The organism is Rhodothermales bacterium (assembly GCA_039944855.1).
In the GTDB taxonomy this organism is placed as follows: Bacteria; Bacteroidota; Rhodothermia; order Rhodothermales; family JANQRZ01; genus JBBSMX01.
In genome coordinates this window covers 569,349-626,393 of record JBDUXZ010000005.1, presented here as the reverse complement: position 1 = coordinate 626,393, position 57,045 = coordinate 569,349, and the positions used below count along the sequence as shown (strand labels likewise).

Sequence of the window (57,045 nt, the reverse complement as noted above, 5' to 3'; positions counted from 1 at the left end):
GGGGACACACTGCAACAAATGTCGGAGCAGACCGAATACTGCTCGTGGGCGGGTTTTCCGCCGCGGGCCAAGCCCTCGCCCGGACCGAGCTGTTCGTCGGCACCCCCTGATTTCCCAGACCGATCGCCTCCCGATGACGATTCAACGCATCCTGCAGTTCATCCTCGTCGCCATCGTGCTGATGGTGGCGTTTTCGCTGTTGGTGCTGCTCCTCCGCATCGGCACGGTGCTGCTGGGGATGGGGCTGAAACTGCTGCTGCTGCTGCTCGTCGTCGCGGCGATCCTGCGGTTCATCGAGCTGCTCGCCAACAAGCGCAGGCGGTATTGACCGCACGCCGCCGCCCTTCCCGTATTTTCCGGCAGCCGCGCCTGTGCAGCGGCTGCCCTTTTTTTGCCTGCTGGATATAAACCACGCTGACTGTGCCGACGGATCTCCCCACGACTGACGCAGCGGGTACGCCCCCGGACGAGGCCCCGCGTCTCCTCCACGTCCACTCCGAAACGGCCCCGCTGCGGCAGGTCGTCGTCCACACGCCGGGCGAGGAGATGCAGCTCGTTTCGCCGGAGAACAAGCTCGACCTCCTCTTCGACGACCTCCTCTTCACCGAGCGAGCGCAGGAGGAGCACGACGTGATGTGCCGCCTGTTCGAGGCGTTCGTCGACCGGCCCGACGCCGTCCTGCAGGTTTCGGCCCTCCTCCGCGAGACGTTCGATGCGGAGGACGCCCGGCACGAGTTCATCGAGTTGCTGGCGAAGCGGCTGCCCGAGCGCAACTTCGACGCCTACGAGGCCGAGCTGAAGAAGCTCTCGCCGGACGAGTTGCACCGCTTCGCCCTCACCGGGCAGTCCAGCCTGCGGCTCACGACGAGCCCGCTCCCGAACCTGATGTTTACGCGGGACCTCTCGGCCGTCGTCGGCGGGCACGTCATCCTCTCGCACGCCGCCACGCTCGCCCGGGCGCGCGAGAGCATCATCATTCGGGTCATCTTCCGCTACCACCCGCGCTTCGCCGAGGTGCAGGACCGCATCATCGAGCTGCCGGCCGACGTGTCGTTCGAGGGCGGCGACCTCCTCGTCGTCAACGAGAAGCTGGTGCTGATCGGGCAGTCGGAGCGGACGTCGCTGGGCGGGGTGATGGCCGTCACGCGCGAGTTGATGGAGCGTACCTCCGTGGAGCACGTGCTGATGGTGAACCTCCCGAAGGCGCGCTACTGCATGCACCTCGACACCGTGTTCACGTTCGCCAGCGAGGACGAGTGCGTGGTGTTCCCGCCGATCATCGAAGCGGACCCCCACAACGTGATGCACCTCACCGGAACCGACGCGCCCGACGAGTTCCACATGAAGGTGTGGCCGAACCTCCACGTCCCGCTCGAAGCGCTCACCGGGCGCTCGTACACCTTCATCCACTGCGGCGGCGACGACCCGATCAGCCAGCGCCGCGAGCAGTGGACCGACGGCGCGAACCTCTTCGCCCTTGCCCCCGGCGTCGTCGTCGGCTACGAGCGGAACCAGGTGACGTACGACGCGCTCCGCGACCACGGCTACCACGTCGTCGAGGCCGAGGCCTTTCTCGCGTACCACGCGGGGAATCCACTGAACGGGAATCAGAAGATCGCGATCCGGCTCCGGGGGCACGAGCTCTCGCGCGGTCGCGGCGGCCCGCGCTGCATGACGATGCCCATCCTGCGCGGCACCTCGTGAGGAATGGCACGACGCTGTTCTTGGCCTAACTCTACCGATTCGACGTATGACCGACCGGCTGGAGCAGAACAAGCAGAACGCGCAGGATTTCTACGCGCTGATGTTCAACGAATCCCATCCTCGGGAAGCCGTTGAGCGCTTCGTCGGGGACACGTATATCCAGCACAACCCCCACGTCGGTGACGGGAAAGAGGCGTTCGTCGCCTACTTCGAGCGGATGGCGCGGGAGTACCCCGGGAAGCGGGTGCACTTTAAGCGGGCAATCGCCGAGGACGACTACGTCGTGCTCCACTGCTTGCAGGAGTGGCCCGGAGACGATGACTATGCCGGGATCGACATCTTCCGCTTCGACGCGAACGGGAAGATCGTCGAACACTGGGACGTGCTTCAGGTCATCCCCGAAACCTCGGCCAACGACAACACGCTGTTCTGAGGGTCCTTCGCTGTCCGCTGCCCCTGCGCACTACGCCGTCTGTATCTCATGCTGAACTCCCTCCTCGATCCGGACCGGCGCTGGATGAAGCAGGCGCTCCGCGAAGCCGAGCGCGCGTTCGAAGAGGGCGAAGTCCCCGTCGGTGCCGTCGTCGTGCGCGACGGCGTGCTCGTCGGGCGCGGGCGCAACGCTGTCGAGCGGCTCGGCGACCCGACGGCGCACGCGGAGATGCTCGCGCTCTCGGCCGCGTGCGAGACCGTCGGTTCCAAGTTCCTCGACGGGTGCACGCTCTATGTCACGCTCGAACCGTGCCCGATGTGCTCGGGCGCACTCGTGCTCGCTCGCTTGCAAAAGCTCGTCTTCGGCGCGTTCGACGAGAAGTTCGGCGCGTCGTCCACGCTCTACACGATCCCGCAGGACCCGCGCCTGAACCACCAGGTCGAGGTCGTCTCCGGCGTCGAGGCGGACGCGGCGGCGGACCTCCTTCGGGGGTTTTTTCAGCAGCGGCGCGCCCCGCGGCCCGGCAACGGGAAGCGCACGTGAAGTAGAAACAGGCGGCTTTCCCCGCCCGTTCAACGCGCTCCACGAATTCCACCGAGGCTTCCCCATGCGGGACGTAATCATCATCGGCGCCGGTCCCATCGGGCTCGCCTGCGCCATCGAGGCGCAGCGCGCCGGGCTCGACGCGCTCGTCATCGAGAAAGGCGCGCTCATCAACTCGTTCCTCGGGTACCCGACGGGGATGGAGTTCTTCTCGACGCCGGACCTGCTGGAGATCGGCGGCTACCCGCTCATCTCGCGCGGCTACAAACCGATCCGCGAGGAGGCACTCGATTACTATCGCCGCGTGGCCGAGGTCGAGGAGCTCGACGTCCACCTCTACGAGCGCGTCATCCGCGCCGAAGGCGAGGCGGGCAACTTCACCGTCGAAACGGAGAAGGCCTCGTACGCCTGCCGCTTCATCGTCACCGCGACGGGATTCTACGACGTGCCGAACCTGATGGGCGTGCCGGGCGAGGAGTTGCCGAAGGTCACGCACTACTACAAAGAGCCGTATCCCTACAGCGGGCAGAAGGTCGCCGTCGTCGGCGCGAAGAACTCGGCGGCGAAGGCGGCGCTCGACTGTCTCCGCCACGGCGCCGACGTGACGCTCATCGTGCGTGGCCCCGACGTGTCGCAGAGCGTGAAGTATTGGATCCGCCCCAACCTTTTGAACCGGATCAAAGACGGGCAGATCACCGCCTATTTCGACACCACCGTCGAAGAGATCCGCGCGGACTCCCTCCTGCTCGCGACGCCGGACGGCGAGCGTGAGATCGCGAACGATTGGGTCCTCGCCCTCACCGGCTACCGGCCGAATTACCCCCTGCTCGAACGGCTCGGCGTGGATTTCGAAGGCCCGGCGCGGAAGCCCGTCCACGACCCGGAGACGTACGAGACGAACCGGCCGGGGCTCTACCTCGCCGGGACCGTCTGCGGCGGGATGGACACGAGCGAGTGGTTCATTGAGAACGGCCGCATCCACGCCCGGCAGATCATGGCGCACATCACAGCGCAAGAGCCCGTCGCGGCGTAGCGGCTACGGGAGGGCGCTGAGCACCTGCCGCGCGGTGGCCTGACCGGGGTCGAGGCTGAGCGCCTGCTGGGCGTAGCGCCGCGCCTCGGCAGCGTTGCCGAGTTGGAAGTATGCCGCCGCGAGATTCGCCGCCACGTCGGCACGGCCGGGCGCGACGCGGGCGGCGCGCCCGAGCACATCGACGGCTTCGCGATACGCCCCGCGTTGGAGGTGGTACGTGCCCAGGTTCGTGAGCGCGTTCGCATGGTTCGGTTCGGCATCGACGGCTCGCTGGAAGAGCGCGCCCGCCGCATCGGGATCGCCCGCCCGTACGATCCCGAGGTTGACGAGCGCGTCCACGTAGTCGGGCTGCAAGGTGACGGCCTCCTCTAGATGCTGCACGGCCTCGGCCCCATCGCCGCCCGTCCGCAGGAGGGCAGTGCCGAGGTTGTAGTGCGCCGTCGCCAGCCACGGTTCGTGCTCTACGGCTGCACGGTATTGCCGCTCGGCCTCCGCCATCCGCCCCTGTGCTTCGAGGAACCGGCCGTAGTTCACCCGCACGTCAGCGAGCGCCGGCTGCACGTCGAGCGCTTCGCGGTAGAGCCGGTCGATATCGGACGGCGGGCCGCCCGTCGCCTCGTACGCCTGTGCGAGCGTGTTCAGCCGCTCCGGCACGCCGGGTTTCAGCCGGATCGATTCGCGGAGCGCGGGGATCGCCTGCTGCACGCGGCCGAGTTGCATCCGCGCGAAGCCGAGCAGATAGTGCCCTTCGCTGATGTGCGGCGCTTTTGGCAACGCCTCTTCCAGCCGAGCGACGCCTTTCTCGATCACGTCCGTCCGCATCTGTTGCCGACCGTAGATGACGTACGCCATCGCCGCGTACACGTCGCCCTCTGCGCCCTCCTCGTCACGCGGGAAATAGCTGGCGAGTTCGACCTCGCCCTCCGTCTCCGCCGTCTGCCCGGTCACCCGGTCTTCGGCGCGGACGACGCGGATGAAATGGTCCGTAAACGACGAGTGCGGCGCATCGTCCGCCTCCACCTTCGGCATGTGGCAGGCGAAGCAGTTGGCGTCGGGCGCGTGCTGCTCACGGAGTTCCGCCGTCGGCATCGCTTCCTGTAGCGGCGCGGAGGCGTGGCAGTCCAGACACGTCGCGTTGAAATAACTCGGCCCCGACGTGCGGAACCCCTCGTGCGGGTTGTGGCACGTCACGCAGTTCATCGACGCCGACTCGATGAAGCACGCGCTCTTCTTCATCCGGTCGGCGTGGGAGATGACGCCGATCGTACCGGGCCGCTCGTCGTCGAGGTCGAAGATGGCAACGTGGGCCGCGAGCGGCTGTGAGGTACGATACCCGAACGCCTCTTCGCCTTCGCGGAGGATGGAGACCGTCCCGTTGAGGTGGCACTGCTGGCACACGTCGAGCTGGGCATCGAGCGACAGGTGCGCCGGGTTGACGATCGTGTAATCGATGGAGTCGGCGGGCTCCGGATCGGCGAGGCGGGCTTCGACGTGGAGCGCGCCGGGCCCGTGGCAGCGCTCGCACCCGATGCCTTCGGCGATGGCCGTGTACGCGCCCTCGACGAACGGGACGGGCTCGGAGAAGCCGTTGTGGCAGGACATGCACCGCGCGGGAATCGCCCGGTCGAACCGGCCGTTCGAGACGCGATAGCCGGGGCTGAAGTCCCAGCGCTCGGCCTGCGTGTACCACGTCAGCGGCAACTCATAGTAATGGTTTGCTTCTTCCGTCAGGTAGGTCCGCGCCGCCGTCCCGCTCCCCACTACGAAGTCCATGCGGCGGACGAGGCGGTGGGTCTTCTCGCCCTGCGCATCGAGGCGGTACTCCTCTTGAAAGAACACTCCGTCTCGGGCGTAGACCGTGTAGTTGAAACCGCTGGCCTCGTGGCGGATCACGACGCCGTCGTACCGTTCCACCGCGTTCTCCGGCGTGAGCGGATATAGCGACTGCGCCATCCCGTGCTGCTGGTAACTCGCGTAAAGGTCTTCATGACAGGTCGCACACGAGGCGTCCCCCACGTAGGCCACGCCGTCCGCCACGTTTTGAAACGGCGATGCGTCCTCCACGGTGGGCTCATCGGCCGGGCCTGAAGGCGCGTGGCATGCTGCGATGAGTAGCACGCTGAAAAAGACAAGGTAGAAGCTCCAGCGCATACACGGTCGAGCAGCAAAAACAGCCCGGGCAGAGAGATTGGCGAGGGCCAGAAAGTAAACAACGGGGTGGGCCCGTCAAGGCCCACCCCGTTGCCCTAGCTCGCCGCGAAGGCGAATGTTCGTTTAGAGCGTGAAGCCCACCGAGAACATGTTGACGCCGCTGAACACGTCGGAGGGGCGGTAGGAGTAATCCACCGCGAGCCCATTGCCGACCATGTTGAGGTTGACGCCGGCCCCGATGTTCCACACTTCCCACGCCGTCACGTCCGGGTCGGCCGTGAGGTTGAGACCGCCGCGCACGAAGAAGAGGTTCTGATACCCCACCTCCACACCCGCCGCGTAGTGATCGAGGTCGTACGAATTCGACCGGAAGTTGCCGAGCACCGTCGCCGAGAGGTCTCCGGCGAACTGGCGCGTGTAGGCCACCCCGAAGTTCAGGAGCGAGGGGAGCTCCGACCCGAGGTCGTCGACGCTACCGGCGATCGAACCGGTCCCGTTCGGGCCGTTCTGCGTGATCGGCGTGTTGAGGCCGTCGCCGCTGAACTCCATCTGCGGGCCGAAGTTCTTCAGGCTGACGCCGAAGCGGAGGCCGCTCTCACCGACGACGTACGTCATCCCAGCGTCGAACGCGATGCCGCTGGAGTTGACGTTGTCGATGCGGCGGCTGAGGCCCTTCATCGTGAAGCCCGCCGCGATGCGGTCGGTGAACTGCCGCGCGAACGTGGCACCGAGCACCGTCACCGACGCGTCCCACGTGAGGGACGGGTCGATCTCCGGGTTGGCCGCCGTCTGGCGCGGGATGTCCCCGTAGTCCCACGACGTCAGCGTGAGCCCGATGTTGTTGTTACCGAAGCGCTGGGCGACGCCGAAGTAATTGATGCCGATGTCGGCCACGTACTCGGTGCGGCTGAACATCGCGTTCGTGCTGGTATTGACCATGAGCGCGGCGGGGTTGCTCTGGAGCGCTTCTACCCCGCTCATGTTGCTCATACCGCTGGTGAGTGCGGAGCCGAGGGCCACGGTACGTGGCGTGATCGGGACGAGCAGCTCTTCCATCGCCGCCGTACCGGACCGGTCGTCTCCCTGCGCATGCGCGTCGGCCACGCAGAGCCCGAAGAGGGATGCGACCAAGACGCTGGCTGTGAGGAGTTTCGTTTTCATATCAGGATTCCAGGTTTGGGATGACTTAGGCGCGTCTCGATCGATCTAGAAGATCGTGATTCGGTTGCGGCGGTTGACGACCCCAAACTTCAGGACCTTCTCACCGACGCCGGGAACATCGACGTGGATCAGGTACATGCCGCTAGCGACGGGAAGCTGGTTGTGGGTGTTGAGGTCCCAGTCCAGCGACCGGCTCGGCCCATCCTTCTGGATCGTCCGGATGAGCGTGCCCGCCACGGTGTAGATGCTGATCGTCGCCTGGTCCGGCAGGTTGATGAAGCGGACGACGCGGTCGAGGTTGTTGGTTTCGTAGGCCGAGACGCCCATGTAGGGGTTCGGCACGATCCCGATCAAGTCGAGCGCTTCTTCCGCGACCGCAGCCTGCTGCGTCTGGAACTGCAGCGTGGACGTGTCGAAGTCCGCCCGGTCCCCAATGAGGAGGTCGGTCTTCGGAGAGGTCAGGAAGCGGACCGTGGTACCGGCGGGCGGCGTGGCGCCGTCCGTATCGAGATCCGCGAAGACCAAGCCTTCGAGGCCGCCGATCGGCGCGACGATACGGGCAGCCGTACTGCTGGCGCGGAAGCAGAAGTCCGCGTAGTAGTTCTGGCTTCGGCAATCGTTGCCACTCGCCGGGTTGGGGTCGACCTGCTCGTCGCCGTCATTGTCGGGATCGTACGTCGCGCCAGCTCCGCCGAAGTCGCGGGCGGCCTGAGCGAACAGGTCATACCCACCGAGGGCGAGGGTATCCCCATCGACCACCACAGGGAGGCGATCAGGCATAACCCCGATGACCCGACTCGTGACCGGCAGATCGAGCGTGTCGGTCCGGGTGACGGTGGTGTTGTTCACCTCCCGGCGCGTCGTAACGATGACGTCTTGGGTGCCGGGATACGAGTCGGCCCAGTTCGCAACCGGTTCGGTATCGTCCAATACCCGGAGAATGGGAATCATCCGGACATCATCCTCCGCGAAGCCAGCCCGGGCATTGCCAACGTTCCATAGCTCGAACGGTACGCTGGCGATGACGTTATCACCGCCGGGGGGAGCGATCGGCGGGGTAGCGTATACCGCGAAGCAGGTATTCGGCGTCGCGCACGCTTCGGTGAACCGAATCTCGTAGTCCTCCGGAGCTGCCGAGCCGAGGTCGCGTTCGAGGTCTCCGATAGTGTTAGACGGGTTCGTGAGAACGTAGGAGTTCGTGCTGTTCGGGCTCCGCCACACGGTGTTGCCACCGAGGTAGGACGGGAACTGGCAGCCCGTGTCGAGCGCGCCCTGGGGGCACACTTCGCCACTCGGGTTAGCCACCTCTATGATCCCAGCGTTGTTGCCGGCGAAGTTGGCGATCTCATCGTCGTCCGTCGCGGCGAATGCGGCGGGGATGGCGAGCGGCTCGACCTGGAAGAACTCGAGGCCGTCGATCACGATGCGCTGATCGCCCGGCATGATGAGGACGCCCGTCGAGTCGACCGAAGTCCGCACCATGTCGAACACGTCGACCCCGCTGAAGACTGGCTCCCCGTCACGGAGGATGCGGAACGTCGTAGCGAGCGAGTCGGCTCCGCCTCGGCCCGTGTCGAATTCCACTACTTCAACGGAGTACGTGGCCCCGGTGATCTGGGTCGGATCGACCACGCGCGCTTGCAGCGTGCCCGCCCCGACGCCGCCGGAGCGAACGCCGTCCAAAATCTGGCCGATGTTCGACGGAGCAACCGAACCGCCATTCCCTGCGATCAGGTTGGACGGCCGCACGGTGATCGTCGTGGCCGCGCTCTCGATCACTTTCGGAATCGAAAGCTCGCTGTACGCCAGCGCGGTGATCCCGAAGTAGTAGTCCGTGTAGTTGGTCAGCCCGAGGGGCGTGAGGTCGAAGCTGTACTCGATCCCCGTGTTGTCGGCGTCGAGGGCGAGGAAGGCCACGAACTGACCGATCTCCGCGCTGAACGCCGTATCGATCACCGTCGTGACGTCGTTGATGACGTCGTACGTGGCGAGCAGTTCACGCTGATCGGTTGCGAAGCTGCTCGTCGGGTACCGGTAGATCTTGAACGCCTCGAAGTTGTACGTGGAGTCCGAAGCGCCAATCCCGCTCAGCAGGCGATCGAAGGTCTCGTAGCGGCCGAGGTAGTTCGGGCTGTTGGTGGGGTAGCCCCACACGAGGGCAGCCCGCCCATCCGTCTCGATGGCTTCGAGGCAATTGCCGGAGCCAGGGAGGAGTTGGGCGTTCGTGCTGCGCGGGTTACAGCGCGGCGGCGGCGGCGGCGCCGCGGCCAGCTCGAAGTCGATGTCGTACGCCGTCTGCGCGATGTCGTCCGCGAGGCGGAGCTGCGTGATCGAGTCCAAGTTGTTCGAACCCTGCGCGAACACCATCCCGAACACGATGGTCTGCGTGTCGCCCTGCTCAAGCTCGAAGGGGCCCGTGGTCACGAGGAAACGACGGTCGCCCGGCGCGGTGTCAGCGCCGGTCCCATCGATGTTGACTTCGCTCCAGAACTGCTCCGTAACGGGGTCACCGGGGAAGGCGAAGTTGGTAAGCGGGCCGGTGGTCTGGTACCCGTCGCCGCCCTCCGTCATCGGGACGCCGTCGCGCCACTGAGCCTGCATGTAGTTGTAGATCTCCTCCCCGTTGTTGGGGTCGGAGGTCGGCGTTCCACCGACGTTCGAGAAGTAGCTGAAGCGCGTCACGCCAAGCGTGTCGTCCACTTCGCCATCGCCGTCGGCATCGACGATCGGGCCCTGGAAGAAGTCATAGCCGAGGGCGGGCGGCGTCGCTCCGTAGCCGCCGTTCAGTCCACCATCATCGGCGTTGTCGGCGTTGTAGACGAACCCGAGGCTGAGCGTCGTGTCCGCTCCGACGTAGTCGTCGGCAGGATCGCCGAGGTCGGGGTCGGAGAAGATCGAGAAGTACGTCTCGCTGAGCGTACCAGGCGACTTCTTGATGACGGTGTAGCGGTAGAACGTGACGTCGTTGAGGGCGTCGGCACGAGCGAACGAGAACGCCAGCACCTGCACCTCCACACCGATCGGCGGCGTGAGCGTGTTGGTGTGCGTGTTGCCGAGATCGTTCATGATCCACCAGAGCCCCTGATCACCGACGATTTCCGGCCGGTCCCCACCTGCGAGGTTGTAGATCGGGAGGCCGGCGCCCTGACGGATTGACGCCACGACGCGCTCTTGCTCGTCGCGCTCGTCGGCGAACCCGTCGCCGTCGTTGTCCACACCATCGGTGCCTTCATCAACGAGGCCATCGCCATCGTCGTCGAAGTTGTTGCCGGGGGCGGCGATCACGGGAGCGCCGAGTTCAGCGGGCCACGCCGCGAGGTCGGCAGCGGCGGGCTGGCCGCCCTCAAACGCGAGGATGTCGGCTCGGCTGACTTTGTAGATCCGGTCGAATTCCCCGCAGTCCGACGGGTTCGGGAGCGTCCCGTCGTCGTTGAGTGGTCCCGGCCAGAATTCGAAGTCGGCGTAGGTGGCGCCGGCCACGCGGATCTCGCCGTCGACCTGGCCTCCGATCCAGATGCCGGTCGCGAAGACGGGGGAGCGCCCCGAAGACTGAGGAACGAGGTAGCCGTCGCCGGCCACCGTGGTGTTCCCGAAGAAGAGGCTGCCCGTGTTGAACATGCGGGCGAGCACGTTATTAACGTCGAGGTCTTTCTCAGCCCGCCCCGGCTGGCAGTCTCCGGGAAGCGGAGCCTGACCGTAGGCCAGGGGCGACGTCCCCGCCGCGAGGGCGAAGAGCAAGAGGAGGGTAGTGGTGTAGGATCGCATGCGAGCCATCTCCGTGTTTGATGGAGTGGGTAGTCTAACTGGGGAGGTGAAGCGCTGTATAGGCCGGGTGCGGCGGAGCATCTCTCCGCCGCACCCAGATGCAGGGCGCGCTTAGAAGTCGAGCAAGAAGCCGAGGCGGATACGCCGGGGCGGGCCGTAGAAGAAGCCGCCACCCGAGGACTGGGAGCCGCCGACGTTCACGGGGCCGCTGATGTACGTGTTGTAGTTGAACGTACGGCCGGTCTCATCCGGCGCGTTCGTCAAGAACGACGTCCCACCGGGCGTGAACAGGTAGCCGTCCTGATCGGCCAGCCCAGTCGCGCGGTACACCGCCACGATGTTCTCCGTGTCCAGGAGATTCTGGACCCAGAGGTACGCCTTCAGCCGCGAGTTCCCGAGGCCGAGGTCGAAGCTCCGGTCGATGCGCAGGTCGATCCGCGTCGTGGCAGGCAGCGTGAGGCTGTTGATCTGCCCCGCCACCGGCGACGTGAACGAGTCGTTCACGCTGAAGGCGGCGGCGGAGAGCGGCGTGTAGCGCTGGCCGCTCCCGAACGAGCCGAGGACGTTCACCCCGAAGTTCTCGAGGATCCGCGCGCCACCCAACATCGGGCCTTCGTCGGAGCCGAAACGGTAGTCCAGCGAGACGTTCCCGGTGTGCCGCTGGTCGAAGTCCGCCGGGCTGATGAAGTTCGGGAAGTACGTCCCACGCCACACGACGGTGCCGGTGGAGGAGGCGTCCGAACCCGTCCCGCTCGCGAAGGAGAGGGTGTAGTTCGCGTTGATCGAGAGGTTGCTCGTCCGGCGCAGGTCGAAGCCGAGCTCGACGCCCTTCGTCGTGGTGAAGTCGGCGTTGAGGTAGGTCCCGTACTCGGGGTTGGCCCCGAAGAGCGTCCGGTTCGAGATCTTGTTCTCCTGCGTCCGATAGAAGCCGGACAGCGTGAGGGCGGCCCGCTCCCCGACGCGCTGACGGAAGCCGAGCTCGTACTGCGTCGTCTTCTCCGGCTCGAGGTTCGGATTCGACGTCCGCGAGTTCTGGCCCGTCAGCACCTCGTAGGTGGTGAACGGCGTGAAGGACTGCTCGGTCGGGCGCTGGCTCGTGACGTTGTAGCTCGCGAAGAACAGCGCGCGGTCGGTCACGGGGAAGCTGACGCCGACACGGGGCATGAACGTCACCTGCGGCTCGTAGTCCGTGAAGATCGTCGAGAGCGGGGCTTCCACCTCTTCGACCTGGCCGGACGCGGCACCCGTGACGTTGTCCTGCGTCGTGGAGATGCCTTCCGCGTCGAAGAAGTTGCCATCGAGGTCGCGGTAGCCAACGATCTCGCCGCCGTCGTTGAAGTAGAGGGCGTAGTCCGAGCCAATCGAGCCAGGGATGCTGAAGCCATCACCCTGGAAGAAGTTCGACTCCGGGTTCGTCAGCTCGCCTACGAAGTTGCTCGGGCGGGCGATCGGGAACGGCGCGAACGCATCGAGGAGGACGGGCGTGTTGTTGTCGAACACGTCCACCCGGAGCCCGAGGTTGATCACGAGGTCCCGGAACTCGATTTTGTCCTGCACATAGCCGGCGTAGTAGATCGGCTTGTGCGGGGCGACGTCCGTGCTCGTGCCGTCGAAGTATGCCTGAATGTCCTGGTCGTCCACTTCTTCGGTCCCGAGGTAGTTGTACCCGTAGCGCGTCACGATCTGCTCCTCGACGACGTCGAAGGGGAGCTGGTCGTAGGACTGAACGCCGTTCGGGAAGGCGGCGCTCGGCGCGATGGCCCCATCGAGGTCGTTGTAGTAGCGCGCGAGGGCGCCGCCTGCGATGTCGAAGAACCGCCGCGTCTGCTGCTCGAACTCGCCACCGAACTCGATCTGGTGGACGCCGAGCTGCGTAGTCGCGCTACCCGAGAAGCGGAACTGCTGGTCGTGCTGCTGCTGGAACCGCGTCAGCTGCGCGCCGGGGAGGTTGAACGTGCCGCCCACTGAGGTCGGCCGTCCGCCGCCGTCGGTCGTGAAGAGCTGCTGGTATTCCCCGTTGCGGAAGACGAGATAGCGGCGCGCGATGTCGCTGTACGCCGCGTCGATGTCGCCGTAGAACAGCGCGTCCTCGACCTGATCCGAGAAGCCGTTGGGGTACTGGACGAACTTGTAGTCCTGGTACTCGCCCTGGATCTGGTAGAACGCGTTGTCCGAGAGGCGCTGGCGGAAGGTGCCGTAGGCACGCCAGCTATCCCGCTCGTCGTTGTAGAACCGGTCGCGGTTGTAGAGCGAGTTGCCGAACGTGAACTCGTCCGTGGACTGGCGATCGTAGCCGCCGCCGAGGCGGAGGCTGAGCGCGCTCGAGATGTTGAAGTTGACGTTCCCGTTGAACGTGAAGTTCTCCCGGGGCGCGTCCTTGCCGCGCTCGAAGTCGAAGCGGTCGGCCGTGTAGGTCTCCGGCGCGAAGACGAGGAAGTTGTTCTCCGCCACCCCAAACCCGGCCGGGATGCTCCCACCGAGGAGCGTCACGAGGCTGTCGTTGTCGATGCCGTCGCGGAAGCCGCCGTTCTCGTCGAAGAAGAGGTCGGAGCTGAGTGGGATGAACATCTCGTCCCCCGCTGCCACGCCTTCGCCGCAGTTGAACCCGGCTTGGCACACGAGCCGAACCACCTGCGGGTTCTGCTGCAAGGCGGCGAAGTCGTCGTCCGAGAGGCGGTACGTGTCGACACTGTACGTGTTGTAGTCCGACTCGAACGTGCCCTGCCCGGAGAGGAAGAAGCTAGCCCGGCCCGGAACGATAGGACCACCGATCGCGAGGGATCCGAGGTTATATCCGAAGGCGTCGAGCACTTCGCTCGTGATGAACTCGGCGGAGCCGAAGAAGTCGGAGCGACCCGTCTTCGTCGTAATCGAGATGACGCCGCTCTGCACGTCGCCGTAGCGAGCCGGAATCGTTCCAATGAGGAGCTCCTGCTCTGCGATCGCGCCCTGGTTCACGCCGATGGGCGCGCTCCCGGTCACCTTCACGCCGTCCACGTAGTAGGCGATCTCCTGCTCACGGCCGCCACGGACGAAGAGGTCGTCGTCACGCCCGTTGTTCACCACGCCGTTCTGGATCGAGGCCACGCTGGCCACGCCGCGGATCGGCAGGTTCGAGATCTCCTCGCCCGTGACCACCCGAGGCGCGCCGATGGCGTCCTTCTGGATGATGGGGCGCTCGTAGGTGACGGTCACCTCGCCCAGCGACTGCGGGCCGAGCTCGAAGCTCTGCTCGGTCGTGTAGCCCGAGGAGATCTGCACCGCCTCGACCGTCTGGGTCTGGTACCCGACGAACGACGCCGTGACGTCGTACGTGCCGACGGGGACACCGATGATGAAATAGTTACCGTCGATGTCTGTGGCGGCACCGAGCTGCGTGCCTTCCAAGATGACGTTGGCGCCCGGCAGTGGGTCACCGAGGTCATCGACGACGACGCCGGCGAGCCTGCCGGTGTTCTGCGCCACTGCTGCTAGCGGCGTAGCTAGCAGCAGCATGAGCACGAGTGTACCCAGGTTGCGAAGCATATGCTACCTCCTCCGAAATGGTAGTGCTGTGTTGAGATTGAGCAGGGCTGAGGGCCACCGCTCAAGTTTGGATTGGGGATTGCGTTGGAGCTACCGCCAGCACCCGTGGTTGCGACGAGCTAGATGCAACCAGACGGGTTGCACGTGCGGGGCCCCTTGCAAGCGACGGCTCCCACGACGACCCGGTACGGGTCCGAAGTGCCGAGAGCGCGATGCCTCTCGTATGCTGCCCGACGGTGTGGCCGAGCATGTGGGATAGTAGAAGAGCCGTAGCAACGACAATAGGTGAGTCCCCTGGGTTGGGCGGTTCGATCTGGTGGGTCGTAATCGTTCCGTAACGCGGTTGCGAATATATGCGGGGGCTTTGGAAGTTGTCAAGGCATTCACAATGCCCTGCTCCCTGAACGGATACTAAATAGGTCCCAGCCGCCGTTATCGATGGTTGGTCCTCCTTTTTTACCCGGCAGAGCCGCTGCCCCACGCATCGTTCCGTCAGAAGTCCAGCCTCACTCCGAGCCGGACCCGGCGAGGCGGGCCGTAGAAAAGCGGGGCGCTGGAACTCTGCACTCCCCCAATATTAACCGGGCCGCCGACATAGGCAAGGTAATTAAACGCCCCTCCCTCCGGATCGGGCTGATTGCTCACGTAGCTCTGCCCGCCCGGCGTGTCGAGGTACCCGTCGTTCCCCGCCTTCCCCGTCGCTCGGTAGACGGCGAAGACGTTCTGCCAGTCGAACACGTTCTCGACCCACAGAAACGCCGTCACGGTGCCCGGTCCGGCGCCGAACTGCTTGTCCACGCGGAGGTCGAGTCGATGCGTCCACGGGAGCCGGGCGCTGTTGATAGTACCGCTGGTTGGGCTTGTGAACGTGTCCCCCACCGCGAACGACGCCGCAGAGAGCGGCGTGTACGGGCGACCGCTCTGGGCAGAGAAGACGGCTCCGAACCCGAACCCGTCGAGCAACGAGGAGCCCCCCACGTCCAGGCCCGTCCCGCTGCCGAGCCGTACGTCAGCGACGACGTCGAGCGCGTGGCGCGTGTCGTAATCGGCCGGGCTCGTGAGGTCCGCGAAGAAGCTCCCCTGCCGCACGATAGTGCTCGTCGCTGCGGCATCAGAGCCCGTGCCGTCGGCAAAGGCGAGCGTGTAGTTCGCACGGAAGGCGAGGCCTTGCGTGCGGGCCATCGCCACGGCGAGGTCTAGGCCGTAACTCGACACCGTGCCGGCGTTCCGATACGTACCGTAGTTCGGAAAACCACCGCCTAGTACTCTGCGCTCGATCACGTCGCTGTAGCGGCGGTAAAACGCGGCGGCATCGGCCCGCAGGCTCCCGGTCGGCTGGACGCGGACACCGGCGCCGAACTCGTCGGTGACTTCGGGGCGGAGCGCGGCGTTGCCGACGAGGCTCTGCCCGGTGACGGTCTGGTACGCGGTAAACGGTGTGTACAGCGCGGCCGACGCGCGCCGAGCCGTCCGGTTGTAGTAGGCACGCAGGCTCGCCTGCTCCGACACGGCGAACTGAATCCCCACGCGCGGTTGCCATACGACGTGCGTCGGGGCCGTCTCGAACGCCGTCGCGCGTGGCGCATCGGTCGTCTCGACCTGCCCCGAGCGACGCCCGGTGATCTCATCGGCTGACGATTCCTGTCCTCCCGCATCGAAGAAGGTGCCGTCGAGGTCACGGTAGCCGACGACCGTTCCGCCATCGTCGAAGTACACGGCGTAGTCGGAGCCGATGCCGTTCGGCCGGGCGTCGAGCGAGCCAGCGCGCACGATCGGGAACGGGGCGAAGAGGTCGAGCGGCACCGTCGCGTCGCTCCCGAAGGCTTCGACGCGGAGCCCCATGTCGAAGGTTAGCGCGTCCCACGCGAATTGGTCCTGCACATACCCGGCGATATACGTCGGACGGTACGGGGCGACGTCGGTGTTCGAGCCCTCGAAGTACCCGCTCACGTCTTCGTCGTCGACCGTCTCGGTCCCGAGGTAGTCGTAGCCGTAGCGCGTGATGATCTGCTCCTCGACGACGTCGAAGGGGAGTTGGCCGTAAGACTGCACGCCGTTCGGGAAGGCTGGGCTTGGCGCAATAGCGCCGTCGCCGTCGCTGTAGTAGCGCGCTAGCGACGCACCGGCGAGCTCGAAGCGGCGATGCGTTTGCCGCTCGAATTCACCCCCGAACGTGACGGCGTGCGCGCCGAGCCGGACCGATGCGTCGCCGGAGAGTCGGAACGCGGAGCCTTCCTGTTTGCGATACGTCGTGGCGGAGCGGCCGGGCAGGAAGAACGTCCCCGCCGCCCGGTCCGGCCGCGCGCCGCCGTCCGCCGTGTACAACGATTCGTACGTGTCCTGGCGCCGGACGAAGTAGCGCCGCGCGACGGCGTTGAAGTCCGCGTCGATGTCGCCGTAGAACAGGGCGTCGGCGGGGTCGTCGGAGAACCCCTGCGGATACTGGACGGCGCGCCACCGCTGATAGCTCGCTTGGAGGTCGTACGAGGCGGCGTCGGTGATTCGGTGCCGGAGCGTGGCGACGTAACGGCCCGCGCTGCGCTCGGCTTCGTAGAGCCGGTCGCGGTTGTAGAGCTGGCTCGCGTAGCGCTCGGCCAACGCGGCAGTCTGGTCGTAGTGCTCGCGGCCGACCGTGCCGCCGAGGCGGAGCCGGACGGTCGGGGCGACGTGGAGCGTGGCGTTTCCGCTGAGGGCGAGGTCGCGCAACGGGTCGTCTTTGGCGCGGACACGCTCGAAGCGGTCGGCGGTGTACGTCTGCGCCGCGTTGATCGGGCCCGAAATCTCGGCGTCGTTGGGAAGACCGAGGGCGGCGCGGAGGTCGGCTTCGGTGAACGGCTGCCCGGCGGCGACGGCGGCCTGCGCCGCCTCTGTCGGGAAGGGGACGTACTGCGTCTCGCCCGCGCTGTCGCTGAGCCGGACGACCTGCGGGTTGGCGACGAGGTCGGCGTACGCCTCATCGGAAAGCTGGTACGTGTCGATGCCGTACGGCGTCGCGTCGCTCAGGCTGCGGGCTTCGCCGGTGAACGCGAACCGGCCGAGCCGGGCGTTGCCGATCGGGCCTTCGACGGAGAACGCGCCGAGGTTGTAGCCGAACGCGTCGAGCCCCTGCGAGGTGATGCCCTCGGCGCGGGCGCCGTAGCGGTCGCCGCCCTCCCGCGTCTCTACGAGCACGAGCCCGGCTCCCGCCTCGCCGAACCGCGCCGGCACGAACCCCGTCAGCACCGCCACCTCGTCTACCGCCCCGAACGGCACCACGGGCTCACCGACGACGCGGACGCCGTCGATTACGTAGACCGGCCCCTGCCCGACGCGCGCCGCGTCGAACACGCCTGACGTGAGGGGCGGCGCGACGCCGGGATGGGCCCGGAGGACGAGGTCGCCCGTCTCGGGATCGCTCATCATCCCCGGCAGCAGCGTCCCCACCTCCTGCAGCGAGCGGACGGGCAGGCCGCCGAACCCCGGCCCTCCCCTATCCGTCCGCGACCAGCGTGCGGCGTCGAGCGAGTCGAGGTCCAGCGAGCTACGGAACGGGGAGTCAAGCGCGGGTTGCGCGGCGACGGGGGCAGCCAGCAGGGCGCAGAGCAGAGCGAAGCGGATCACGATGTGGGAGCGAAAGCGGGAAGATGAAAGCGCCGAAGCTAACGCTCCGCACTCAGTTGATCATCCCGCTGTCCGATTTTCGTAGACCGGCCTTGCTCTGTTGAGAAGTTCGAATGGATGTCATCCTGAGCGGAGGTCGCAGGCCGGAGACGAAGAATCCGAAGGCTCGGCGAAGCCCATCTCTCCGGGGAAGCCTGCAACAGACTGTTGAAACCGTGCCAGCAGAGATCCCTCGGCTCCACTCCGTTTCGCTCGGGATGACAACGTGGTGAGCTTCTCAACAGAGCAACCGGCCTGCCTTCACCGTACGTCCGTCAGCAGTTCGACCCACTGCCAGATCTCGTCGGCGCCCTCTTTCTTCTCCGCCGATGTGAGAACGACGGGGAGGTCGAGGCCCATCCCTTTGAGCCGGCGCTTGAGTTCGGCGACGCGGCTGCGCTGCTGGTTCTTGCCCAGCTTGTCTGCCTTCGTCAGCAGGATGACGTACGGGATCGGCCCGCCCCTCAGAAGGTCGAGGAGTTCCTCGTCGAGCTTCGTCGGCGGGTGGCGACTATCTATAAGGTGGAAGATCACGCCGAGCGGCTCGCGCTCGGTGACGTAGCGGCCGATGAGCTGCATCCACTTCTCGCGCTGCGTCTTCGAAACCTTCGCGTAGCCGTAGCCGGGGAGGTCGACGAAGTAAAACCCGCCCTGCCCCTGCTGGTCGGCGTTGGCGAGGTAGAAGTTGAGCGTCGTCGTCTTGCCCGGCGTGTTGCTCGTCCGCGCGAGCGCCTTCCGCCCGATGAGGTAGTTGAGGAGCGAGCTTTTTCCGACGTTCGAGCGGCCGACGAAGGCGAGTTCCGTCCGCCCGTCGTCCGGGAGTGAGGCCCACGTCCCGGCGGCGGTCGCGAAGTCGACGTGTTTGATCTTCATGGGCAGCCTCTATATATGACGTAGGGGCGAGGCAAGCCTCGCCCCTACCGGAGCCAGAGAACGGTCCGTTTACGCGACCTGCTCGAAGTGCGCCTTCACCGTCTCGCCGATCTCGGCGGGGTTGAGGATGACCGTGATCCCCGCCTCGCGCATCGCGTCGAGCTTGGCGTCGGCCGTGCCTTTGCCGCCGGAGACGATCGCGCCCGCGTGGCCCATCCGACGGCCGGGAGGTGCGGTGCGGCCCGCGATGAACCCGAAGACCGGCTTCGTCATGTGCTCTTTCACGTACGCCGCGCCCTCCTCCTCTGCCGCGCCGCCGATCTCGCCGATCATCACGACCGCCTCGGTCGCGTCGTCGGCCTCGAAGAGGCGGAGCGCGTCGATGAACTGCGTGCCGACGATCGGGTCGCCGCCGATGCCGACGGCCGTCGTCTGCCCGAGCCCCTGCCGAGTGAGTTGGTCCACGGCCTCGTACGTCAGCGTGCCCGAGCGCGAGATCACGCCGATGGGGCCTTCGGAGAAGATCATCGTCGGCATGATGCCGACCTTGCACTCGCCGGGGGTGAGGACGCCGGGGCAGTTCGGCCCGATGAGCCGGACGCCCTGCTTCTGCACGTAGGCATACGCCGGGATCATGTCGGCGACGGGGATGCCTTCGGTGATGCAGATGATGACCTCGACGCCGGCCTCGGCCGCCTCGATGATGGCGCCGCCCGCGTACGGCGGCGGGACGAAGATGCACGTCGCGTTCGCCCCCTCGCGCTCGACGGCCTCGCGCACCGAGTCGTAGACCGGCCGGTCGAGGTGGGTCTGCCCGCCCTTGCCGGGGACGACGCCGGCGACGACGTTCGTGCCGTACTCGATCATCTGCTCGGCGTGGAAGGAGCCTTCTTTTCCGGTCAGGCCCTGCACGACGAGCCGGGTGTTTTTGTCAACGAGGATGCTCATTCGATCGCGGATTGGGGATGGGGAAAGCGGAGTGGCTGTTCGATAGATACTTCAAACGACGGAATCGAACATCTAAAATCGCGTGATTGCGTCGCCCGCGCGCAGCAGCGTCGCCTCGTCGAAGGCGGGCGCGAGGAGTTGGACGCCAATCGGGAGCCCGCTCGGGTGCGGCGTCGGCGCGGGCACGACGAGGCCGGGAATCCCGGCGAGGTTCGCCGTGACGGTGTACACGTCGGAGAGGTACATCTGCAGCGGGTCGTCGCTCTTCTCGCCGAGGCGGAACGCGGGCGCGGGCGCGGCCGGCGTCAACAGCACATCGACATCCTCGAACGCGCGCTCGAAGTCGCGGCGAATGAGGGTGCGGACGCGCTGCGCCTTCGCGTAGTACGCGTCGTAGTAGCCCGACGAGAGGACGTAGGTGCCGAGCATGATGCGGCGTTTGACCTCGTCGCCGAAGCCCTCGGTGCGGGTCTGCGCGTAGAGCCGGTGCAGCACGGAGTCCTGTCGGTCGAGCAGCCGCTGCGTCGCATCGCGTTGCTCGTCGCTCTGAGCTTCGGCGAGGGCGGTTTCGAGCGCGGCGCGCTCGTCGGCGAGCGTGCGACGGACGGCGTTCGCGTCGGCGCGGTGGCCGTAGCGGACGCCGTCGTAGCGACCGAGGTTGCTCGACGCCTCAGCGGTGGCGAGGATGTAGTAGACGGCGACGCCGTAGCGCGTGTGCGGAAGCGAGACCTCGCGGACCTCCGCCCCCGCCGCCCGCAGCGCCTCGGCCCGGTCCTCGACGGCAGCGCGAACGTCCGCATCGAGCCCGTCGGCGAAATACTCCGTCGGCATCCCGACCTTCAGCCCGCGCACGTCGCCGTTCAGTTCCGCACCGAAGTCCGGCACGTCGACGGGCGCCGAGGTCGCATCGCTCGGGTCCGCGCCGGCCATCACGCGGAGGATCGCGGCGGCGTCTTCGACGGTGTGCGCGAGCGGGCCGATCACGTCGAGCGACGAGGCGAAGGCGACGAGACCGTAGCGGCTTACGCGGCCGTACGTCGGCTTGAGCCCGACGACGCCGGTGAACGCGGCGGGCAGGCGGACCGAACCGCCGGTGTCGGAGCCGAGCGCGGCGTGGCAGAACCCGGCCGCAACGGCGGCGGCGCTCCCGCCCGACGAGCCGCCGGGGACGTAGTCGGGGTTGCGCGGATTCCGGGCGGGGCCGAAATAGCTCGTCTCGTTCGACGAGCCCATTGCGAACTCGTCGCAGTTGAGCTTGCCGAGGATGATGGCGCCGGCGTCGCGGAGCCGGCGGACGGCGGTCGCGTCGTAGAGCGAGGTGAAGTCCGCGAGCATCTTCGAGCCGCACGTCAGCGGCCGGCCCGCCACCGCGATCGTGTCTTTCACCCCGAGCACGAGCCCCTTCAGCGGGAGGTCGTCGCCCCCAGCGTCGAGGGCGCGCGCCCGCTGCATCGCGCCGTCGCGGTCGACGGAGAGGAAGAGGTTGAGCGCGTCGTTCTCCGCGTCGATCCGCTCCAGAAACGACGCGACGAGGGCAGCGCAGGTCGTCTCGTCGTGGGCGAGCGCCCGGCGGGCGTCGGCGAACGTGGGGTGAGGCATGGGGAGCGGACTTAAACGACCGCAGGGGCGACGCGCACGTCGCCCCTGCAGGTGAAAACGGACGGCGGAATCGTGCGCGGCGACTACAGCTCTTCGATGTCGGGCTTCACCGTGCGGGGCTCCGCGTCCGGCTTGGCGCGCTGCGCGGGGGACTCGCGGCGCGGCTCCGGCGCCCCGACGGCGGGCTGGCGCGGGGCCTGGATGTTCCGGCGCGGCGGCTCGTCGTCGATCGACAGTTCGCGCTTGATGTCCGTGGTCGCGTCTTTGAATTCGCGAATGCCCTTGCCCATGCCGCGCGCGATCTCGGGGATGCGCTTCGCGCCGAAGACGAGGAGGATCACGAGGAAGATGATCAGTAGTTCAGGGACGCCGAGGGAGCCCATGACAGAACCTATGCGGCAAATGGAAAAGGTGGGAGGCGTAAGCTACCGTCCTCCCGAGCGAGGAGCAACAGGGCGCTTGAAGCGTCGCCGAAACGAAGTGTTCCGCCCGATCTCCGCGCGGCGGCGGCGCGCAGTACGAGCCGGGCGGCGTATTTTGCGACGAAAACTTCGCCCCATGCCCGAGCTCTCCCGCGCCGACCTCCTCGCCTGGCCCAAAGCCGAACTCCACTGCCACCTCGACGGCTCGCTCCGGCTCTCGACGATGCTCGACCTGGCCGAGCAGCAGGGCAAGCTGGCCCTCCTCCCCGCCACCGACGAAGAAGCCCTTGGGCAGAAGCTGCTGCAGATCGACGACGCCGAAACGCTGGAGGAATACCTCTCGTGGTTCGGCTACACGATCCCGCTGATGCAGTCGGCCGAAGCGTTGCGCCGGATCGCGTACGAACTCGCCGAGGACAACGCGAAGGAGAACGTCCGCTACCTCGAAGTCCGCTACGGCCCCGTCCTCCACACCGACGAAGGCCTCACGCTCGACGAGGTGAACGACGCCGTGCTCGCCGGGCTGCGCGACGCCGAGCGCGACTTCGGCATCCGCACGGGCCTCATCGTTTGCGGCCTGCGCGACCGGTTCGAGAGCGCCTCGCTCGCGCAGGCCGAGCTCGCCTCGCGCTACCGCGGGCGCGGCGTCGTCGCCTTCGACCTCGCGGGCGGCGAGGCGGGCAACCCGTCCGAGATGCACGGCGCGGCGTTCTACCACGCCCGCAAGCACCTCCTCGCCATCACGCTCCACGCGGGCGAGTCGTTCGGCCCGGCGTCGATCCGGCAGGCGCTCTTCAAGTGCGGCGCCCACCGGATCGGCCACGGCGTCACGCTGCGGCAGGACCCCGACCTGATGGAGTACGTGATCGACCACCAGATCCCGCTCGAGATGTGCCCGACGAGTAATGTGCAGACCCACGTCGTGACGGGGTACGAGACGCATCCGATCCGGGAGTACGTCGAGGCGGGCGTGGCCGTGACGGTCAACACGGACAACCGGCTGTTCAGCCACACGACGGTGACGGACGAGTTGTGGCTCGTGCACGAGCGATGCGGGGTGAGCGCCGAGCACGTCCGCGAGATCGTGCTCAACGGCTTCCGCCATGCGTTCCTCCCATGGGAAGAGAAGGAGGCGCTGCTCGCGGAGGTCGCGACGGCCCTCGCCGTGCCGGTCGGGTGAGACGGGTCGCGCGTGCCACACGGGCGGCGCGCTTTAAAAAGGGCCTTTAGTTGGAGTTATGCGGGCTTAAGGGAGACGGAATCACTGCCGACACTACGCGTAGAGGCCGCGCTCTCAGGTTCGGTCTCGCCGTGAACCTCCTTCTGAATCGGGCCGTCGCAGGCCCGTCCGCCTGACCCGCGCGCTTCGCCTACGCCATGGCTCTTTCTTTGAAAGTCACGCACAAGCTCTCGCTGAGCTTCTTCCTCATTGCCCTCCTCGTCGGAGGTCTCGGCTATCTCGCCCTCACCACCGGAGCGTGGATCGAGCGCAGCACGGACGCCCTCGACGAGGGCGCGCTCGAAGCGGTAGCCGTCGCCAACGGCATGGCCCGTGCGGCGCAGGCGACCCAGACCTCCATGCAGGAGATCGCCGCCGTGCCCGCGTCGGACCCCGCCTCGGAGGCGGCGGCGACGGCGCGGGAGACGCTCTCCGGCCAGCTCGCCGTATTCGACCGGCACCTCACGGAGCAGCTCTCGGCCGACGGAGGTTCGAGCCGGCTCCAGGAAATCCAGCAGGCGTTCGGGACCTACACCGCGCTCGCCCTCCGGCTCTCGGAGATGAGTGAGACGGTGCCCGCCAATGCCGCGGCCATGCTCGACGCCGAGATCGAGCCGTTCTACTTCGAAACGTTCGCGCCCCTGCTCGAGAAGCACGTGGCCGATGCGAACACAGCCCTCGCCGAACGCGCAGCCAGCGTCAGCGCAGCGGCGCAGTGGGTCGGCCGAATCGGAGCCGGCGCGGCGGGGCTCGTGCTCCTGATCACCCTCGTGCTCGGCTTCTTCCTCATCCGGTTCATCGCCCGCTCGCTCCGCGCCCTCACCGACGCGGCCCACGCCATCGGCGAAGGCCGCCTCGACGACCGCGTCGAGATCGAATCGGCCGACGAGATCGGCCTGCTCGGCCACGCCATCAACGGGATGATCGACCAGCTCTCGAGCACGACCGTCTCGAAGAGCTACGTCGAGAACATCGTGCAGTCGATGGCCGACCCGCTCGTCGTGGTCGACCCCCACGTCAAGATTGCCATGGTGAACCAGGCGGCGCTCGACCTCCTCGGCTACGAACGCGAGGAGCTCCTCGGCAAGCCGGTGATGACGATCTTCGCGCACGCCGGGCGCAACCGCGGCGCCGCCATCAAGCAGACGATCGAGCAGGCGCTAGCCGGGAACGTCGAGACGAAGTTCCGCGTGCGGCCCGATGGCGAGATCCCCGTCTCGCTCTCGTCGGCCCTCGTCCGCGAAGGGAACGACGTGCTCGGGCTCGTGATCGTGGCGAAGGACATCACGGTGCAGAAGCAGTTCGAGACCGAGCTGATCGAGGCCAAAGACAAGGCCGAGCAGATGGTCCACCTCCGCGACGCCTTCCTCGCGAACATGAGCCACGAGATCCGCACGCCGCTCACCGGCATCCTCGGCTCGGCGCAGGTGCTCGCTGAAGTCGTCGCCGAGGGCGACCAGCGCAACCTCGCCAAGATCATCGAGGACGCCGGGACGCGCCTGCTCGACACGATCAACTCCGTGCTCGAGATGGCGCGGATCGAAGCGGGCGAGGTGCAGCCCGAAGTCGAGGTCCTCAACCTCCTCGACGAGGCCGAGGCGTCGGCCCGCGTGCTCCAACCCGTCGCCGACAAGCGCTGCCTGCTCCTCCGCGTGCAGCCGCCCACCGAGGCCGTCTACGCCCAGATCGACCGGAGCTGCCTCCACCGCATCCTCAACAACCTCCTCGGCAACGCCGTCAAGTTCACCCGCGAGGGCGCCGTCTCGGTCGAGATCGAGGCGACGGCCGACGACGCCATCATCACCGTCCGCGACACCGGCGTCGGCATCTCGAAGCAGTTCCTCCCCCACCTCTTCGACGACTTCAAGCAGGAGTCGACCGGGCTCAAGCGGAGCCACGAGGGCAGCGGGCTCGGCCTCGCGATCACGAAGAAGCTCGTCGAGATGATGGGCGGGAAGATCTCGGTCGAGAGCATCAAAGGCATCGGCAGCGCCTTCTCCGTCACGTTCCCCCGCGTCCCCGTCGAGCAGGTGCCGGAGGCGCTCCCCCAGAACGGGAGCGCGGCCAAGCCGGCCCCGAAGAAGCCCGCCGCCGCGCGCTACCCGTGGGAGACCGAGGAGTCCCTCGTCGCCGAGGAGCCGACGTTCGTGCCGCCGCCGGCCGCCGAGGACCGCACGCCCCGCGACATCCTCCTCATCGAGGACAACGCGCAGAACGCCTACATGGCGAAGTTCATGCTCCAGGACTACGAGGCCGACATCGCGACGACCCCGGAGGAGGCCATCGAGCAGGCCCGCCACAACCAGTACCGCCTCCTCCTCGTCGACATCAACCTCGGCGCCGACCGCTCCGGTATCGACCTCCTGCACGAGATCCGGGGGATTGAGGGCTACGAGCTCGTGCCCGCCGTCGCCGTGACGGCCTACGCCCTCCCCGGCGACGAAGACCGCTTCCTCAACGAGGGGTTCGACGACTACGTCGCCAAGCCCTTCCGCAAGGAGACGCTCATCGCCGCGGTGGAAGAAGCCTTCGCCGCCGCCGAGAAGCCCGACGACGGGACCAACCTCGAAGCGATTTTGGATGGTAGCTTCGACGACCACGACGCGCTGATCTTCGAAGAACCCCACGCCAGCCTTGAGCCCACCCCTGCCGCCGAGTTCGAATCCGAGTTCGACTCCGAATTCGAATCGGACTTCGACTCCGACTTCGAGCCCGTCACCCTCTCCGACGAGCCGCACGATCCGTCCGGCGACGGGGCTGGCGAGCCGCGTCCTGTTACCGGCTGACAAATCCGTCTCCCACCGCGCCGCGCTCCTCGCCGCGCTCGCCGACGGTGATTCTGAGATCGTAGGCTTCTCCGACGCCGCCGACCCCCACGCGACGCTCGCGTGCCTCCAGGCACTCGGCGTCGCGTGCACGTTTGGCCCCGACAGCCTCGTCGTCCACGGGCGCGGCGGGCGCTTCACGCCGCCCACCGCCCCGCTCGACTGCGGCAACTCGGGCACGACGATGCGCCTCCTCGCGGGCCTCCTCGCCGGCCAGCCGTTCGACTCCGTCCTCACCGGCGACGCCTCGCTCCGTGGCCGCCCGATGGCCCGCATCGCGGACCCGCTCCGCCAGATGGGCGCTCACATCGAGTTGACCGACGGCCACGCCCCGATCCACATCGCCGGCCGCCAGCTCCGAGGGATCGAGTACGAGTTGCCCGTCGCGTCGGCACAGGTGAAGAGCTGCGTCCTCCTCGCCGGCCTCCTCGCCGAGGGCACGACGACGGTCATCGAGCCCATCCCCTCGCGTGACCACACGGAGCGGATGCTCGGGCTCGACGTGCTCGAACTCGGCGGGCAGCGTACCGTCACCGTCGAGGGTGGGCGCGTGGTGAAGCCGGGCGCGTGGATCGTCCCGCGCGACTTCTCGGCGGCGGCGTTCTTCCTCGTCGCCGGGGCGACGAATGCGCACAGCCACATCGAGGTGAAGAGCGTCGGCCTGAACCCGACGCGCAGCGCGTTCCTCGATGTGCTCCGCGCCATGGGCGCGACCGTTACCGTCAGCAACGAGCGGACGCGCCACCGCGAGCCCCTCGCCGATCTCACGGTGCAGAACGATGGCGGCCGGCTCCACGGCGTGTCCGTCAGCGGCAATCTCATCCCAAACTTGATTGACGAGATCCCGATCCTCGCCGTCGCGGCGGCGTGTGCCGAAGGACGGACCGAGATCCGCGATGCGGCCGAGCTCCGCGTGAAAGAGACGGACCGCCTCGCCGCGACCGCCGCCTTCCTCACCGCGATGGGCGCCGACGTCGAAGAGCTCGAAGACGGCCTCATCATCGAGGGCGGACGCCCACTCCACGGCGCCACCGTCGAGAGCGAGGGCGACCACCGGATCGCGATGGCCGCCGCCGTCGCCGCCCTCACCGCGACGGGCGAGGCGACGATCCGCGACGCAGACTGCGTGGCCGTCTCGTTCCCCGCCTTCTGGGACGAGTTCGACCGGCTCACCGGCGCGGCCGACTGAGCCCGATGTCATGCATGGAGACGCAACATGTTGCGTCTCTACGTTCGGCTCAAGACGCCTCGCCGGGAATCCAAAGGTGGAGGCGGAGGTCGACCTCGCCCTCGTCGGTGAAAGCGACGCCCTCGCTGCGGAGGCGCTCCTCCATCACCGTCGGCGTCTCGAAGTGGAGACGGCCGGTGAGCGCGCCGCGCCGGTTGACGACGCGGTGGCACGGCAGCGGCGTCTCCGCCGCCGCCTTCATCGCCCACCCCACGACCCGCGCCGACCGCTTCGCGCCGAGGTGCTCGGCGATGTGGCCGTAGGTCGTCACCCGGCCGAGCGGGATCTCGGCGACCACGTCCCACACGCGCTGGAAAAAGTCGCTCCGGTCGGGGCTCGGCGCGGGCACGCTACTGATCGCCGAGGATGACGGGCAGCCCGCCTTCGCCGGCTCCGATGATCACGACTTTCGAGTTGTTGGACTGCGCGAGCTCGCGGGTCGCCTGGATGCCCTGGAACTGGAGGAACGCCGGCGTCAGGCTCTGCGCGATGATCTGCGCGCGGTCCGCGTCGCCGCTGGCCTCGACGCGCTTGCGCTCGGCCTCCTGCTCGGCGCGCTGGATCGAGAGCCGTGCCTGCTCGACGAGCTGCTGCTCTTCGAGCTTGTTCTCAATCGCGCGGCGGATCTGCTCGGGCAACTCGATGTCGCGGATCAGCACGGCTTCGAGCTCGACGTAGCCCTGCTCGACGGCCGCCGAGAGCCGCTCCTCGATTTGCTCCTGCAGCTCGGCCCGCCGCGTCGAGTACAGCTCCTCCGGCGTGAACTGCCCGACGACCTCGCGGGCGACGCTCCGCAGTTCAGGCCGCACGAGGCGCTCGTAGTACTCCTGCCCGTACGTCGTGTGGAGTTGGGGCAGTTGATCGTTGACGGGCCGGTACCGGACCGAGAGGTCCATCCCGATCGTGAGCCCGTTCGAGGCGAGGACTTCGATCTCCTCGTCGGCGTTGTTGACGCGGACGTCGTAGTCGATGATCTGCTCCCACGGCATGAAGACGTGGAAGCCCTCGCCGTAGTTGTCGTCGAGGTCGGTGCCGCTGAAGTAGCTGTACTTCACGCCCTGCTCGCCCGCGCCGATCGACTTCGTCATGCAGCCGGCCGCGATGAGGAGCAGCAGCAGGACGCCGCCGAAGATGACGCCGAAGCGGCCGGCGGCGCGGGTCAGGTTGGGATACGTATTCGCCATAGGAATGCTCGCTCAGACTGGGTGGATGGGCGTAGGATACGTGTAACGACCTTGTGAGATGCGAGCGTATCCCCGCCGCCTGCTGCCGTTTGAGGATTGTGCGTAATCTCCTCACGCGGCCCGGCTCGGCAGCCCGGCCGAGAACAGCCCGCCCCCCTATCGGTACCACCCGCCCCCTCACCCACCGCCCTCCCCGTGCCCCTCCCCGCTCCCGTCGTTGCCTCGCCCTACGCCGCTCACGCCGACCGCCTCCGCGCTGCCTTCGGCGACCGCCTCCGCACCGGCGAAGTCCTCGCGCCGTACACCACGTTCAAGATCGGCGGCCCGGCCGACTTCTTCTACGAAGCGCACACCGCCGACGAACTCGCCGACGCGCTCCTCCTCGCCCGTGAGCTGGAGATGCCGTTCTTCCTCCTCGGGCTCGGCGCCAACATCCTCGTCGGCGACCTCGGCTTCCGCGGCTTCGTGATCCGCAACTGCGCCGACCACGTCCGCATCGACCGCGCCACCGGGCGGGTCTGGGCCGAGAGCGGGACGATTGTCTACCCCGACCTCATCGAGCAGGCCGTCTCGGCGGGGCTGTCGGGGCTGGAGCACTACGTCGGGATTCCGTCGAGCGTCGGCGGCGCGCTGTGGCAGAACCTCCACTTCCTCTCGCCGCCGCCCGAGCGCGAGCGGACGATGTTCATCGAGGAGGTCGTCCACTCCGCCGAGATCCTCTCCGCCGAGGGCGAGCGCAAGACCGTCGACCACGACTACTTCAAGTTCGACTACGACTACTCCATCCTCCACGACCGCGCCGATCGCGTGCTCTCGGCTACGTTCCAGCTCGAACCGGGTGATGAGACACGGATGCGCGAGATCATGGCCGCGAACCTCGCATGGCGGCACGAGCGCCATCCTCCGCTCGACACCGAGCCGAGCGCGGGGTCGATTTTCAAGAAGATCGAGGGCGTCGGCGCGGGCCGGCTCATCGACTGGACTGGGCTGAAGGGGACGCGCTTCGGTGGGGCGGAGGTGACGCACCGCCACGCCAACATCCTCATCAACGCGGGCGGCGCGACGGCGGCGGACGTGCGCCACCTCATCGCGTACGTGCAGAAAACCGTCGAGCGCGAGCAGGGCTACCGGCTCTCACCCGAGATCGGCTTCATCGGCGACTTCGGCGCGCTCCCGGACGTGCCACACAAGGGCTGGGAGAACGAGGACGGCTTCACAAACGGCGTCCCGCCCGGCGGCCACCCCGAAGCCCACCGCGACGCCGAACGGCGGTAATCAGCGAACCGCCAACCCGACGGTAGAGACGCCCCGCCGGGGCGCCTCTACGCCAGCGATGGAATCCACGCATCGCTCTCTCGATCGCCACGCCTGCCCAACCGTAGAGACGCAACATGTTGCGTCTCTACCGTGACGACAACGCGCCAGCGAAAGCCCGGGCCTCGGCCTCCAACCGCTCCACGTCTTCGAGTCCTTCGCGCGCCCACGCCGGGAACGCCGCCCACCCGTGCAGCGCCCCGACGAGCGACCCGACGAGCGCACCGATGGCACTCGCCGCCCCGCCGACATTGATCGCGGGCAACAGCGTCGCTTCGAGCAGAAGCGGGTTGCGGGCGACCATCGCCACGGCGAAGGGCCACGCCTCGTCGGCCGCCGGGCCGGTGCCGGCGCAGAGGTCTTGCAGGTCGAGCGGGAAATCGTCGAGGTGGCCAGCGAGCAGGCGGAGGCGGTCGGAGACGACGTGCCCGCTGTCGAGTTGATCCTCCGCCCACCGCGTCGCGTCGGTGACGGTTCGGAAGAACGCGGGTCCGTCGAGATCGTCGGGCGTGTGCGTGAGTAGCGCGCGGACAGCAGAGGCCTGCCCGAACGCTGCCGCGAGCGCCGCCGGGTGCTCGCTCGTCCCGGCAAACAGGGTCGTGCTCGTATCGAAGGCTTCCTCCTTCGTCATGCCATTCCCTGCCCACCATACACCGAGCGGGGCTGCCGATGCGGCCGCTGTGGCCGTCGGCGCGCTCGACTCTTGCCACCGCCTCCTCGCTGGCGTAGAGACGCAGCATGCTGCGTCGCTACCGTCGGATCGGCGTAGCGCATGGGCGAGGGCGAACGTGCGTTGCGTTAGTCCGGTCCACTGCCCGGCGCCGAGGTCGCGACGGTGCTCGTCGGCGCGGTAGGCTTTGATGCCTTTGTAGTACGTGCGGACGTTCTGGTGGCTGAGCCCGTCGATGGGCATGCCGAGGGCGTCGCCGACGGCGGTGCCGAGGAGGGTGCCGAGGATGCGGTCAGGTTCGAGCATAGAGCGGGCGGATGGAGAAGAGCGGCCGAAGGATAGACAATCTGCCCGTCCTCTGCGATCTTCCAACGCCTCCCTCTTTTCCTCCCGACCGCATGGACTGGCTGCACGGTGCCTGGGCCGTTTTCCTGAAAGACCTCCGGCTGGAGGTGCGGACGCGCTACGGCGTCAACGCGCTCGCCCTCTTCGTGGCGTCATCCCTCCTGCTCGTGGCGTTCTCGGTCGGGACGGGGCAGGTGAGCGAGCGCGTGGCGTCGGCGCTGCTGTGGATCGTGATCGTGTTCGCGGCGGCGGTCGGGCTCGGGCGCGGGTTCGTGGCGGAGGAGGAGCGCGGGACGGTCTTGCTGCTACAACTCCACCTGCGCGGGAGCATGGTCTACGCGGGCAAGCTCCTCTTCAACGTGCTGCTCGTCGGGGGGATGAACGTCCTCGCGGCCGTCGGCTTCGTGATCGTGCTCGGGCTGGAGGTCGAGTCCGCCGGGCTGCTGGCCGCGACGCTCGGGCTCGGCGCGCTCGGGCTCGCGGGGGCGACGACGTTGCTCTCGGCCCTGATCGCGCGGGCGTCGAGCCAGGGCCCGCTCCTCCCCGTGCTCGCGTTTCCCCTGCTGATCCCGCTCCTGCTCACCGTCATCCGCGTCACGCAGCGGACGCTCCTCCTCGGCGCGAGCGCCGGCCCGTGGGCCGCTTCGCTCAACGACCTCATCACGCTCGGCGGCTACGCCGGCGCCGTCATCACCGCCTCGGTCCTGCTCTTCGACTTCGTCTGGAACGATTGACTGGGGTCAAACTCAACGATGGCGCTCGGCCTCGCGCATCACACGCGCTTCACCAACTCCTCCCGAACCCTCGCTGCCGGACGGTGTGCAATCGGCCTCCGTTTCCGTACGGCGTGTTGCCTTTCCGATCCGAGCCGCGTCTCTCTCCCCGAACGCTCATTCTCAACCCCCTTTCTTTCCCTCATGCGTATTCCCCGTGTTGCTCCCGCTTTCCTGCTCGTCGGCGTGCTCGCCGCCGCCCTCTCGCTCACCGGCTGCGACTCCGATTCCAACGACGAACCTACCCTGGCTGACGTCGCCGGTGCTTACGAAACGACCCTCTTCACTGTGGAGATCGAAGGGCGAGCCGTGGACGTGCTAGCTATGGGTGGCGGCCTCGACATCACGCTGCGCGAAGATGGAACGGCCTCGGGGACGCTCGCCATCCCGGAAGAGTTGAACGAAGAAGGGGAGGGTGATGTGCGGCTCTTGTTCGGCGGCACCTATGCTCTCTCCGGGGGCGAGGTGACGTTTGACCACGAGGCGGATACTTTTGTCCGAGACGCTGTCTGGACGTTCCACGACGGAACCCTCCGTGCGGAAACCGACGAGATCTCGGTTATACTGAGCAAGCAATAGTCGACGCCCCTACCTATGAGCACTGCCCGCCTCCCGTACGGCCGCACGCACCGCGTCATCACCGTCGTGATCGCGCTGTGGATGACGGCCGTCATCCTCGCCGGCTTCCTCCTCACGATCCCCCGGCTCAACATCCTCGAAGAGTCGGCGCGGAACCTCTATTTCCACGTCCCGATGTGGTTCGTGATGATGATCGGGATGATCGTCTCGGCGTACTACTCGGCGCGCTTCCTCGCGAACGACCGCGTGATCTACGACGTGCGGGCCGAGCAGGCCGCGCTCGTGGCCGTCGTCTTCGGCGTGCTCGGGCTCGTGACGGGGATGGTGTGGGCGCGGTTCACGTGGTATGTCGGCACGGGGAAGTGGTGGAACTTCGACCCGAAGCAGTCGATGGCGGCCGTCGAGCTGCTGATCCTCGGGGCGTATTTCGTCCTCCGCTCCTCGATCGACGAGCCACGCAAGCGCGGGCGGATCGCGGCGGTGTACAACCTGTTCGCCGTCGTCACGGCTCCGTTCCTGCTCTACGTCCTCCCGCGCCAGATGGAGAGCCTCCACCCCGGCGGCGAGGGCAGCCCCGCCTTCAGCCAGACCGACCTCGCGCCGATCATGAGGATGGTGTTCTACCCCGCCGTGATCGGGTTCATCGCGCTCTTCTGGTGGATCTACACGCAACGTGTCCGCGTCCGCCTCGCCGAGCGGCGGTTGGACGAGACGGTCTGAGCCGGCGAAGAAGGACGTAATTTCCCCCTTGCCCACACTGGAGCCCGTTGCTCCTGCGTAGCTTAGCCCCGAACCCGAACCGCCCCGCATGCAGACCCCAGCGAGCCCGCCGCAGGCGTTCCAGATCGACACGACCGCCTCCGACGGCGTGGCCCACGGCTCCGCCGTCTACGACAGCGTGTGGGCCGGGACCGAGATGCCCGAAGCGGCGCCGGTCGGGCTCGAAACGGTGATGCTTCAGCAGGACAAGCTCTACGTCGTCCTCGCCGTCGTGCTCATCATCTGGTTCGGGATCCTGTTCTTCCTCTTCCGTACGGACCGCCGCCTCGCCGCGCTCGAACAAGCCGTCGACACGCGCGTACCCGCACGGGACGATGAGATCATCGCGTAACCACCCGCTCAACCTCTGCAGTCATGAAGCCTAAAACGATCATCGGCGTGGTCATGCTGGCCGCGTTCACGTTCCTGGTGATGCGCTCCTTCGGCGAGAACGTCGGCGGGTACATGGACTTCGCCGAGGCGACGGAATCGCAGTCCCGCGCCCACGTCGTCGGCGAGTGGGTCAAGGCCCAGCCGACCACCTACGACCGCAACTCGAACACGTTCTCCTTCTTCATGAAGGACGAGGCCGGCGCCGTCCGCCAGGTCTACTACCCCAACCCGAAGCCGGCCAACTTCGAGGACGCCATGCAGGTCGTCGTCGAGGGCCAGATGGACGGCGACGTGTTTGCCGCCGAGCACATCCTCATCAAGTGCCCGTCGAAGTACAACGACGAACGCGAGTTTCAAGATGCCGCCCCGCCGACTGCGCCCACTACGCAGCCGACCGCGCTCTAGCCAGCGCCCCCTCCTCTCTCGCGCGCAGCTCCGACCGATCCGGGGCTGCGCGTGTCGTTTCCCCTCTCCCTGATGGCTGCTCCCGCCCTTCCCGAAAGCCCGCTGCCGCCCTGCCCCGCCACGCCGAACTGCTACCGGGAGAGCCGCACGTTCGATCGGCCCCCGGCCAAGCTCTTCACCGACGCGCTCGCCCGCCTCCGTGAACTCAGCGGGCTCACGATCGGCCACGCCGTCGAGATCGAGCGCGACGGCGACCGCCTCAGCCTCCACGCCACGTTCAAAGTGCTCTTCTTCACCGACGACTTCGACCTCCGCGTCGCGCCGCATGCGGGCGGTGCCGTGGTCCACGTTCGCAGCGCCAGCCGCGTCGGCGCGGGCGACCTCGGGACGAACCGCCGCCGCGTCCGCGCCTTCCTCGACGGCCTCGCGTAGCGCCTGCTCGTCGCGTCGGTTACAGGTAGAGCAGCGACGCGACGGTGAAGAACACGGCCAGCCCGATGATGTCGTTCGACGTCGTGATGAACGGGCCGGTGGCGAGCGCGGGGTCGATGCCGACGCGGTCGAGCAGGAGCGGGATCGTCGCGCCGAGCACGGTCGCGATCACGATCACGATGAGGAGCGAGAGGGCGGACGTGAGGGCGAGCCGCGGCGTGTCGACGTCGCCGAGCCCGCCGAGCGAGCCCATCGCCACGACGATCAGGCCGAGGGCGAGGGCGAGGGCGACGCCGTTGATGAGCGCGACGGCGAGTTCTTTGGCGAGGCGGCGCGGCACGTCGGAGTTCCACAGGTCGCCCGAGGCGAGGCCCTGCACGGCGATCGCCGAGCTCTGGATCCCCGCGTTCCCCGCCATCGCCATCACGATCGGGATGAACATGGCGAGCACGGCGGCGGCTTCGAGCGCGCCCTCGAACCCGCGGATCACGAGGCCCGAACCGTAGGCGCCGACGAGCCCGATCAGCAGCCACACGAGCCGGCCGCGCGAGATCGCGAATACCGACGCCGAGAACTCCTCGTCGCCCGCGATGCCGCTCGCGCGCTGCAAGTCCTCCTCGGCCTCGTCGCGGATCACGTCCACGATGTCGTCGATCGTGATGCGCCCGAGGAAGTGCCCGCTGCTGCTGACGACGGGCAGGATCACGAGGTCATACCGTTCCATGATCCGCGCGACCTCCTCCTGATCGAGGTCCGGCTCGACCGTCACGAGATCGGTGTCCATGATCGACGTGATCGGCGCATCACTGCGGGCGAGCACGAGCGTCTTGAGGTCCACGAGGCCGACGAGCCGGTCCTCAGCGTCGAGGACGTAGACGACGTAGACGGGGTCCACCTCCTCGGCACAGCGGCGCAGCTCCTCCGTCGCTTCGGCGACGGTCACGGTCTGGGGAACGGCGACGTAGTCCGTCTCCATGAGGCCGCCGGCCGTGTCGTCCTCGTAGCGGAGGAGCGCCTCGATCTCGTCGGCGTCTTCGAGCCGGGGCAGCACGCGCTCGGCCACATCGGGGCGGAGGTCGGCGAGCACGTCGGCCGCGTCGTCGGTGTCGATCTCGTCGAGAAGCGAGACGATCGCGTGCGTCTCCATCTCGTCGAGGAGGTCGGAGCGCTGCGCGCTCTCCATCTCGGGGAGCGCCGCGCCGGCCTGCTCCTCGGGAAGCCAGCCGAAGAGCTCGTCGGCCGCGTCAGGCGGGAGGCGGCGGAGGAGCTGCGCGACGTCGGCCGGGTGCAGCTCGGCCACGAGGAGCAGCACCATCCCCTGCTGCCCGTCCCGGAGCAACGCCGCCACGTCATCGACGAAGACCTCGTCGACGGCGACGGGCGCGGGGACGCGCTCTAGCTCGGGGGGAGTGGGTTCCACGGTGTTCGGACGGCGAGGGGATGGGGCGCCACACGCGGCGCCCGCTTCGGAGACGGAGAGCGCCCGAAGATAGAGGCAGAAGGACCGCTACGCGCCGTCGCCACCGAAAATGGCATCCGCCAGCCCGACGAACTCGTGCGGCTCGAGGGCCTCGGGCCGCCGCCCCGCGAGCGCATCGGGCACGTTGTGTCCCGTCGATGACGTGATGGGCTTGAGGCTGTTGCGGAGCGTCTTCCGGCGCTGGTTGAACGCCGTCCGCACCGTCCGCCGCAGTCGCTCCACATCCACGCCCGGCTCAGGCGCGTCGAAGTCGAGGGCGACGACGGCACTCGTGACATTTGGCACAGGGTGGAAGACGTGGCGACTCACGTCGAAGAGCAGCGTCGGCCGCGCCAGCAGTTGCGTCTGCACGCTGAGGATCCCGTACGCCTTCGTGCTCGGCACGGCGACGAGCCGCTCGGCGACCTCCTTCTGCATCATCACGACGGCCCGCCGAAGATGCTGCCGCGCGTCGAGGAGCGAGAAAAGAATCGGCGAGGTGATGTAATACGGGAGGTTGCCGACGACCCACAGCTGCTCCCCCTTCTCTTCGGCGAGCGCCGCCCAATCCGTCTCCAGCACGTCCTGCTGCCGCACGTCGAGGGCGGGCAACGCTTCGTGCAGATGCTCGACCGCCCGCTCGTCCACCTCGACGGCCGTGAGGTCGGGGTAGTGCCGCAGCAGTTCCTCCGTCAGCGCCCCCGTCCCCGGCCCGATCTCGACGACCGCTGCGCCCTCCGGCGCCCCCACCGACGCCGCGATCTTTCGGATCGTGTTGGGGTCGCGGAGGAAGTTCTGGCCGAGGCTCTTCTTCGGGCGGATGCTCATGGGCAAAAAGATAGGGTCGCACGGCCGCGCGACCCTACGAAGAACAGGCGAGGTGAGGACCGCTGCAGAACCGACCGGTCCCTGTGTCGCGTCAGGATGCGAAGACCGCGTCGTAACGAACGAGCCCTTCGACGCCGTCGAGCGCACCCTGCCTCAGCGCCTGCACCATGAACGCTTCCGGCGGCACGTCGTACTCCGACGCGAGGCCGGAGGCAGCGGCGGGTTCGAACCCGAATCGGGGGTAGTAGTCCGGGTGGCCGAGCACGACGACCCCATCTGCTCCGTCCCGCCGGCAGGCGTCGAGTCCTGCGTGCACGAGCGCCGCGCCGATGCCGGAACGTTGGTGCGGCGGGAGAACCGCCATCGGAGCAAGCCCACGCACGTCGAGGCCGGGCCTCGCGGGGTCGAGAGTAACGGGCGTGAACGCGATGTGGCCGACGACCTCCCCGTCGAGCACGGCGACGAGGGCGAGGTACGACGGCACCCGCTCGCGGAGCCGGTCTACGAGGTCAGCCTCGTCCGGTCGGGCGAACGCTGCATCGTTGACGCGCCGGACGGCGGCGGCGTCCTCGGCTCGCTCGGGACGGATGTCCGGTCTCATAGGAATCCTCCAGCGGCCTCGACTCGGAGACGTCTCACCGCGTGAATTTGCGGCGGTTGCGGACGTAGTCCTCGAAGATGAACCCGCCGAGGTCGTCGAGCCCGGCGTAGTAGGCGCGGCCCTGGTTCGTCTCGGTCATCTCGCGGACGAAGTTCTGGAGATACGGATCGCGCGCGATCATAAACGTCGTGATCGTGATCCGCTCGCGGCGGCAGATGGCGGCCTCGTCCAGCACCTTGTTCACGATCTTCCGGTCGAGCCCGTACGAGTTCTTGTAGAGCCGGCCCGCCTCGAAGTGCGCGCTCGGCTTGCCGTCGGTGATCATGAAGATCTGCTTGTTCCGGTTCTTCCGGCGGCGGAGGATCGTGCGGGCGCGCTCCAACCCGGCCCGCGTGTTCGTGTGGAATGGGCCGACCTGGAGGTACGGCAGGTCCTTCACCGCCACTTCCCACGCCTCATTCCCGAACGCGACGATGTCGAGCGTGTCCTTCGGATAGCGCGTCATGATGAGCTCGGCGAGCGCCATCGCGGTCTTGCGCGCGGGCGTGATCCGGTCCTCGCCGTAGAGCACCATCGAGTGCGAGAGGTCGATCATCAGGACGGTCGCCACGCTCGTGTGGTGGTCGGTCTCGTAGACCTGGAAGTCGTCTTCGGAGAGGGAGAAATCGCCGAGGCCGGAGCGGCGGAAGGCGTTCGAGAGCGTGCCGGTGACGTCGAGGCTCTGGATGTCGTCGCCGAACGAATAGGGTCGGGTCTCGGGGAGGCGTTCGTCGCCGGCCCCGGCGTGGGGCGTTTTGTGGCCGCCGCGCCCGCTCTTGCGGAGGTGGGAGAAGATGTCTTCGAGCGAACGCTGCCGCAGCCCGCGCTCCCCCTTCGCCGTGATCTGCGTGACGCCCGTCTGCTCGTCGCGCTCGATGATGCCGCGGTTCTGCAACTCCTCGATGAAGTCGCCGATGCCCATCTCATTGTCGCCGAGCCCGTACTTGTTGTCGAGCTGGGTGAGCCAGCGGAGGGCTTCGTCGGCGTCGCCGCCGGTGTGATAGAGGAGCTGCTGGAAGAGATCGAAAAGCTTATCGAACGTGGGCTGGTTCTGCCCGTGGCGGCTCTCGTCCCACTCGGAATAGCGGAAGAACATGGTGGCGGTCCGTTGTCTGTCGTCAGTGGTCTATGATCCCTTCCGCTCGTCGGCTCTTTCGATCCTTTGGGTCACCCGCTGTCCACGGAGCCCCGTCCGTACGGCGTCTCGATGTAACGGCGGGCGCGGTCGTGCGATCCGGAGAAATCGTTGAGCCGGAGCACTTCACGGTAGCGCTGCAACGCCTTCTGCCGCTCGCCGCGCGCGTCGTGCGACATCCCCTGCCGGAGACGGCCGAGCGTTTTGAACGCGCTCTGCTGCGGGCGCGCATCAGCGATCTGCTCCAGCCGGTAGAAATGGGCGAGCGACTGCCCGTAGTTCTGCCGCGTCTGCTCGGCACGGCCGAGGTAGTAGAGCGCCTGCTCGGCGATGGCGTCGTTGTAACCGGTGTCGCGGAGCCCGTACCGCCGCATCACCGTCTTGAACACGTCGTCGGACCGTTCGAGATCGCCGAAGCGGGCGTAGATGCGGCCCTCCATCGCGTGGAAGAACGCATTGTCCGGGTAGTTGGTGCGGAGCCAACGGATGAACTGCTGGCTCTTGGCGTAGTCGCTCTCGTAGAGGTAGTAGATCTGGAGGAGGAAGTACGCGGCTTCGGCCTGGAGGTAGCTGCCCTCGCGGAACGTCCGGTGCATCGCGGCGAGCCCACGCGGCTTGCTGCCGGACGGAAACATCGCCACGAACGGCTTGCTCCACGAATACCGCTCGGGCACGGCGGCGGCGTAGTAGTCGTAGATCCCCTTGCCGAAGACGAAGTCGGCGTTGCGCGGGTCCTCGTCGGCCACGTCGAGCACGTAGTCCATCGCGCGCTTCCCATCGAGGGCGGCTTTGAGCCAGCGGCGGCGGTTGGACTGGAGCCGGCCCCGGAAGCCGAGCGCGGCGCCCTTGAAGAACTTCGCGTCGAGGTTGTCGCCGTCGCGGCGGAGCAGGCGATCGGAGCGGTCGATCACCTCGTCCATCGCGTCGAAGAAGGCGTCGTCGTGGCTCGTGTCAGAGAGGTCCATGAGGATCTGCCACCACGGGACGAGGGCCTGGAGGAACGGGGCAACGGGGTGGTCCGGCGTCCGCGCCGCGAGCCGGTCGAAGACGCGCTCGGCCTCGTCGAACTCCATGTTGTAGAGGTGGTCGAGCCCGCGCCGGGCCTCGGCTTTGAAGACGGGGTCTTCGAGGACCGCGCGCTGCGCCGAAGCAGGCGCCATGCCGGCGGCGCACAGCACGAGCAGGAGGGCGACGCGGCGGACGAGGAGGCGGACGGGCATAGGGCTCACGGTCATTCGACAGGGCTGGTACAGGGGGTACAAATCGCTGTTCCTCTGTTAGAACGAACGCCGGGACGACGGCCGTTCGTACAGAGAGCGCCGCCCCCGAAGCGGAGGCGGCGCTCTCGTGTTCGTCCCGCAGCGCGGTCAGTCGGGCAGGTTGTACGCCTGCTTCACCGCTTCGTAGTCGGAGTAGTCGAGGCCCCGGTTCAACCCACCACCGGGGATCGCGACGAGCCGGAATCGGATGTCTTCGAGGTTCGAGAGAAACTCCTGCGTGTCCTGGAGGAAGCCGATCGTCGCCGTGTCTGAGGCCACGAGGTTCACGAACAGCTGGTTCACGTCGAAGGTGTACGTCGTTGTGAGGACGTAATCGACGAAGCCATCGGGCTCGTTCCCCGTCGGCGAGTCCACGTCGAAGCCGAGGGCGAGCGGGAGCGCCGTCCACCCGCTGCGGCGGAGGCCGTTCTCGTTGAGCACGTCGGAAACGTAGAGCAGCACGACGCCTTCGTCCACCGTCCGCTCCGTGAGAAGGGCCGCGAGTTGTGGGTAGAACTGGTTGTCCGTCTCGTACTGTACCTCCGAACTATCGGTACTGAACGTGCGGTCAAACCGAAAATCGCCCTGGCTGTCCGTGTCGTTAAGGGTAAACTGGATCACGCGGACGTCGTTCTCGACGATGACATCGGGGTCGCGGTCGTCGAGGCTGTCGCTGTCGCAGCCGGCGAGGACGAAGAGCAGCCCGAGGAGGCCGAGGGCGAAGAGCGTGAGGTGGCGGGCGGAGGTCATAGCGATTGCGGGTTCGTGTGGAGCGGGTTCAGGCAAAGAGCCGCCGTCGTGTGGGGCGGAGTAACGCGGCGCGTACGTCGCCCACGCAAGGTCGGGTCCAACGCCGTTCGTGGCCTCTGACACAGTACGGCGCGGCTCATCCGTCCACGATCGTGGGCAGCGGTCCGACGAACTGGATACGGATCGCGCCGAGCGCGGCACGCCGAAGGGCCCCGCCGCGCGTACACTATCCGTCCCCGGCCGCTCGTTCTCACGGCGCCCCATCCTCCGCCCTACCCTGCGCCCCATGCTCCGCTCCGCCTGCTGGCTCGTCCTACTCCTCACCACCGCCTTCCCCGCCGCTGCGCAGCCCGCCACCGCCGTCCTCACCGGCACCGTCACCGACACCGACGGCCAGCCGATCCCCGGCGCGAACGTGTTCCTCACGCAGTCACAGCGCGGGACGATCTCGAACGCGGAGGGGCAGTTCTGGCTGGCGAACGTGCCGCTCGGCGCGTATCGCCTCGTGGCCTCCGTCATCGGGTACGAGACGAAATCCGAAGACCTCGTCCTCCTCGAGCCCGGCGAGGTTCGCACCGTCAATTTCCGGCTGAAGGAGGCCGAGTTCGAGCTCGGCGAGGTGACGGTCGAGTCCACACAAGACGCGAAGTGGCAGGAGCGGTACAAGCGCTTCGAGCGGCGCTTCATCGGGGAGACCGAGAACGCGGCGGAGACGGAGATCCTCAACCCGTACGTGCTCGACTTCGAGGACAAGCGGGGCACGCTCACGGCGCGGGCCGCCGAGCCGCTCATCATCGAGAACCGGGCGCTCGGCTACCGCGTCCGCTACGCGCTCACCGCGTTCGAGGCGCAGTCGAACTCCAATTTCTACGACGGCGAGCCGCTCTTCGAAGAGTTGGAGCCCGCCGACGAAGTCGAGTGGGTGCGCTGGCAGGCGAACCGGCGGAAGGCGTACCTCGGCTCGCCGCGCCACCTGATCCGCTCCCTCATCGCAGGCGATACGGAGGAGCAAGGGTTCAAGCTCTACCTCCTGCCCGCGCAAGGAACCGGCGGCTTTGGCGGCCTCGGCGGCGGCAACCGCGCCAGCAGCCGTTTTCCGACGACGCCCGGCGAGATCCTCAAGCGCGGCGGCGCGGGCGACTGGAAGCTGACCTACCACGGCGTCCTACAGACGATCTACACCGGCGAGCCCGAAGAGGCGGCGTTCCTCGACCGCGAGTGGAGCCGCGAGCAGCGCGCGCCGAGCCTGGTACAAACGTCAGAGCTGCGCTTCCCCATCGCCCAGGACGCGGCCGAGCTCGACCGCTTCGGCGAAGAGCTCGACCCGCGCTCGATCGTGCTCTCGGGCTACATGGCCTACGAGCGCTTCGCCGACGACCTGCCGCGCGAGTACGGCCTCGCCGAGAGCGGCATCCCCGGTGCCGAAGAAGCCGCCGAGGCGCTGCGCCAAACCGTGGAGTGACGCCGGATCAGGCGGTCATCCGGCGGATGCCGGTGTACGCGCCGCTGACGAGCAGGAGCTTCGCGAGGTCCCACAGCACGAACAGCAGCCAGCCCTTATAGATCGACTCGGCCCAGGTCGCGTGGCCAGCGGCGACGTGCAGCCAGACGACGCCGCACGTGAAGAGCACGACGGATCCGAGCGCCACGGAGAGGAAGGAGCCCGCGAACGAGTTCCACCGAGCCGACGCCGCGCCGACGACGGCGGCAACGAGCGGGAGCGCGAGGAGGTAGCCCGCCGAGAGCGCGCCGAGGAGGTACGTCGCGCCGAAGCCTTCGCCCGCGAACACGGGGAAGAACAGGCCGAGGAGCAGATAGAGCCCCATCGCGAGGAGCCCGTTGCGCCAGCCGAGGAAGAGCCCGCTGCCGTAGACGGCGACGGTCTGCAGCGTGATCGGGATCTCCCAGAGGTAGATCCGCACCTGCGCGCCGAGCACGGCGAGGAGGGCGAAGCCGACGATGCCGGCGACTTGCACGAGGGCCGAGGCGTCCTCGCTGCGGAGGAGGTCGACGGAGGCGGTACGGGGGGAGCGGAGAGCGAGAGCGGACATGGCAATCGGGTCGACGGGTCGGGAGGGGTCACCAAAGATACACCATCCCGGCTTTGCCCCGAACGTAGCTTTCGTGACGCTCGCCCCGCTCTCGCTCACCCGTCCCCCGCTCCATGTCCGCCCCCATCCTGACGACCGCCGACGGCGGCATCCTCCGCATTACGATCAACCGGCCGGAGAAGAAGAACGCGCTCACGGTTGCGATGTACGCCGCCCTCGCCGACGCCTTCCGGCAGGCCGAGACCGACCCGTCGGTCCGCGTGATCCTCCTCCACGGCTCCGGCGACGCCTTCACCGCCGGCAACGACCTCGCCGACTTCGTCCAGCACCCGCCCACCGACGAGTCCAGCCCCGTCTTCCAGTTCCTCGACGCGATCAGCACGGCGACGAAGCCCGTCGTGGCCGCCGTCCACGGCCCCGCGATCGGAATCGGGACGACGCTGCTGCTGCACTGCGACCTCGTCTACGCCACGCGCGACGCCCGCCTCCAGATGCCGTTCGTCACGCTCGGCCTCTGCCCCGAGGCGGCGTCGAGCTACCTGTTGCCGCTCGTCGTCGGGCCACAGCGCGCCGCCGAGCTACTACTGTTCGGCGACCCGTTCACAGGCGAGCAGGCCCGCGATTGGGGCCTCGTCAATGAGGTCGTCTCTGAGGACAAGCTGCTCGACGTAGCGATGGAGCGCGCCCTCGCCCTCGCCGCCCGCCCGCCGGCGTCCGTTCGGCTGACGAAGGAGTTCCTCCGCCGCGCCCACGGCGAGGCCGTGCAGGCGACGATCCGCGACGAGGCCGCCGCCTTCCTCGACCGGCTCCAGAGCCCCGAGGCCGCCGAGGCGTTCACGGCCTTTTTCGAGAAGCGTGCGCCGGACTTCTCGGCTTTCAGCTAGCCCGCCCCATGTTCTCCCGCGACTTCATCATCCGCCAGATTCAGCAGCTCACGCAGGCGCTCGCCGTCGTGCTGTTCCATAAAAAAGCTGCGCGGCCCGACGAGGCGCAGGTCGCGCTTGACGAAGCCCTCGCCGTCGCGACCGACCTCGACCCGGAAGCGCTGCGCCGGCTCACCCGGCCCGACCTCCTCGCCGTCTGCTCCGCCGGCGGCACGTTGCTTCCCGACCACGCCGTCGCCCTCGCCGACTTGCTCTACGAAGATGCGGCGGCAGCCGGCCGCGAACGGGCGTTGTGGCTTTATGACGCCGCGCTCGACGCGGGCGGCGCAGTCCCACTCGATATCCACGATCGCCTCGCTGCGCTGCGCGCATCGCTGGCGGAGTAGTCGCTCCGTCCTACCCTGTTTCCGATGCTTCCTATGAAACCGCTCCGTCTCCTCCTCCTCCTCCTCCCCCTCCTCGTCGGCCTCGATGCGCAGGCCCAAGTCCAGATCGACTACGGCACATTCGTCGGCTTCTCTGCCGCGCGGCAGTCGCCGGGGGACGACGCGCGCACGGGCTTCAACCTCGCCGGCTTCGTCGAGGTCACGCCGATCCCGTACGCGGCGGCGGCGCTGGAAGTGGCGTACGTGCAGAAGGGGCAGACCTTCGACGGCCCGCTCACGCAGCCCGATGACAACGGCGACATCGTCGTGATCGATCAGGGCACGTTCACCCTCGCCCTCGACTACCTCTCGCTCGGCCTCGCCGTCAAGCCCTCCCTCCCCCTCGGCCCCCTCGGCTCCTCGGTCTACGCCGTAGCAGGACCCCGCCTCGACGTGCTGCTCAACGAGAAGCTCCTCTTTTCGGGCGACGAGGAGGATGTGCGCTTCAACATCGAAGAGCATGCGTCTACCGTGTGGGGATACGACGTGGGCGCGGGGCTCCGCTTCGGCACAGTGCTGCCGGTCCCGCTCCTCGTCGAAGTCCGGTTCAGCGGGGACCTCACGGAGGCGTACGACGGGCTCGCGGGACGCCCCGACGCCACGAAGAATCAGGTGATGCAGATCCGCGTCGGCGTCGAAATCTGACCGAGCGGCGGCGCTTCATCGGCGCGCGTCAGCGGGTGCGCTTCAATTCGTGCCGCGCGGCCACGGACCGGGAGGCCAGACGGCGCCCTGCGTGCGGCCGTGGCCGGTTTCGGCGTCGTAGGCGAGATTGCGCCGCTCGTACTCGTTGAGGAGGGCCACCATCTCGCGGTGAGCCTGGGCCTCGATGCGCCCACACGTCCTCGCCCGCAGAGCGCCGAGCCGACGCCGGATCGACTCGGCGGCTTCTTCAGCGAGCGCGCGGTGCCCGTCCTCGTGCCCGTCGAGCGCAGCGAGGAACTGGCTCCACGCGCCCCGCAACGAGGGCGAAGCGTGGGCGGGACGCCGCCAGCGTGGGAGATGCGTCTGCACGGCTACGTGAACGGTTAGTTCGTCGATGGAGCAGCCGCTCGGCCGCTCGCGCCACCGGTACTCCGCGTTGACCTCCCACTCCGTCATCCCGAAAAAGCGCCGCCCCCGCGCCTGCGGGCCCCGCTTGCCGAGTTGGACGGCGAGGGCGTGAGGGGTATCGCCTTCGATATCGTAGTAGACCTTCTCCGCGTAGCTGCGCACCACACCCACGTCGGCCTGTGCGTGGGATTGCGCACGCGCCAGCGAGGGGCTCAGCAACGCAAGGAGGAGAACGGTGGGAAGGACGCGCACAACGACGATGAGAGGTGGCTCCTTCAATATCGCCCGTTCGTGAGAAACCTTCAAGTATTAGTTGAGGTCACCCCATCCACGAACAGTAAGGTCAACGTCTCCGGCGGCCGACCTACTCGCTCGGCGGCCAGACAGCGCCCTGCGTGCGGCCGTGGCCCGTCTCCGCATCGTAGGCGAGATTGCGCGATTCGTACGCATTCATCACCTCCATCATCGCCCGCTGCGCCACCGGATCGAGTTGATCGCAGCCCGCGACACGCACGGAGGCGAGGCGGCGGCGGATCGTGTCGGCCGCCTCTTCGGCGAGCGCCCGGTGGCCCTCTTCGTGCTCGTCGAGCGCGGTGACGAACCGGTCCCACGCCCCGTGGAGATCCGACGACGCCCGGCCCGATGGCGTCCACCGAGGAAGATGCGTCTCGACGGCGATGTGGACCGTGAGGTCGCTGATCGCGCAGCCGGCCACAGCCTGAGCCGGACGGTACTCCGCGCTGACTTCCCACTCGGTCAACCCAAAAAAGCGTGAGCCCTGGATGCGCGGTCCGTGCTTTCGCAACGCCGCCGCGAGGTCTTCCCGACTCGCACCCCGCACGTCGTAATACGTCGTCTCCGACCGGGCCCGCACGATGCCGGCGCTCGCAACCGACCCGGCCACGCTCGTCGCCGCCGACTCCATCACTGCGTCGGTCACGGGCTCAGCTACCGGGAGCGTCGTGGCAGCCGGGCGCAGCGACGCCCCATCGGAGAGGGCTAATTCCGGCGTCGGTAGCGCGATGGGGGCTCGCGCCGGAGCCTTCCAAGCCAGGTCCGCTTCAGCAGCGCGGACTGCGGACACGCCGCCGCCCGCACGGTCGAGGGCAGAGCGTCCCAGCATGGAGCCGACGATCGGGAGCCCGGCGTAGACATCCATCACGCCCGCCATCTGCACGAAGGGGTTGCCCTGCGCCCGCGCTGTGTGAGGAGCGAGCGTCAGCAGCAGGCAGCAAAAGAGGACGACGGAGGCGCGCATGTGACCGGGGCGTAGAATCACTCCCGGTCGTTATCGCCCTTCACACGAGCTTCCGAATCACCGTCGGCATTTCGGGCCGATTGGGTGACGCGCGCCCCTGTCCAAACCCATTCGCTACCGCTCAGCCGGCTCCGGCACCGATGCCCCGTCGCCCGAGACGACCGGCGTGTCCGGCTCGTACCCGAGCACCGGCGCGAGCCACCGCTCGGCCTCCGCCTGCGGCATCCCCTTCCTCCGGGCGTAGTCCGCGACCTGATCGCGCCCGAGCAGGCCGAGGTTGAAGTACGCCGCCTCCGGGTGCGCGAAGTACAGCCCGCACACCGATGCGGCCGGCGTCATCGCGAGGTGCTCCGTGAGGCCGACGCCCGTCCGCGCCGTCGCCTCGAGCAGGTCGAAGAGCGGCGGCTTCTCGGTGTGGTCGGGCTGCGCGGGGTAGCCCGGCGCCGGGCGGATGCCGGCGTACTGCTCGCGGACGAGGTCGTCCTTCGCGAGCGCCTCGTCGGGCGCGTAGCCCCAGAGGTCGGTGCGGACGATCTCGTGGAGGCGCTCGGCGAAGGCTTCGGCGAGGCGGTCGGCGAGGGCCTTCGCCATGATCGCCGAGTAATCGTCGTGGTCGGCTTCGAACGCGGCGACGAGGTCTCCGAGCCCGTGGCCGGCGGTGACGACGAACGCGCCGGCATAGTCGCCGCGCCCGCTCGCGTGGGGCGCGACGAAGTCGGCGAGGGCGCGGTTGGGCTTGCCCGGCGTCTTCTCGGTCTGCTGCCGGAGCGTGTGCAGCGTCGCGAGCACGTCGCCCCGGTCTTCGCTTCGGTAGAGGTGGATGTCGTCGCCGTCGGCGTTCGCGGGCCAGAGGCCGGCCACGCCGTGCGCCTGCACAAGCTGCTCGTCGATGATGCGGTCGAGGAGCGCGTTCGCGTCGTCGAAGAGGCGGCGGGCGGCCTCGCCCCGCTCGGCGTCGTCGAAGATCTGCGGGTACTTGCCCTTCATCTCCCACGCGATGAAGAACGGCGTCCAGTCGATGTATGCGCGGAGTTCGTCGAGCGGGAAGTCTCGGAACGCTTGGACGCCGAGCGCGCGCGGCGTGGTGATCGGCGCGGCGTCCCAGTCGAGTTCGAGCCGGTTCGCGCGGGCGGCGTCGAGCGGGAGGAGCTTCGTCGTCCGGCTGCGGCGGGCGTACTGCTCGCGGACGTCGGCGTACTCGGCAGCGGTCTCGGCGGCGAAGTCGTCGCGCTGCTCGGGCGTGATGAGCTTCTGCACGACGGGCACGCTGCGGCTCGCGTCGAGGACGTGGACGACGGTCCCGGAATAGTGCGGCGCGACCTTCACGGCGGTGTGCACCTTCGACGTCGTCGCCCCGCCGATGAGGAGGGGGAGGTCGAAGCCTTGCCGCTCCATCTCCTTCGCGAGGTGCACCATCTCATCGAGCGACGGCGTGATGAGCCCGCTCAGCCCGATCACGTCGACGGCGTGCTCCTTCGCCGCGGCCAGGATCTTCTCCGGCGACACCATCACGCCGAGGTCGATCACCTCAAAGTTGTTGCACTGCAACACGACGCCGACGATGTTCTTGCCGATGTCGTGCACGTCGCCCTTCACCGTCGCCATCAGCACGCGGGGGAGCGCCTTCGCTTCCGTCCCGCTCTCCTCCTTCTCGGCTTCGATGAACGGCAGCAGGTACGCCACCGACTTCTTCATCACGCGCGCGCTCTTGACGACCTGCGGGAGAAACATCTGTCCGCTTCCGAACAGGTCGCCGACGACGTTCATCCCGTCCATCAGCGGCCCCTCGATCACGTCGAGCGGCTTCGGGTACTTCTGCCGCGCCTCCTCCGTGTCGGCCTCGACGAACTCGACGATGCCTTTGACGAGCGCGTGCTTCAGCCGCTCCTCGACCGGCGCCTCGCGCCACGCGAGCGCCTTTTCTTCCTTCACTTCCGTCCCCTCCGCCGCGATCTGCTCGGCGAGGTCGACGAGCCGCTCCGTCGCGTCGTCGCGCCGGTCGAAGAGCACGTCCTCGACCCGCTCCAAGAGGTCGGGCTCGATCTCGGAATAGACTTCGAGCTGCCCGGCGTTGACGATGCCCATGTCGAGCCCGGCGCGGCCCGCGTGGTAGAGGAACGCGGCGTGCATCGCCTCGCGGACGCGGTCGTTGCCGCGAAACGAGAACGAGAGGTTCGAGATGCCGCCGGACACGCGGGCGTGCGGGAGGTTCGCTTTGATCCAGCGCGTCGCCTCGATGAAGTCGAGCGCGTAGCGGCGGTGCTCCTCCAGCCCCGTTGCCACGGCGAACACGTTGGGGTCGAAGATGATGTCCTCGGGCGGAAAGCCGACCTCATCGACGAGCAGCCGATAGGCGCGCTCGCAGATCGTCTTCCGCCGCTCGACGGTATCGGCCTGCCCATCCTCGTCGAAGGCCATCACGATGACGGCTGCGCCGTACTCGCGGACGCGCCGCGCCTGCTTCAGAAACGCCTCCTCGCCCTCTTTCATCGAGATCGAGTTGACGACGCCTTTACCCTGCACGCACTGCAACCCGGCCTCGATCACGTCCCACTTCGACGAGTCGACGACGACGGGCACGCGCGCGATGTCGGGCTCGGTGGCGACGAGCTTCAGAAAGGTCTGCATCGCGGCGGCGCCGTCGAGCATTCCCTCGTCCATGTTCACGTCGATGAGCTGCGCGCCGTCCTCGACCTGTTGGAGCGCGACGGAGAGCGCCTCCTCGTAGTCGCCTTCGAGGATGAGGCGGGCGAATTTGCGGCTCCCCGTCACGTTCGTCCGCTCGCCGATGTTGACGAAGTTGGTCTCGGGCCGAACGACAAGCGGTTCGAGCCCGCTTAGCCGGAGCGTGGGGTCGAGCGTCGGGATCGGGCGCGGCGCGTGCTGCGTCGCCGCCTCGGCGATCGCGGCGATGTGGTCCGGCGTCGTCCCGCAGCACCCGCCGACGATGTTGACGAACCCGGCCTCGGCGTACTCGCCGACCTCCTTCGCCATGAACGCGGGCGACTCGTCGTAGCCGCCCATCTCGTTCGGCAGCCCGGCGTTCGGGTAGAGGCTCGTGTGGACCGTCGCGACCTTCGACAGCGCCTCGATGAACGGCCGCATCTGCGCCGAGCCGAGCGCGCAGTTGAGCCCGATGGAGAGGAGGTTCGGGCAGTGGCTGAGCGCGAGCCAGAACGCCTCGACGGTCTGCCCCGAGAGCGTCCGCCCGCTCATGTCGACGATGGTGCCGGAGAGCATCACGGGCGTCTGCGTGCCCGTCTCTTCGGCGTGGCGGATCACGGCCGAGATCGCCGCCTTCGCATTCAGCGTGTCGAAGATCGTTTCGATCAGGAGCACGTCGACGCCGCCGTCCACGAGCCCGGCGATCTGCTCGCGGTACGCGTCGCGCAGTTCTTCGTAGCTGAGCGCGCGGAAGCCCGGATCGTTCACGTCGGGCGAGAGCGAGAGCGTCTTGTTCGTCGGCCCGAGCGCGCCGGCGACGAAGCGTGGCCGGTCGGGCGTCTCGGCTGTCTTCGCGTCGGCTGCTTCGCGCGCGAGCCGGGCGGCTTCGGCGTTGAGCTCGTAGACGAGCCCTTCCATCCCGTAGTCGGCCTGCGAGATCGACGTGCTGTTGAACGTATTCGTCTCGATGAGGTCCGAGCCCGCGTCGAGGAACGCGCGGTGGATGTCGCGGATGAGCGCGGGCTGCGTCAGCGTGAGGAGGTCGTTGTTCCCCTTCAACGGCTGCGACCAATCAGCGAAACGCTCGCCGCGGAAGTCGGCTTCGTCGAGCGCGTGGCGCTGGATCATCGTGCCCATCGCGCCGTCGAGGACGAGGATGCGGTCGGCGAGAAGCTGGCGGAGGCGGTCGGCGCGGTCGGTCATAGGACGAGTGTTGGTCTGAGCAAAGGTACCACCTCGATAGAGGGGTCGATCTTCCCGAGCGAGCAGAACGAACGAAGTCTCGAAGGGTTCAGCGGGGCCGACATGGACGGCTAGCGTGGGCATAGAATCTCCTCGTATCGTACTATTTCAAAGCAGGCTGATCAAAGAATGATGTCATTGCGAGGAGCGTAGCGACGCGGCAATCTCCTTCGGACTGCTGGTGCGAGGAGATTGCTTCGCTGCGCTCGCAATGACAAGCCTGGGTTTTGTTAGGGACTTTAAACCTTCCTGCTGCGATGCGCTACCCTTTCCTGTTTCTGCTCCTCGCCGCCGCCGCCGCCGCACAACCTGAGGCGCGGTCGGACGAGGCGCGCGCCGTCGCGACGCTCGACGCGGCGGTGGCAGCCGCCCGCGCGGGCGATGCAGCGACACTCGCCCCGCTCGTCGTCTGCTTCACCGACGACCGCGAGTTCTTCCCGTGCGATGCGGCGTCTCACGCGGAGCGCATCAATCCCCTCCTTGACCACCTCCGCACCACGTTCGGCGAAGCGATTCCCTACGTCGCCGACTCGTACCGCACGGAGCGCGAGGGCGACCTGACACTGCACTTCGTCCAGGTCAAAGTCCGTCGCCGCCCGGACGCGCCCGACCTCCCGACGCTGACGTTCATCGAGGTAGACGGGCAGATGCTCCTCGCCGACGTATCGGGGATGCCGCCGCCGCTCCCGTCGCCATCGCCCGCCGACGAGGCGCGTGTGAAAGCGCGGATGGAGGCGCTCCTCCGGCACGCTCCGAATGTCGAGGCCGTCGCGCCGCTCATCGGGTGCTACGCCGAAGAGAAGGACGGCTCGTTCCGCGTCTGGCCCTGCGACCCGGCCGCGCCCGCCGACCGCGCCCGCGCCGACGACTTCGCCCAGCGGCTCTACGCCTTCGTCGAGCACGTTGGCCCGACCGGCTACGGCTTCGCCCGCTACTTCACCGACACCGAGTCCGAGGGCACGTGGCACGTCCTCCAGATCGACTTCCTCCGCCCCGACGGGTCCGGCGAGACGGGGGCGATCTACGCCTCGTTCATGGAGATCGACGGGCAGTTTCTCCTCGGCGACCTCGAAGGCGGATAACTGCAAAACACGGCCGGGTTAGGCGAACAAAGGGATTGGGGGTCAGTATGCCCACCCTCTTCTCGCTCCCCATGGAATCTCCCGACTCGTTCATCCGCTTCGAAGGCGTCTCGCGCTCGTACCAGCGCGGCCCCACCGCCGTGCACGCGCTCCGCGACGTGGACCTCGCGCTGCCGCCCAACACGTTCACGGCCGTCGTCGGCCGCAGCGGCTCGGGCAAGTCGACGCTGATGCACGTGCTCGCGGCGATGGAGCAGCCGACGGCGGGGCGCATCACGGTGGGCCCGTGGGCGGTGACAGACCTCGACCGGGCGGAGCGGGCGCGGTACCGGCGCGAGGCCGTCGGAATGATCTTCCAGCGCTTCAACCTCGTCCCGTCGATGACGGCGCTCGGGAACGTCGAGCTGCCGCTCATGATGGCGGGCGTGGGTCGGGCCGAGCGGCGGGCCAGGGCCGAGGCGGCGCTCGCCCAGGTCGGGCTCGCGCAGCGGATCGAGCACCGGCCGGATGAGCTGTCCGGCGGCGAGCAGCAGCGCGTCGCCGTCGCGCGGGCGCTCGTCCACGACCCGCCGCTCCTCCTCGCCGACGAGCCGACGGGCAACCTCGACTCGCAGACGGCTGAGGAGATCGTCGACTTGCTGCGGGCGATCCACCGCGAGGGCCGCTCGGTCCTCGTCGTGACCCACAACCTCGCCGAGTTCCGCGACGCCGCCGAGTGGGTCGTCCGGCTCGACGACGGCGCCGTCGCCGAAGCCGGCCCGCTCGCCGACTCGTCCCTCGCCTTCGCGTAATGCCCGTGCAGCTCGCCGACCTCTTCCGCCTCGCCGCGGGCAACCTCCTCCGCAACCGGACGCGCAGCGCGCTGACGCTCGTCGGCGTCGCCGTCGGCGTGGCGGCGCTCTACGCGCTGCTTTCGTACGGCACCGGCCTCCAGCGCCTCGCCGACGAGGAGTTCGCCACGCTCGAACTCTACAACACCCTCCGCGTCACCTCGACGCCGAACCCCATCGACTCGTTCAGCGATGTGTCGGTCCGCTCGCTCGACGAAGTCGGCGCCCGCGCTGAAAAGCTCGACCTCGTCCCGCTCACTGACAGCGTGCTCGCCGAGATCGCGGCGCTCCCGGACGTGCTCGCGGCGTATCCCGAGGTCGCGTTCCCCGTCCGCGTGCGCGTGGGCAGCCGCGAAGTCTTCGCCGGGGCCGAGGCCGTGCCGATGCAGTTCCAGTCGCTCCCCGCGTACCAGCCCGCCGCCGGCGCGTTCTTCGCCACGCCCGCGGACTCGGCCGTGCTGATCCCGCCGTCGATGGCGGAGCGGCTCGGCTTCGTGCCTGCCGAAACGGCCGTCGGGCAGACGGTGAAAGTGATCACGGCCACGCTCGACTACGCGAAGCTCCAGCAGGCGATGTTCTCGTTCGGGCTCGGGATGCGAACGCTTCCCTTGAAGGAGAAGAAGCACCTCCTGCGCGTGGCGGGCGTGCTGCCCGAAGAAGGGCAGGCGCTCTCCGGCTTCGTCCGCCTCCTCGTCCCGCTCGACTTCGCCGCCTCGCTCCAAAAGGTGACGTTCTTTTCGACGCTCGACCTCGTCACGCGCGGCGACGACACGGGCGGCTACACGGCGGCACGCGTCCAGCTCCGCAGCGAGGACGCCTATGCCGAGGTCAAAACGGCCATCGAACGGCAGGGCCTCTTCGCCACCGGCTTCCGCGACCAGTTCGCCCAGCTCGACCGGCTCTTCGCGATCCTCAACGGCACGCTCGCGATCGTCGGCCTCATCGCGCTCTTCGTCGCCACGATCGGGATCGCGAACACGATGATGATGAACGTCGTCGAGCGGACGCGCGAGATCGGCGTGATGAAGGCAATCGGCGGCGAGGACGGCGACGTGCAGCGGCTGTTCGTCGCCGAGAGCCTGCTGCTCGGGATCGCGGGCGGCGCGCTCGGGATCGTCTTCGGGTGGCTCCTCACCGCAGGGCTGTCGGCGGGCGTGATCGCGTACCTCGACCGGATCGGGATTCCGCCGGTGGACGTGTTCCACACGCCGCTCGGGCTCGTCGCTGCGATCGTCGCGGTGACGCTCGTCGTGAGCGTGTCGGCCGGGTTTCTGCCCGCGCGCCGCGCCGCCCGCGTCGAGCCCATCGACGCGCTCCGCCACGTCTGACGCCTGCTCAGCGGACGATGCTCACCCGCTGCGAGAACGCCCGCTCCGTGCCATCGTCCGTCCGCACCGTGGCACGCACGATGTAGAGCCCGGCCGGTAGCGTGCCGCCGTCGAGCGCGAATGCGTGACGCCCCGCCTCCACGCGCCCGTCCGCGAGCACGGCCACCTGCCGCCCGAGCACGTCGTAGACCACGACCGAGACCTCGGCTACTTCCGATAGCACAAGCGGCACCGTCACCGCCCCGCTCGACGGGTTCGGATACGCCGCGCCAAGTTCAACGCCCGGCTTTCCCGGCTCCGGCCCGTCCTCTGCACTCACCGGAACCACCGGCTCCACCGTGCGGAACACTCCACCCTCCGTGCCAGGCCCCACCCCCGTCACCCCCAGCCACAACCGCCCCTCTGGTCCCACGATGAGTTCCTCCTTCCGCACCGCGTTCCCGACCGCCTCCTCTGCCGCGATCACGCCTGTCCCCGCCCACGTCCGCCCACGGTCCCCCGAGCAGTACACCTGGATATCCTGCGTCTCGCCGGGGTTGATCGAGCAGAGCATCGAGTCACCGAGAGCAATGATCTGCGCCCCTCCGTTGTCGGGAGGAGCCGAAATCTGCCCTACCCGTGTCCACACCGCCCCGTCGAAGCTCTCCCACATCCCGCCGATGTCGTCCTCGGCGAAGTCGTTCACAGCGGCGTAGATCAGGCCCCACGGCGCGCGGACAATGGAGTTGATTCGGTAGCGAAAACCGGCGTAGAGATTCGTCGGCTCCCACGAGAAGCCGTCATCGTCGGAGTAGACGATGGCGTCGTTGCCGCCGGCGACGATCCGCCCGCTGGAGAGGTCAGCCGAGACCGGGAGCGTGGCGAAGGTAAGCGGGAGGATGCGGCCTTCGAGCGTCGGCCACATGTCGATCGGCTCCCAAGTGAGCCCGTCATCGGTGCTCCGGGCAATCGTGTCCGAGGGATGGCCGTCGAGATTACAGATGAGGGCACCAGCGGACGTATAGATGGGCGCGATGCCGCAGCCATCGAGGACGTACACCCACGTCTGCCCGCCGTCGGGGGAGCGCTGAAGGCTGCTGAACCCGACCCCGAACAGGGTGCCCTCGCGTGAGACGAAGGTATCATCGTTCGTGCGGAAGCCGCCATCGTTACGCAGGGCGACGAGCGTCCAGTCCTCCTCGCCGGAGTGGATGACGAAGAGGCCATCCGGCCCGTTGGCATAGACCGACAGCGGCAGATCGTCGGCTATTCCGGCGGCGAGAAGGCCGTGTGCTTCAAGGGGCTGTCCGACGAGTTCCCACGCGAGAGAATCTGCTTCGGGTTGCGCACACGGAGCCGGAGCGGCGAACGGCAGGATTAAAGCGAGCGACAGTACAGCAAGCGACAGCGTTCCAGAAGTGGACATGAAAGCAGAGATCAGGGGGGCAGGCAGAAGGCGAAGCCGCTGTCAGGATTAAGTTATCGCTCCTGAAACGGTACGAGGACGGCGCTGCCAAGTCAACCTCTCGTCATTCCCACGGCACTATCGAACGCCAACGGCCCCGCCTGACGCTCAGACGGGGCCGCTGAATAAACGACGTGCTCGCTAATCGGCGCGCCGACGCCGCTACGCTTCCTGCTGCTTCGGCTCCTGCACCGAGCGGTGCATCGCCCCGTCCCCGCCGACTTCGCCAGCACCGAGCGTCGGCAACGCCTCTTGGTTGCGCTCCGCGAGCGCGGCGGCAAGGCTCTCCTGCAGGTTCGGATATGCCGTCTCGAACATGGTCTGAATCCGTTCGGGATTGCGCACGCCTAGGCCGACGGCGCGGCTCTTGCACGCCTGCCACGTCGCCTTACGCAGGCCCCACCGGCCCACCGAGAACGAGGTCACGGAGCGCCCGTCGTCCCCCACCCAGTTGGCTTCGATGTACGCCGTCTCGTTCTTGAACGCGAGGCGGACGCCGGCCACACCGGACGTGCTCCGCTTCTGCGCGCGGCGCTCCACGGGACCGCTCGGCTCGGGGCGGGCTTCGAGCAACTCATCGCGGTGGTCGATGGCGAGTTGGAGCGCGGCCTCGCGCCCGCCGTACTTGCGATCGGCGAAAAACTTGGTCTTGCGCGTCCCATCGTGGCTCACGCGGACCTGCCAACCGTGCGTAGAGCTACGGCGCGGGCTGTCCTCGGACGGCTCGATGTCGATGCGGACGACGTGATGATGCTTCGACATAATCGGGGGAGTCTGCGAAACGCCGATGGAAGCGACGGTTCAGGCGGTTTGGAGGGTTCGGGAAACAGGGAGATCGGCGGGGTCGGGCACGACGGTGTCGAGCACGCGGGCCGAGGAGAGCACGCCGGGCATGCCCGCGCCGGGGTGCGTCCCCGCGCCGACGAGGTAGAGCCCGTCGACGTCTTCGCTCGCGTTGTGCGGGCGAAAGTAGGCGCTCTGCGTCAGCACGGGCTCGAAGGAGAACGCCGCGCCGCGCACCGAGAGGTAGTCGTCGAGGAAGCCCTGCGGCGTCAGCGTGAGGCTGGCCGTGAGGTGGTCTTCGAGCCCCGGCAGCACGGACTCGGAGAGCGACTGCGCGATGGCTTTGCGGTACTTCTCGGTCTCGGTGCTCCAGTCGGTCCCGCTGTCGAGGTGCGGCACGGGCGAGAGGACGTAGAAGCTGTCGTGCCCGGGCGGGGCCATCGACGGGTCCGTCGCCGTGGGGCGGTGGAGGTAGAGCGAGAAGTCGTCGGCGAGGTGCTTCTTGTGGAAGATGTCGTCGAGGAGTTCGCGGTAGCGCGGGCCTAGGAGGATCGTGTGGTGGGCGACGTCCTCGTACTGCTTGTCGGTGCCGAAATACCACACGAAGAGGCTCATCGAGAGCTTCGCCCGGTCCACGCGGTCGTCGGTCCACGTCGTCCGGTGCTCGGGAGCGATGAGGTGGCGGTAGGTCCACGCCGCATCGGCGTTCGAGACGACCAGGTCGGACGCGAGGTGCTCGCCGGTGGCGAGCCGAACGCCGGTTGCGCGCGGACGGCGACCGTCCTGCTCGACGGTGATCTCCTCGACCGTCTCGCCGAGGCGGAACGTCCCGCCGAGATCTTCGACCAGGTCGGCGATGCCGCGGACGAGCGCGCCCGTCCCGCCCATCGCGTACCACACGCCCCACTTCCGTTCGAGGAAGGCGATGAGCGTGTAGATGCTCGTCGTCGAAAACGGGTTGCCGCCGACGAGGAGGGGGTGGAACGAGAAGACCTGCCGCAGCCGCTCGTCTTTGATGTACTTCGACACGAGGCCGTAGACCGTCCGGTAGCTTTCGAGCGCCGCCATCGCCGGGGCGATCCGTGCCATATCCATCACGCGCCCGAACGGGACGTGCCCGAGCTCTTCGAAGCCGACATCGTAGATCTGCTCGCTCTTCTTGAGGAAGCGGTCGTAGCCTGCCACGTCGTCCGGGTTAAACCGGGCGATCTCGCGGCGCATCGCGGCTGCATCGCCGGTGTAGTCGAAGACCTCGCCATCGTCGAACCGGATGCGGTAGAACGGGGAGATTGGGACGAACTCGACATCGTCCTCCATCCGCCGCCCGGCCAGCTTCCACAGTTCGGCGAAGAGGAACGGCGCGGTGATGAGTGTCGGGCCCGCATCGAACGTGTAGCCGTCCTGCTCGAAGACGCGGGCGCGCCCGCCGGGCTGATCGAGCCGGTCCACGACGGTGACGCGGTAGCCGCGCACGAGGAGTCGGACGGCCGCCGCGAGCCCCCCGAACCCTGCCCCGACCACGACGACGTGGGGGGCGTCCGGCCCCAGCGATACGGGGGCGGTGCGGACATTCAGTCGGGCGTCGGCGCGACGCGATAGCCGGGACATCCAGCTCATGATGCTCTCTTCAAATGGGACCTGTTTGTTCAGATCTAACCCGCTAACGAGGCGAGCAGGGGGAAGTTTCACGAAAACGTTCAAAACGTCCACTTAGTTTGCGAGCCTTGGATGCCTGCTCCCGGGCGCGACCGACCCGCCGCGCTGCCTCTAGGATGACGCTCCGATGCGTACCTTGCGGTAACGGCCCCGAGCCCGCCGCACGGTCCCCCCTTCATGCCTCGCGCGCTATGAACTCTGCGGATCCCGACCCTTCCGTCACGCGGCTCCTCCAGGAGCTCGGCGCCGGGCGAGCCGAGGCCTTCGACGAGTTGCTGCCCGAGGTGATCGGCACGCTCCGGTCGATCGCCCACCGCCAGCTCCGACGGGAGCGCCCGGGGCACACGCTCAA

General features: G+C 67.8%; 49 protein-coding genes (2 of these 49 running past the window's edge). 24 read left to right on the top strand and 25 right to left on the bottom strand.

Annotated elements, in window-relative coordinates; translation table 11 throughout:
- The 6 genes from ABJF88_05250 to ABJF88_05225 all read left to right on the top strand — a co-directional run.
- Window positions 1-110 carry the end of a kelch repeat-containing protein gene (locus tag ABJF88_05250; GenBank protein MEP0546318.1) on the top strand. The gene continues 1,252 nt to the left of window position 1, outside the view, so the window shows 110 of its 1,362 coding nt (coding positions 1,253-1,362); its start codon lies beyond the left edge, outside the window; it ends in the stop codon at window positions 108-110.
- A 23-nt stretch (window positions 111-133) separates the two neighbouring features.
- Window positions 134-328: a hypothetical protein gene (locus ABJF88_05245; protein MEP0546317.1), complete on the top strand. Its 195-nt coding sequence runs from the start codon at window positions 134-136 to the stop codon at window positions 326-328.
- A gap of 92 nt (window positions 329-420) precedes the next feature.
- Window positions 421-1,704, top strand: a complete 1,284-nt coding sequence (locus ABJF88_05240) for an arginine deiminase family protein (GenBank protein MEP0546316.1) — start codon at window positions 421-423, stop codon at window positions 1,702-1,704.
- A gap of 46 nt (window positions 1,705-1,750) precedes the next feature.
- Window positions 1,751-2,137, top strand: coding sequence for a nuclear transport factor 2 family protein (locus tag ABJF88_05235; protein ID MEP0546315.1), 387 nt, complete (start codon window positions 1,751-1,753; stop codon window positions 2,135-2,137).
- 48 nt (window positions 2,138-2,185) lie between these two features.
- Window positions 2,186-2,680, top strand: a complete 495-nt coding sequence (gene tadA, locus ABJF88_05230; GenBank protein ID MEP0546314.1) for a tRNA adenosine(34) deaminase TadA — start codon at window positions 2,186-2,188, stop codon at window positions 2,678-2,680.
- A gap of 64 nt (window positions 2,681-2,744) precedes the next feature.
- Entirely contained in the window at window positions 2,745-3,713 is a 969-nt protein-coding gene (locus tag ABJF88_05225; protein ID MEP0546313.1) for a YpdA family putative bacillithiol disulfide reductase, read from the top strand.
- 3 nt (window positions 3,714-3,716) lie between these two features.
- Here ABJF88_05225 and ABJF88_05220 read toward each other — a convergent pair whose 3' ends face one another.
- The 9 genes from ABJF88_05220 to tatA all read right to left on the bottom strand — a co-directional run bounded on the left by ABJF88_05220 (window position 3,717) and on the right by tatA (window position 21,757).
- A complete protein-coding gene (locus tag ABJF88_05220) occupies window positions 3,717-5,864 on the bottom strand; it encodes a tetratricopeptide repeat protein (protein ID MEP0546312.1) in 2,148 nt (715 codons plus the stop codon).
- Window positions 5,865-5,987: 123 nt separating this feature from the next.
- Window positions 5,988-7,025, bottom strand: coding sequence for a PorV/PorQ family protein (locus ABJF88_05215; protein MEP0546311.1), 1,038 nt, complete (start codon window positions 7,023-7,025; stop codon window positions 5,988-5,990).
- 45 nt (window positions 7,026-7,070) lie between these two features.
- Window positions 7,071-10,790 (bottom strand): T9SS type A sorting domain-containing protein, encoded by a 3,720-nt coding sequence (locus ABJF88_05210; GenBank protein ID MEP0546310.1) that lies wholly within the window; start codon window positions 10,788-10,790, stop codon window positions 7,071-7,073.
- Window positions 10,791-10,901: 111 nt separating this feature from the next.
- A complete protein-coding gene (locus ABJF88_05205) occupies window positions 10,902-14,315 on the bottom strand; it encodes a TonB-dependent receptor (protein ID MEP0546309.1) in 3,414 nt (1,137 codons plus the stop codon).
- A gap of 492 nt (window positions 14,316-14,807) precedes the next feature.
- Window positions 14,808-17,915 carry a TonB-dependent receptor gene (locus ABJF88_05200; protein ID MEP0546308.1) on the bottom strand — a complete coding sequence of 1,036 codons (3,108 nt, stop codon included), beginning with the start codon at window positions 17,913-17,915 and terminating at the stop codon, window positions 14,808-14,810.
- A gap of 300 nt (window positions 17,916-18,215) precedes the next feature.
- The gene (gene yihA, locus ABJF88_05195; protein MEP0546307.1) at window positions 18,216-18,827 is read right to left on the bottom strand and encodes a ribosome biogenesis GTP-binding protein YihA/YsxC; all 612 of its coding nucleotides are present in this window, start codon (window positions 18,825-18,827) and stop codon (window positions 18,216-18,218) included.
- Window positions 18,828-18,896: 69 nt separating this feature from the next.
- Window positions 18,897-19,775 (bottom strand): succinate--CoA ligase subunit alpha, encoded by an 879-nt coding sequence (sucD, locus tag ABJF88_05190; GenBank protein ID MEP0546306.1) that lies wholly within the window; start codon window positions 19,773-19,775, stop codon window positions 18,897-18,899.
- Between the two features lie 72 nt (window positions 19,776-19,847).
- Window positions 19,848-21,374 carry an amidase family protein gene (locus ABJF88_05185; protein MEP0546305.1) on the bottom strand — a complete coding sequence of 509 codons (1,527 nt, stop codon included), beginning with the start codon at window positions 21,372-21,374 and terminating at the stop codon, window positions 19,848-19,850.
- 83 nt (window positions 21,375-21,457) lie between these two features.
- Window positions 21,458-21,757 (bottom strand): twin-arginine translocase TatA/TatE family subunit, encoded by a 300-nt coding sequence (gene tatA, locus ABJF88_05180; protein MEP0546304.1) that lies wholly within the window; start codon window positions 21,755-21,757, stop codon window positions 21,458-21,460.
- 175 nt (window positions 21,758-21,932) lie between these two features.
- Here tatA and add point away from each other — a divergent pair, with 175 nt between their 5' ends.
- The 3 genes from add to aroA all read left to right on the top strand — a co-directional run bounded on the left by add (window position 21,933) and on the right by aroA (window position 27,029).
- Window positions 21,933-22,976: an adenosine deaminase gene (gene add / locus ABJF88_05175; GenBank protein ID MEP0546303.1), complete on the top strand. Its 1,044-nt coding sequence runs from the start codon at window positions 21,933-21,935 to the stop codon at window positions 22,974-22,976.
- Between the two features lie 197 nt (window positions 22,977-23,173).
- Window positions 23,174-25,801, top strand: a complete 2,628-nt coding sequence (locus tag ABJF88_05170) for an ATP-binding protein (GenBank protein MEP0546302.1) — start codon at window positions 23,174-23,176, stop codon at window positions 25,799-25,801.
- Window positions 25,755-27,029 (top strand): 3-phosphoshikimate 1-carboxyvinyltransferase, encoded by a 1,275-nt coding sequence (gene aroA, locus ABJF88_05165; protein MEP0546301.1) that lies wholly within the window; start codon window positions 25,755-25,757, stop codon window positions 27,027-27,029. The genes ABJF88_05170 and aroA overlap by 47 nt, the downstream gene beginning before the upstream one ends.
- A gap of 49 nt (window positions 27,030-27,078) precedes the next feature.
- Here aroA and ABJF88_05160 read toward each other — a convergent pair whose 3' ends face one another.
- Together ABJF88_05160 and ABJF88_05155 are read right to left on the bottom strand one after the other, a co-directional pair.
- Window positions 27,079-27,417: a methylated-DNA--[protein]-cysteine S-methyltransferase gene (locus tag ABJF88_05160; GenBank protein ID MEP0546300.1), complete on the bottom strand. Its 339-nt coding sequence runs from the start codon at window positions 27,415-27,417 to the stop codon at window positions 27,079-27,081.
- Window position 27,418: 1 nt separating this feature from the next.
- Window positions 27,419-28,252, bottom strand: a complete 834-nt coding sequence (locus ABJF88_05155) for a prohibitin family protein (GenBank protein ID MEP0546299.1) — start codon at window positions 28,250-28,252, stop codon at window positions 27,419-27,421.
- Between the two features lie 195 nt (window positions 28,253-28,447).
- Here ABJF88_05155 and murB point away from each other — a divergent pair, with 195 nt between their 5' ends.
- A complete protein-coding gene (murB, locus tag ABJF88_05150; GenBank protein ID MEP0546298.1) occupies window positions 28,448-29,527 on the top strand; it encodes a UDP-N-acetylmuramate dehydrogenase in 1,080 nt (359 codons plus the stop codon).
- Between the two features lie 127 nt (window positions 29,528-29,654).
- On the opposite strand, the gene ABJF88_05145 is transcribed toward murB, so the two are convergent.
- Window positions 29,655-30,542, bottom strand: coding sequence for an ADP-ribosylglycohydrolase family protein (locus ABJF88_05145; GenBank protein MEP0546297.1), 888 nt, complete (start codon window positions 30,540-30,542; stop codon window positions 29,655-29,657).
- 92 nt (window positions 30,543-30,634) lie between these two features.
- On the opposite strand from ABJF88_05145, the gene ABJF88_05140 reads away from it, so the two are divergent.
- The 6 genes from ABJF88_05140 to ABJF88_05115 all read left to right on the top strand — a co-directional run bounded on the left by ABJF88_05140 (window position 30,635) and on the right by ABJF88_05115 (window position 33,922).
- A complete protein-coding gene (locus ABJF88_05140; GenBank protein MEP0546296.1) occupies window positions 30,635-31,315 on the top strand; it encodes a heme exporter protein CcmB in 681 nt (226 codons plus the stop codon).
- 183 nt (window positions 31,316-31,498) lie between these two features.
- Window positions 31,499-31,933, top strand: a complete 435-nt coding sequence (locus ABJF88_05135) for a hypothetical protein (protein ID MEP0546295.1) — start codon at window positions 31,499-31,501, stop codon at window positions 31,931-31,933.
- Window positions 31,934-31,948: 15 nt separating this feature from the next.
- On the top strand, window positions 31,949-32,653 hold the full coding sequence (gene ccsA, locus ABJF88_05130) for a cytochrome c biogenesis protein CcsA (protein MEP0546294.1): 705 nt from the start codon (window positions 31,949-31,951) through the stop codon (window positions 32,651-32,653).
- 88 nt (window positions 32,654-32,741) lie between these two features.
- On the top strand, window positions 32,742-33,044 hold the full coding sequence (locus ABJF88_05125) for a CcmD family protein (protein ID MEP0546293.1): 303 nt from the start codon (window positions 32,742-32,744) through the stop codon (window positions 33,042-33,044).
- Between the two features lie 23 nt (window positions 33,045-33,067).
- Window positions 33,068-33,490 (top strand): cytochrome c maturation protein CcmE, encoded by a 423-nt coding sequence (locus tag ABJF88_05120; GenBank protein ID MEP0546292.1) that lies wholly within the window; start codon window positions 33,068-33,070, stop codon window positions 33,488-33,490.
- A gap of 72 nt (window positions 33,491-33,562) precedes the next feature.
- Window positions 33,563-33,922, top strand: coding sequence for a DUF1499 domain-containing protein (locus tag ABJF88_05115; GenBank protein ID MEP0546291.1), 360 nt, complete (start codon window positions 33,563-33,565; stop codon window positions 33,920-33,922).
- A gap of 19 nt (window positions 33,923-33,941) precedes the next feature.
- Here the strand turns inward: ABJF88_05115 and mgtE are convergent, their stop codons facing one another.
- From mgtE to ABJF88_05085, 6 genes are all read right to left on the bottom strand, one after another.
- Entirely contained in the window at window positions 33,942-35,342 is a 1,401-nt protein-coding gene (gene mgtE, locus ABJF88_05110) for a magnesium transporter (protein ID MEP0546290.1), read from the bottom strand.
- An 87-nt stretch (window positions 35,343-35,429) separates the two neighbouring features.
- Complete coding sequence (rsmA, locus tag ABJF88_05105) at window positions 35,430-36,209, bottom strand: 16S rRNA (adenine(1518)-N(6)/adenine(1519)-N(6))-dimethyltransferase RsmA (protein ID MEP0546289.1); 780 nt, start codon at window positions 36,207-36,209, stop codon at window positions 35,430-35,432.
- A gap of 91 nt (window positions 36,210-36,300) precedes the next feature.
- Window positions 36,301-36,810, bottom strand: a complete 510-nt coding sequence (locus ABJF88_05100; protein MEP0546288.1) for an N-acetyltransferase — start codon at window positions 36,808-36,810, stop codon at window positions 36,301-36,303.
- 34 nt (window positions 36,811-36,844) lie between these two features.
- Window positions 36,845-37,945, bottom strand: a complete 1,101-nt coding sequence (locus ABJF88_05095) for a VWA domain-containing protein (protein MEP0546287.1) — start codon at window positions 37,943-37,945, stop codon at window positions 36,845-36,847.
- Between the two features lie 71 nt (window positions 37,946-38,016).
- Window positions 38,017-39,204, bottom strand: coding sequence for a hypothetical protein (locus ABJF88_05090; GenBank protein MEP0546286.1), 1,188 nt, complete (start codon window positions 39,202-39,204; stop codon window positions 38,017-38,019).
- Between the two features lie 147 nt (window positions 39,205-39,351).
- Window positions 39,352-39,993: a hypothetical protein gene (locus ABJF88_05085; GenBank protein MEP0546285.1), complete on the bottom strand. Its 642-nt coding sequence runs from the start codon at window positions 39,991-39,993 to the stop codon at window positions 39,352-39,354.
- Window positions 39,994-40,279: 286 nt separating this feature from the next.
- Here ABJF88_05085 and ABJF88_05080 point away from each other — a divergent pair, with 286 nt between their 5' ends.
- The gene (locus ABJF88_05080; GenBank protein ID MEP0546284.1) at window positions 40,280-41,455 is read left to right on the top strand and encodes a carboxypeptidase-like regulatory domain-containing protein; all 1,176 of its coding nucleotides are present in this window, start codon (window positions 40,280-40,282) and stop codon (window positions 41,453-41,455) included.
- Window positions 41,456-41,462: 7 nt separating this feature from the next.
- On the opposite strand, the gene ABJF88_05075 is transcribed toward ABJF88_05080, so the two are convergent.
- Window positions 41,463-42,044 carry a biotin transporter BioY gene (locus tag ABJF88_05075; protein MEP0546283.1) on the bottom strand — a complete coding sequence of 194 codons (582 nt, stop codon included), beginning with the start codon at window positions 42,042-42,044 and terminating at the stop codon, window positions 41,463-41,465.
- A gap of 113 nt (window positions 42,045-42,157) precedes the next feature.
- On the opposite strand from ABJF88_05075, the gene ABJF88_05070 reads away from it, so the two are divergent.
- From ABJF88_05070 to ABJF88_05060, 3 genes are read left to right on the top strand one after another with little or no spacing between them, the layout of a single operon-like run.
- Window positions 42,158-42,928: an enoyl-CoA hydratase gene (locus tag ABJF88_05070; protein ID MEP0546282.1), complete on the top strand. Its 771-nt coding sequence runs from the start codon at window positions 42,158-42,160 to the stop codon at window positions 42,926-42,928.
- Between the two features lie 8 nt (window positions 42,929-42,936).
- Window positions 42,937-43,314, top strand: a complete 378-nt coding sequence (locus ABJF88_05065; protein MEP0546281.1) for a hypothetical protein — start codon at window positions 42,937-42,939, stop codon at window positions 43,312-43,314.
- Between the two features lie 33 nt (window positions 43,315-43,347).
- On the top strand, window positions 43,348-43,998 hold the full coding sequence (locus tag ABJF88_05060; protein MEP0546280.1) for a porin family protein: 651 nt from the start codon (window positions 43,348-43,350) through the stop codon (window positions 43,996-43,998).
- A 42-nt stretch (window positions 43,999-44,040) separates the two neighbouring features.
- On the opposite strand, the gene ABJF88_05055 is transcribed toward ABJF88_05060, so the two are convergent.
- From ABJF88_05055 to metH, 3 genes are all read right to left on the bottom strand, one after another.
- Entirely contained in the window at window positions 44,041-44,568 is a 528-nt protein-coding gene (locus ABJF88_05055) for a DUF922 domain-containing protein (GenBank protein ID MEP0546279.1), read from the bottom strand.
- 202 nt (window positions 44,569-44,770) lie between these two features.
- Window positions 44,771-45,664 carry a DUF922 domain-containing protein gene (locus ABJF88_05050; protein ID MEP0546278.1) on the bottom strand — a complete coding sequence of 298 codons (894 nt, stop codon included), beginning with the start codon at window positions 45,662-45,664 and terminating at the stop codon, window positions 44,771-44,773.
- 114 nt (window positions 45,665-45,778) lie between these two features.
- Window positions 45,779-49,531, bottom strand: a complete 3,753-nt coding sequence (gene metH / locus ABJF88_05045; protein MEP0546277.1) for a methionine synthase — start codon at window positions 49,529-49,531, stop codon at window positions 45,779-45,781.
- 296 nt (window positions 49,532-49,827) lie between these two features.
- Between metH and ABJF88_05040 the strand changes: the two genes are divergently transcribed.
- The 3 genes from ABJF88_05040 to ABJF88_05030 all read left to right on the top strand — a co-directional run bounded on the left by ABJF88_05040 (window position 49,828) and on the right by ABJF88_05030 (window position 52,810).
- Window positions 49,828-50,652, top strand: a complete 825-nt coding sequence (locus tag ABJF88_05040) for a hypothetical protein (protein MEP0546276.1) — start codon at window positions 49,828-49,830, stop codon at window positions 50,650-50,652.
- A 71-nt stretch (window positions 50,653-50,723) separates the two neighbouring features.
- Complete coding sequence (locus ABJF88_05035; protein ID MEP0546275.1) at window positions 50,724-51,443, top strand: ABC transporter ATP-binding protein; 720 nt, start codon at window positions 50,724-50,726, stop codon at window positions 51,441-51,443.
- On the top strand, window positions 51,443-52,810 hold the full coding sequence (locus ABJF88_05030) for an FtsX-like permease family protein (GenBank protein ID MEP0546274.1): 1,368 nt from the start codon (window positions 51,443-51,445) through the stop codon (window positions 52,808-52,810). Before ABJF88_05035 ends, ABJF88_05030 begins: the two co-directional genes overlap by 1 nt.
- A gap of 7 nt (window positions 52,811-52,817) precedes the next feature.
- Here ABJF88_05030 and ABJF88_05025 read toward each other — a convergent pair whose 3' ends face one another.
- From ABJF88_05025 to ABJF88_05015, 3 genes are all read right to left on the bottom strand, one after another.
- The gene (locus ABJF88_05025; protein ID MEP0546273.1) at window positions 52,818-54,215 is read right to left on the bottom strand and encodes a T9SS type A sorting domain-containing protein; all 1,398 of its coding nucleotides are present in this window, start codon (window positions 54,213-54,215) and stop codon (window positions 52,818-52,820) included.
- 201 nt (window positions 54,216-54,416) lie between these two features.
- Window positions 54,417-55,016: an AP2 domain-containing protein gene (locus ABJF88_05020; GenBank protein ID MEP0546272.1), complete on the bottom strand. Its 600-nt coding sequence runs from the start codon at window positions 55,014-55,016 to the stop codon at window positions 54,417-54,419.
- Window positions 55,017-55,055: 39 nt separating this feature from the next.
- The gene (locus ABJF88_05015) at window positions 55,056-56,654 is read right to left on the bottom strand and encodes a phytoene desaturase (GenBank protein ID MEP0546271.1); all 1,599 of its coding nucleotides are present in this window, start codon (window positions 56,652-56,654) and stop codon (window positions 55,056-55,058) included.
- A gap of 230 nt (window positions 56,655-56,884) precedes the next feature.
- Between ABJF88_05015 and ABJF88_05010 the strand changes: the two genes are divergently transcribed.
- Window positions 56,885-57,045, top strand: partial view of a sigma-70 family RNA polymerase sigma factor gene (locus ABJF88_05010; protein ID MEP0546270.1) — the start only. Its footprint extends 433 nt past the window's final position; only the first 161 of its 594 coding nucleotides appear in the window; it begins with the start codon at window positions 56,885-56,887; its stop codon lies off the right edge, out of view.

Excerpts from the sequence above, each read along its gene's own strand:
- ABJF88_05245 (MEP0546317.1), top strand. The coding sequence starts at position 134 with ATGACGATTCAACGCATCCTGCAGTTCATCCTCGTCGCCATCGTGCTG.
- ABJF88_05235 (MEP0546315.1), top strand. The coding sequence starts at position 1,751 with ATGACCGACCGGCTGGAGCAGAACAAGCAGAACGCGCAGGATTTCTAC.
- tadA (MEP0546314.1), top strand. The coding sequence starts at position 2,186 with ATGCTGAACTCCCTCCTCGATCCGGACCGGCGCTGGATGAAGCAGGCG.
- ABJF88_05225 (MEP0546313.1), top strand. The coding sequence starts at position 2,745 with ATGCGGGACGTAATCATCATCGGCGCCGGTCCCATCGGGCTCGCCTGC.
- ABJF88_05220 (MEP0546312.1), bottom strand. The coding sequence starts at position 5,864 with ATGCGCTGGAGCTTCTACCTTGTCTTTTTCAGCGTGCTACTCATCGCA.
- ABJF88_05215 (MEP0546311.1), bottom strand. The coding sequence starts at position 7,025 with ATGAAAACGAAACTCCTCACAGCCAGCGTCTTGGTCGCATCCCTCTTC.
- ABJF88_05210 (MEP0546310.1), bottom strand. The coding sequence starts at position 10,790 with ATGCGATCCTACACCACTACCCTCCTCTTGCTCTTCGCCCTCGCGGCG.
- ABJF88_05205 (MEP0546309.1), bottom strand. The coding sequence starts at position 14,315 with ATGCTTCGCAACCTGGGTACACTCGTGCTCATGCTGCTGCTAGCTACG.
- yihA (MEP0546307.1), bottom strand. The coding sequence starts at position 18,827 with ATGAAGATCAAACACGTCGACTTCGCGACCGCCGCCGGGACGTGGGCC.
- sucD (MEP0546306.1), bottom strand. The coding sequence starts at position 19,775 with ATGAGCATCCTCGTTGACAAAAACACCCGGCTCGTCGTGCAGGGCCTG.
- ABJF88_05185 (MEP0546305.1), bottom strand. The coding sequence starts at position 21,374 with ATGCCTCACCCCACGTTCGCCGACGCCCGCCGGGCGCTCGCCCACGAC.
- tatA (MEP0546304.1), bottom strand. The coding sequence starts at position 21,757 with ATGGGCTCCCTCGGCGTCCCTGAACTACTGATCATCTTCCTCGTGATC.
- add (MEP0546303.1), top strand. The coding sequence starts at position 21,933 with ATGCCCGAGCTCTCCCGCGCCGACCTCCTCGCCTGGCCCAAAGCCGAA.
- ABJF88_05170 (MEP0546302.1), top strand. The coding sequence starts at position 23,174 with ATGGCTCTTTCTTTGAAAGTCACGCACAAGCTCTCGCTGAGCTTCTTC.
- ABJF88_05155 (MEP0546299.1), bottom strand. The coding sequence starts at position 28,252 with ATGGCGAATACGTATCCCAACCTGACCCGCGCCGCCGGCCGCTTCGGC.
- ABJF88_05145 (MEP0546297.1), bottom strand. The coding sequence starts at position 30,542 with ATGCTCGAACCTGACCGCATCCTCGGCACCCTCCTCGGCACCGCCGTC.
- ABJF88_05140 (MEP0546296.1), top strand. The coding sequence starts at position 30,635 with ATGGACTGGCTGCACGGTGCCTGGGCCGTTTTCCTGAAAGACCTCCGG.
- ABJF88_05135 (MEP0546295.1), top strand. The coding sequence starts at position 31,499 with ATGCGTATTCCCCGTGTTGCTCCCGCTTTCCTGCTCGTCGGCGTGCTC.
- ccsA (MEP0546294.1), top strand. The coding sequence starts at position 31,949 with ATGAGCACTGCCCGCCTCCCGTACGGCCGCACGCACCGCGTCATCACC.
- ABJF88_05125 (MEP0546293.1), top strand. The coding sequence starts at position 32,742 with ATGCAGACCCCAGCGAGCCCGCCGCAGGCGTTCCAGATCGACACGACC.
- ABJF88_05120 (MEP0546292.1), top strand. The coding sequence starts at position 33,068 with ATGAAGCCTAAAACGATCATCGGCGTGGTCATGCTGGCCGCGTTCACG.
- ABJF88_05115 (MEP0546291.1), top strand. The coding sequence starts at position 33,563 with ATGGCTGCTCCCGCCCTTCCCGAAAGCCCGCTGCCGCCCTGCCCCGCC.
- rsmA (MEP0546289.1), bottom strand. The coding sequence starts at position 36,209 with ATGAGCATCCGCCCGAAGAAGAGCCTCGGCCAGAACTTCCTCCGCGAC.
- ABJF88_05100 (MEP0546288.1), bottom strand. The coding sequence starts at position 36,810 with ATGAGACCGGACATCCGTCCCGAGCGAGCCGAGGACGCCGCCGCCGTC.
- ABJF88_05095 (MEP0546287.1), bottom strand. The coding sequence starts at position 37,945 with ATGTTCTTCCGCTATTCCGAGTGGGACGAGAGCCGCCACGGGCAGAAC.
- ABJF88_05090 (MEP0546286.1), bottom strand. The coding sequence starts at position 39,204 with ATGCCCGTCCGCCTCCTCGTCCGCCGCGTCGCCCTCCTGCTCGTGCTG.
- ABJF88_05085 (MEP0546285.1), bottom strand. The coding sequence starts at position 39,993 with ATGACCTCCGCCCGCCACCTCACGCTCTTCGCCCTCGGCCTCCTCGGG.
- ABJF88_05080 (MEP0546284.1), top strand. The coding sequence starts at position 40,280 with ATGCTCCGCTCCGCCTGCTGGCTCGTCCTACTCCTCACCACCGCCTTC.
- ABJF88_05075 (MEP0546283.1), bottom strand. The coding sequence starts at position 42,044 with ATGTCCGCTCTCGCTCTCCGCTCCCCCCGTACCGCCTCCGTCGACCTC.
- ABJF88_05070 (MEP0546282.1), top strand. The coding sequence starts at position 42,158 with ATGTCCGCCCCCATCCTGACGACCGCCGACGGCGGCATCCTCCGCATT.
- ABJF88_05065 (MEP0546281.1), top strand. The coding sequence starts at position 42,937 with ATGTTCTCCCGCGACTTCATCATCCGCCAGATTCAGCAGCTCACGCAG.
- ABJF88_05060 (MEP0546280.1), top strand. The coding sequence starts at position 43,348 with ATGAAACCGCTCCGTCTCCTCCTCCTCCTCCTCCCCCTCCTCGTCGGC.
- ABJF88_05050 (MEP0546278.1), bottom strand. The coding sequence starts at position 45,664 with ATGCGCGCCTCCGTCGTCCTCTTTTGCTGCCTGCTGCTGACGCTCGCT.
- metH (MEP0546277.1), bottom strand. The coding sequence starts at position 49,531 with ATGACCGACCGCGCCGACCGCCTCCGCCAGCTTCTCGCCGACCGCATC.
- ABJF88_05040 (MEP0546276.1), top strand. The coding sequence starts at position 49,828 with ATGCGCTACCCTTTCCTGTTTCTGCTCCTCGCCGCCGCCGCCGCCGCA.
- ABJF88_05035 (MEP0546275.1), top strand. The coding sequence starts at position 50,724 with ATGGAATCTCCCGACTCGTTCATCCGCTTCGAAGGCGTCTCGCGCTCG.
- ABJF88_05030 (MEP0546274.1), top strand. The coding sequence starts at position 51,443 with ATGCCCGTGCAGCTCGCCGACCTCTTCCGCCTCGCCGCGGGCAACCTC.
- ABJF88_05025 (MEP0546273.1), bottom strand. The coding sequence starts at position 54,215 with ATGTCCACTTCTGGAACGCTGTCGCTTGCTGTACTGTCGCTCGCTTTA.
- ABJF88_05020 (MEP0546272.1), bottom strand. The coding sequence starts at position 55,016 with ATGTCGAAGCATCATCACGTCGTCCGCATCGACATCGAGCCGTCCGAG.
- ABJF88_05015 (MEP0546271.1), bottom strand. The coding sequence starts at position 56,654 with ATGAGCTGGATGTCCCGGCTATCGCGTCGCGCCGACGCCCGACTGAAT.